Source organism: Paenibacillus sp. YAF4_2 (assembly GCF_052113225.1).
Classification (GTDB): Bacteria; Bacillota; Bacilli; order Paenibacillales; family Paenibacillaceae; genus Pristimantibacillus.
In genome coordinates, this window is record NZ_JBFRCT010000019.1 from 1 (window position 1) to 57,671 (window position 57,671).

55 protein-coding genes and 2 pseudogenes (1 of these 57 running past the window's edge) are annotated in these 57,671 nt (G+C 45.7%); 41 read left to right on the forward strand and 16 right to left on the reverse strand.

The window, feature by feature from the left end; translation table 11 throughout:
• The 4 genes from AB4Y93_RS28115 to AB4Y93_RS28130 all read left to right on the forward strand — a co-directional run.
• Positions 1-230, forward strand: a 230-nt coding sequence (locus AB4Y93_RS28115) for a hypothetical protein (protein WP_441897002.1), incomplete at its 5' end; no start/stop codon positions are given.
• Between the two features lie 137 nt (positions 231-367).
• Positions 368-583 (forward strand): hypothetical protein, encoded by a 216-nt coding sequence (locus AB4Y93_RS28120; RefSeq protein ID WP_441897003.1) that lies wholly within the window; start codon positions 368-370, stop codon positions 581-583.
• Positions 584-819: 236 nt separating this feature from the next.
• A complete protein-coding gene (locus AB4Y93_RS28125) occupies positions 820-954 on the forward strand; it encodes a WG repeat-containing protein (protein WP_441897005.1) in 135 nt (44 codons plus the stop codon).
• Between the two features lie 76 nt (positions 955-1,030).
• A complete protein-coding gene (locus AB4Y93_RS28130) occupies positions 1,031-1,222 on the forward strand; it encodes a hypothetical protein (protein WP_441897097.1) in 192 nt (63 codons plus the stop codon).
• Here the strand turns inward: AB4Y93_RS28130 and AB4Y93_RS28135 are convergent.
• A pseudogene (locus tag AB4Y93_RS28135) lies at positions 1,211-1,464 on the reverse strand (helix-turn-helix domain-containing protein); the annotation flags it as partial. The gene AB4Y93_RS28130 and the pseudogene AB4Y93_RS28135 sit on opposite strands and share 12 nt — an antisense overlap.
• Positions 1,465-1,960: 496 nt before the next feature.
• Here AB4Y93_RS28135 and AB4Y93_RS28140 point away from each other — a divergent pair.
• Both AB4Y93_RS28140 and AB4Y93_RS28145 read left to right on the forward strand, forming a co-directional pair.
• Positions 1,961-6,193 (forward strand): glycosyl hydrolase, encoded by a 4,233-nt coding sequence (locus AB4Y93_RS28140; protein WP_441897007.1) that lies wholly within the window; start codon positions 1,961-1,963, stop codon positions 6,191-6,193.
• A gap of 277 nt (positions 6,194-6,470) precedes the next feature.
• A complete protein-coding gene (locus AB4Y93_RS28145; protein ID WP_441897008.1) occupies positions 6,471-7,187 on the forward strand; it encodes a 3-ketoacyl-ACP reductase in 717 nt (238 codons plus the stop codon).
• Positions 7,188-7,369: 182 nt separating this feature from the next.
• Here the strand turns inward: AB4Y93_RS28145 and AB4Y93_RS28150 are convergent, their stop codons facing one another.
• Both AB4Y93_RS28150 and AB4Y93_RS28155 read right to left on the reverse strand, forming a co-directional pair.
• Positions 7,370-8,077 (reverse strand): response regulator, encoded by a 708-nt coding sequence (locus AB4Y93_RS28150; protein WP_441897099.1) that lies wholly within the window; start codon positions 8,075-8,077, stop codon positions 7,370-7,372.
• Positions 8,077-9,693 (reverse strand): ATP-binding protein, encoded by a 1,617-nt coding sequence (locus AB4Y93_RS28155; RefSeq protein WP_441897010.1) that lies wholly within the window; start codon positions 9,691-9,693, stop codon positions 8,077-8,079. Before AB4Y93_RS28155 ends, AB4Y93_RS28150 begins: the two co-directional genes overlap by 1 nt.
• Positions 9,694-9,902: 209 nt before the next feature.
• Here AB4Y93_RS28155 and AB4Y93_RS28160 point away from each other — a divergent pair, with 209 nt between their 5' ends.
• Genes AB4Y93_RS28160 through AB4Y93_RS28185 form a run of 6 tightly spaced genes read left to right on the forward strand, consistent with a single transcriptional unit; the run spans position 9,903 to position 15,428 of the window.
• Positions 9,903-10,928, forward strand: coding sequence for a Bug family tripartite tricarboxylate transporter substrate binding protein (locus AB4Y93_RS28160; RefSeq protein WP_441897012.1), 1,026 nt, complete (start codon positions 9,903-9,905; stop codon positions 10,926-10,928).
• Positions 10,929-10,987: 59 nt separating this feature from the next.
• Entirely contained in the window at positions 10,988-11,449 is a 462-nt protein-coding gene (locus AB4Y93_RS28165) for a tripartite tricarboxylate transporter TctB family protein (RefSeq protein WP_441897013.1), read from the forward strand.
• An 11-nt stretch (positions 11,450-11,460) separates the two neighbouring features.
• Complete coding sequence (locus tag AB4Y93_RS28170; RefSeq protein ID WP_441897015.1) at positions 11,461-12,987, forward strand: tripartite tricarboxylate transporter permease; 1,527 nt, start codon at positions 11,461-11,463, stop codon at positions 12,985-12,987.
• 60 nt (positions 12,988-13,047) lie between these two features.
• The gene (locus AB4Y93_RS28175) at positions 13,048-13,698 is read left to right on the forward strand and encodes a TerC family protein (RefSeq protein WP_441897101.1); all 651 of its coding nucleotides are present in this window, start codon (positions 13,048-13,050) and stop codon (positions 13,696-13,698) included.
• A gap of 21 nt (positions 13,699-13,719) precedes the next feature.
• Positions 13,720-13,965, forward strand: a complete 246-nt coding sequence (locus AB4Y93_RS28180; RefSeq protein WP_441897016.1) for an HPr family phosphocarrier protein — start codon at positions 13,720-13,722, stop codon at positions 13,963-13,965.
• Between the two features lie 38 nt (positions 13,966-14,003).
• Positions 14,004-15,428, forward strand: coding sequence for an NAD-dependent malic enzyme (locus tag AB4Y93_RS28185; RefSeq protein ID WP_441897018.1), 1,425 nt, complete (start codon positions 14,004-14,006; stop codon positions 15,426-15,428).
• A 230-nt stretch (positions 15,429-15,658) separates the two neighbouring features.
• Here the strand turns inward: AB4Y93_RS28185 and AB4Y93_RS28190 are convergent, their stop codons facing one another.
• On the reverse strand, positions 15,659-16,942 hold the full coding sequence (locus AB4Y93_RS28190; RefSeq protein WP_441897020.1) for an MFS transporter: 1,284 nt from the start codon (positions 16,940-16,942) through the stop codon (positions 15,659-15,661).
• Between the two features lie 210 nt (positions 16,943-17,152).
• On the opposite strand from AB4Y93_RS28190, the gene AB4Y93_RS28195 reads away from it, so the two are divergent.
• Positions 17,153-17,635, forward strand: coding sequence for an NTTRR-F1 domain (locus tag AB4Y93_RS28195; protein WP_441897021.1), 483 nt, complete (start codon positions 17,153-17,155; stop codon positions 17,633-17,635).
• Between the two features lie 204 nt (positions 17,636-17,839).
• Positions 17,840-18,778 carry a magnesium transporter CorA family protein gene (locus tag AB4Y93_RS28200; RefSeq protein WP_441897103.1) on the forward strand — a complete coding sequence of 313 codons (939 nt, stop codon included), beginning with the start codon at positions 17,840-17,842 and terminating at the stop codon, positions 18,776-18,778.
• Between the two features lie 57 nt (positions 18,779-18,835).
• Here AB4Y93_RS28200 and AB4Y93_RS28205 read toward each other — a convergent pair whose 3' ends face one another.
• The 4 genes from AB4Y93_RS28205 to AB4Y93_RS28220 all read right to left on the reverse strand — a co-directional run bounded on the left by AB4Y93_RS28205 (position 18,836) and on the right by AB4Y93_RS28220 (position 22,678).
• Positions 18,836-19,858, reverse strand: coding sequence for a Ger(x)C family spore germination protein (locus AB4Y93_RS28205; RefSeq protein WP_441897023.1), 1,023 nt, complete (start codon positions 19,856-19,858; stop codon positions 18,836-18,838).
• A 29-nt stretch (positions 19,859-19,887) separates the two neighbouring features.
• Positions 19,888-20,979, reverse strand: coding sequence for a GerAB/ArcD/ProY family transporter (locus AB4Y93_RS28210; RefSeq protein WP_441897025.1), 1,092 nt, complete (start codon positions 20,977-20,979; stop codon positions 19,888-19,890).
• 1 nt (position 20,980) lies between these two features.
• Positions 20,981-22,300: a spore germination protein gene (locus AB4Y93_RS28215; protein WP_441897027.1), complete on the reverse strand. Its 1,320-nt coding sequence runs from the start codon at positions 22,298-22,300 to the stop codon at positions 20,981-20,983.
• An 81-nt stretch (positions 22,301-22,381) separates the two neighbouring features.
• Complete coding sequence (locus AB4Y93_RS28220) at positions 22,382-22,678, reverse strand: hypothetical protein (RefSeq protein ID WP_441897029.1); 297 nt, start codon at positions 22,676-22,678, stop codon at positions 22,382-22,384.
• A gap of 359 nt (positions 22,679-23,037) precedes the next feature.
• Between AB4Y93_RS28220 and AB4Y93_RS28225 the strand changes: the two genes are divergently transcribed.
• Positions 23,038-24,066, forward strand: coding sequence for a phosphodiester glycosidase family protein (locus tag AB4Y93_RS28225; protein ID WP_441897031.1), 1,029 nt, complete (start codon positions 23,038-23,040; stop codon positions 24,064-24,066).
• A 75-nt stretch (positions 24,067-24,141) separates the two neighbouring features.
• Here AB4Y93_RS28225 and AB4Y93_RS28230 read toward each other — a convergent pair whose 3' ends face one another.
• Positions 24,142-25,383: a mechanosensitive ion channel family protein gene (locus AB4Y93_RS28230; RefSeq protein WP_441897033.1), complete on the reverse strand. Its 1,242-nt coding sequence runs from the start codon at positions 25,381-25,383 to the stop codon at positions 24,142-24,144.
• Positions 25,384-25,635: 252 nt separating this feature from the next.
• Here AB4Y93_RS28230 and AB4Y93_RS28235 point away from each other — a divergent pair, with 252 nt between their 5' ends.
• Positions 25,636-25,860, forward strand: coding sequence for an alpha/beta-type small acid-soluble spore protein (locus tag AB4Y93_RS28235; RefSeq protein ID WP_167278111.1), 225 nt, complete (start codon positions 25,636-25,638; stop codon positions 25,858-25,860).
• Between the two features lie 89 nt (positions 25,861-25,949).
• On the forward strand, positions 25,950-26,840 hold the full coding sequence (locus AB4Y93_RS28240) for an ATP-dependent DNA ligase (RefSeq protein ID WP_441897035.1): 891 nt from the start codon (positions 25,950-25,952) through the stop codon (positions 26,838-26,840).
• Positions 26,841-26,921: 81 nt separating this feature from the next.
• Here AB4Y93_RS28240 and AB4Y93_RS28245 read toward each other — a convergent pair whose 3' ends face one another.
• Complete coding sequence (locus AB4Y93_RS28245) at positions 26,922-27,236, reverse strand: winged helix-turn-helix transcriptional regulator (RefSeq protein ID WP_441897037.1); 315 nt, start codon at positions 27,234-27,236, stop codon at positions 26,922-26,924.
• A 260-nt stretch (positions 27,237-27,496) separates the two neighbouring features.
• On the opposite strand from AB4Y93_RS28245, the pseudogene AB4Y93_RS28250 reads away from it, so the two are divergent.
• The 5 genes and pseudogenes from AB4Y93_RS28250 to AB4Y93_RS28270 all read left to right on the forward strand — a co-directional run.
• Positions 27,497-27,700 (forward strand): annotated as a pseudogene (locus tag AB4Y93_RS28250) (aldo/keto reductase); the annotation flags it as partial.
• Positions 27,701-27,727: 27 nt separating this feature from the next.
• Positions 27,728-28,597 carry an NAD-dependent epimerase/dehydratase family protein gene (locus AB4Y93_RS28255; RefSeq protein WP_441897039.1) on the forward strand — a complete coding sequence of 290 codons (870 nt, stop codon included), beginning with the start codon at positions 27,728-27,730 and terminating at the stop codon, positions 28,595-28,597.
• Positions 28,598-28,814: 217 nt separating this feature from the next.
• On the forward strand, positions 28,815-29,837 hold the full coding sequence (locus AB4Y93_RS28260; protein WP_441897041.1) for an AI-2E family transporter: 1,023 nt from the start codon (positions 28,815-28,817) through the stop codon (positions 29,835-29,837).
• A gap of 160 nt (positions 29,838-29,997) precedes the next feature.
• Positions 29,998-30,171, forward strand: a complete 174-nt coding sequence (locus AB4Y93_RS28265; protein ID WP_441897043.1) for a hypothetical protein — start codon at positions 29,998-30,000, stop codon at positions 30,169-30,171.
• Positions 30,172-30,271: 100 nt separating this feature from the next.
• Positions 30,272-31,489, forward strand: coding sequence for a multidrug effflux MFS transporter (locus AB4Y93_RS28270; RefSeq protein ID WP_441897045.1), 1,218 nt, complete (start codon positions 30,272-30,274; stop codon positions 31,487-31,489).
• Positions 31,490-31,543: 54 nt separating this feature from the next.
• Here the strand turns inward: AB4Y93_RS28270 and AB4Y93_RS28275 are convergent, their stop codons facing one another.
• From AB4Y93_RS28275 to AB4Y93_RS28290, 4 genes are read right to left on the reverse strand one after another with little or no spacing between them, the layout of a single operon-like run.
• Complete coding sequence (locus AB4Y93_RS28275; protein WP_441897047.1) at positions 31,544-32,596, reverse strand: acyltransferase family protein; 1,053 nt, start codon at positions 32,594-32,596, stop codon at positions 31,544-31,546.
• Positions 32,589-33,431 (reverse strand): D-alanyl-D-alanine carboxypeptidase family protein, encoded by an 843-nt coding sequence (locus tag AB4Y93_RS28280; protein ID WP_441897049.1) that lies wholly within the window; start codon positions 33,429-33,431, stop codon positions 32,589-32,591. The genes AB4Y93_RS28275 and AB4Y93_RS28280 overlap by 8 nt, the downstream gene beginning before the upstream one ends.
• Entirely contained in the window at positions 33,383-34,555 is a 1,173-nt protein-coding gene (gene alr, locus AB4Y93_RS28285; RefSeq protein ID WP_441897051.1) for an alanine racemase, read from the reverse strand. Before alr ends, AB4Y93_RS28280 begins: the two co-directional genes overlap by 49 nt.
• Positions 34,556-34,569: 14 nt before the next feature.
• On the reverse strand, positions 34,570-35,646 hold the full coding sequence (locus AB4Y93_RS28290; protein WP_441897053.1) for a D-alanine--D-alanine ligase family protein: 1,077 nt from the start codon (positions 35,644-35,646) through the stop codon (positions 34,570-34,572).
• Positions 35,647-35,845: 199 nt separating this feature from the next.
• Between AB4Y93_RS28290 and AB4Y93_RS28295 the strand changes: the two genes are divergently transcribed.
• From AB4Y93_RS28295 to AB4Y93_RS28325, 7 genes are all read left to right on the forward strand, one after another.
• Complete coding sequence (locus AB4Y93_RS28295; RefSeq protein ID WP_441897055.1) at positions 35,846-36,547, forward strand: response regulator transcription factor; 702 nt, start codon at positions 35,846-35,848, stop codon at positions 36,545-36,547.
• On the forward strand, positions 36,537-37,628 hold the full coding sequence (locus AB4Y93_RS28300) for a sensor histidine kinase (RefSeq protein ID WP_441897057.1): 1,092 nt from the start codon (positions 36,537-36,539) through the stop codon (positions 37,626-37,628). The genes AB4Y93_RS28295 and AB4Y93_RS28300 overlap by 11 nt, the downstream gene beginning before the upstream one ends.
• 347 nt (positions 37,629-37,975) lie before the next feature.
• Positions 37,976-38,449, forward strand: coding sequence for a MarR family winged helix-turn-helix transcriptional regulator (locus AB4Y93_RS28305; protein WP_441897059.1), 474 nt, complete (start codon positions 37,976-37,978; stop codon positions 38,447-38,449).
• Between the two features lie 121 nt (positions 38,450-38,570).
• Positions 38,571-40,190, forward strand: a complete 1,620-nt coding sequence (locus AB4Y93_RS28310; protein WP_441897061.1) for a spore germination protein — start codon at positions 38,571-38,573, stop codon at positions 40,188-40,190.
• Positions 40,191-40,204: 14 nt separating this feature from the next.
• A complete protein-coding gene (locus AB4Y93_RS28315) occupies positions 40,205-41,323 on the forward strand; it encodes a GerAB/ArcD/ProY family transporter (protein ID WP_441897063.1) in 1,119 nt (372 codons plus the stop codon).
• Positions 41,292-42,533 (forward strand): Ger(x)C family spore germination protein, encoded by a 1,242-nt coding sequence (locus AB4Y93_RS28320; protein ID WP_441897065.1) that lies wholly within the window; start codon positions 41,292-41,294, stop codon positions 42,531-42,533. Before AB4Y93_RS28315 ends, AB4Y93_RS28320 begins: the two co-directional genes overlap by 32 nt.
• A gap of 24 nt (positions 42,534-42,557) precedes the next feature.
• Complete coding sequence (locus AB4Y93_RS28325) at positions 42,558-42,755, forward strand: CLC_0170 family protein (RefSeq protein WP_441897067.1); 198 nt, start codon at positions 42,558-42,560, stop codon at positions 42,753-42,755.
• Positions 42,756-42,813: 58 nt separating this feature from the next.
• On the opposite strand, the gene AB4Y93_RS28330 is transcribed toward AB4Y93_RS28325, so the two are convergent.
• Complete coding sequence (locus AB4Y93_RS28330; protein WP_441897069.1) at positions 42,814-43,677, reverse strand: helix-turn-helix domain-containing protein; 864 nt, start codon at positions 43,675-43,677, stop codon at positions 42,814-42,816.
• Between the two features lie 142 nt (positions 43,678-43,819).
• Between AB4Y93_RS28330 and AB4Y93_RS28335 the strand changes: the two genes are divergently transcribed.
• From AB4Y93_RS28335 to AB4Y93_RS28385, 11 genes are all read left to right on the forward strand, one after another.
• Positions 43,820-45,520: an ABC transporter substrate-binding protein gene (locus tag AB4Y93_RS28335; RefSeq protein ID WP_441897071.1), complete on the forward strand. Its 1,701-nt coding sequence runs from the start codon at positions 43,820-43,822 to the stop codon at positions 45,518-45,520.
• Positions 45,521-45,546: 26 nt separating this feature from the next.
• Positions 45,547-47,067, forward strand: a complete 1,521-nt coding sequence (locus tag AB4Y93_RS28340; RefSeq protein WP_441897073.1) for a glycoside hydrolase family 43 protein — start codon at positions 45,547-45,549, stop codon at positions 47,065-47,067.
• Between the two features lie 137 nt (positions 47,068-47,204).
• Positions 47,205-48,722 (forward strand): xylulokinase, encoded by a 1,518-nt coding sequence (gene xylB / locus AB4Y93_RS28345; protein WP_441897075.1) that lies wholly within the window; start codon positions 47,205-47,207, stop codon positions 48,720-48,722.
• A gap of 400 nt (positions 48,723-49,122) precedes the next feature.
• Positions 49,123-50,586, forward strand: a complete 1,464-nt coding sequence (locus tag AB4Y93_RS28350) for an ATP-binding protein (protein WP_441897077.1) — start codon at positions 49,123-49,125, stop codon at positions 50,584-50,586.
• Between the two features lie 9 nt (positions 50,587-50,595).
• Positions 50,596-51,282 (forward strand): response regulator transcription factor, encoded by a 687-nt coding sequence (locus AB4Y93_RS28355; protein WP_441897079.1) that lies wholly within the window; start codon positions 50,596-50,598, stop codon positions 51,280-51,282.
• 162 nt (positions 51,283-51,444) lie between these two features.
• Entirely contained in the window at positions 51,445-52,278 is an 834-nt protein-coding gene (gene bacA / locus AB4Y93_RS28360) for an undecaprenyl-diphosphate phosphatase (protein WP_441897081.1), read from the forward strand.
• A gap of 1 nt (position 52,279) precedes the next feature.
• Positions 52,280-52,891 carry a DedA family protein gene (locus AB4Y93_RS28365; protein WP_441897083.1) on the forward strand — a complete coding sequence of 204 codons (612 nt, stop codon included), beginning with the start codon at positions 52,280-52,282 and terminating at the stop codon, positions 52,889-52,891.
• Complete coding sequence (locus AB4Y93_RS28370; protein ID WP_441897085.1) at positions 52,888-53,403, forward strand: hypothetical protein; 516 nt, start codon at positions 52,888-52,890, stop codon at positions 53,401-53,403. The genes AB4Y93_RS28365 and AB4Y93_RS28370 overlap by 4 nt, the downstream gene beginning before the upstream one ends.
• 29 nt (positions 53,404-53,432) lie before the next feature.
• Positions 53,433-54,230: a COG4705 family protein gene (locus AB4Y93_RS28375; RefSeq protein WP_441897087.1), complete on the forward strand. Its 798-nt coding sequence runs from the start codon at positions 53,433-53,435 to the stop codon at positions 54,228-54,230.
• Positions 54,231-54,390: 160 nt separating this feature from the next.
• Entirely contained in the window at positions 54,391-54,498 is a 108-nt protein-coding gene (locus tag AB4Y93_RS28380) for a hypothetical protein (protein WP_441897089.1), read from the forward strand.
• A gap of 290 nt (positions 54,499-54,788) precedes the next feature.
• Positions 54,789-55,265, forward strand: coding sequence for a GNAT family N-acetyltransferase (locus tag AB4Y93_RS28385; protein ID WP_441897091.1), 477 nt, complete (start codon positions 54,789-54,791; stop codon positions 55,263-55,265).
• 78 nt (positions 55,266-55,343) lie between these two features.
• Here the strand turns inward: AB4Y93_RS28385 and AB4Y93_RS28390 are convergent, their stop codons facing one another.
• Positions 55,344-56,753: an MFS transporter gene (locus tag AB4Y93_RS28390; RefSeq protein WP_441897093.1), complete on the reverse strand. Its 1,410-nt coding sequence runs from the start codon at positions 56,751-56,753 to the stop codon at positions 55,344-55,346.
• Between the two features lie 151 nt (positions 56,754-56,904).
• On the opposite strand from AB4Y93_RS28390, the gene AB4Y93_RS28395 reads away from it, so the two are divergent.
• A protein-coding gene (locus AB4Y93_RS28395; protein WP_441897095.1) for an AraC family transcriptional regulator N-terminal domain-containing protein crosses the window boundary here: on the forward strand, positions 56,905-57,671 show its 5' portion. 148 nt of this gene lie beyond the right edge of the window; 767 of the gene's 915 nt are visible here — the first part of the coding sequence; the start codon lies at positions 56,905-56,907; the stop codon falls past the right edge of the window.

Here is a 57,671-nt window from a genome sequence, read left to right on the forward strand (position 1 = left end):
TTCGTACTCTGCACATCCGCTTTGGATACCCCGTTTTGCTTATTGGTCATGTTTGCACCTCCTTTATGCTCAACAACGGCAAGCATTATGTTTATCATTGTTCGGATAAATTATGCAGCTTTCGGTGGGTTTTTGATATTTGTAGGAGTATTATGCTCACTGTCAATAATTTTCTCATGAGCTGGTTTGTAGAACCGAAAGCCACAGATATGAAAAAGCGTACTCAATAAAAGGTTAAGGGAGGGGAACTATAGTTCAATCAATAGGCTGCAGCAGATCGGAGGATCTGCTGCAGCCTTTGTTGAAGTAAAGGGTAGGTTTGCATGGTAAAATAATGTCATCAAGTCTTTACGTCAGGAGCTATTGAATGGATACTTTTGGTGTTAATGATTGGAATGGCAGCTATTTCGAATTAGCAATTGAGTTTCAAAAGAAGCTATCTAATGAAGTTTTATCGAAATGTATACATGCGTTGTGGTCAAATCACCTTTTAGTTGGTCCGTGGGATATCTTGGCTGCCTATCCCTTACTGTTAGAGAAGGTTTGGACTGGTTGGATTTTTGTATCCCAACTGGAATGTTAGAAAGAGAGTATTTAGTCCAATACCCTCTAATTCCACAGAATAATTCTTTCCTCATTGAGCTTGAAAAGACGGTTTCTGAGTTAGCAAATAAAGTGTACTCAATATTTCCATTTGATATGGCTTTAGTCGGCGAAGAGGTCTCGGGGATGCTCTATTTTGACTCACTTACAAAAGAAGACGTAGAAAATGGAGGAGTTATTCTTCCGAAAAAAACCAGAGATTGTAATTGAAGCTCAGTGGGACTCCCTAGTTTCTTTGTAAATGGCTATGCAGCTGTAACTAAGGATTCAAAAAACGGCATTATAAATAAATTAGGTAATATAATTGTTGAACCCAAATATTTTTTTTTGACTCCGAAGGGAAAATTGTAATATCGAATAAGTATCAAGAGGCTAATGATTTCTTCATGGTTTAGCTCCAGTAAGAGAAAAAGATAAATGGGGTTTTATCGATATTAATGGGGAATACGCTATAAATTCTGAATTCGATTTTGTATCTAAGTTCTGGAATGGTTATGTTTGTGTAGTTTATAAGGAACAGCTAGGTATTATTGATACGAATGGAGATATAAAATTCTTTCCTGATTATGCTAGTATAGATTATCCATCTGAAGGTTTCATTACCAAATTAAGTTTTTAGGCAAATAGATGTATTAAAATGTTGATAAACAAGGGGTGACAAAATGGGTGACATGGGCGAATATTGGCACGATTGATTGACATGTTTAAAGCCAACTCTTTGGGCAATTTCGGTTATCGAATATTCAGTAGTTTGTAAGAGTTCGCAGCTTTTTTAATACGGTAACTAATTAAATAATAGTAAGGAGTCATGTGAATACTTTTTTTAAAGCTGTGGGTGCATTCCGAAACACTCAAATGTGACGCGAATCCATACCATCAGGTTCCAGTGACATAAACAATAGTAATTGAGATTGTCGATCAGATATCGACTTAGCTTTGTTATAAGAGCTGTCACCACGAGTGACGGCTCTTTTGTGTTATTAGAAAATCCTGACTAGAATCAAGTCTGCTCTATGTACTGACGAAGCAGTTTGACCAAAATTTCTTCGATTGGATGGGTGGCCTGTATCCTGAGTCAAGTTGAGGATAGATCGACGGCAGGCTGAACAGCTGTTGATTGTTTGTTAGCCTAATTTAAAAAAGTTAGGATAATTAAAGACAATAAATCCCCATTTAAAACGCTATTTTCGCCACATAAAGAGGCGTATACTAATAAATGTTAAGCGCTTACATTACATTTATTTCAATTTTGTTATCTTTGTTATTTTTGAAAAAACGATAACAGAATCGGAGAGTACTTTGTTTGCATTGTCGTAAGCGGGTTTCATATCTCTTCATCTTAAGAGGGAGGATTATTATGAGGAAGAAACAAAAATGGCTAGTCGGCTTGCTGTCGACAGCGATTGCGGTGTCTCCAGGTGCATCTGTGTTTGCTGCTGATTCGGGACCTGTGCAATCGAGGCTGCCATCAGAAGCACTAAGCGATATTTCGGGGCATTGGGCGCAGTCTAGCGTTGAAAAATGGGCTGCCAACGGCGTGCTTGGCGGATACCCGAACGGTATGTTTTATCCGAATCAAAATATTTCTCGGGCTGAGTTTGTTACGATTTTGAATCGCGTTTTCGGTTTTTATGTCAAATCGGATGAAGCTTTTTCGGACGTAAACACTAGCAGCTGGTATGCCGATCAACTTTCGTTTGCACGCCAGGCGGGCATTTATCAAGGCTTCCCGGGCAACAAGGCGGAAGCGGACACGAATATTACCATTGAAGACGCGATCACGATGCTGGCAAGACTTTTCGAATTGCAGGCCGGTTCGAGCGCGTCAGGGAAATTCAACGACAGCTCGAAGATTCAGGCTTACGCTAAGGATGCGGTAAACGCGTTGTCCGGCGTGTTGAACGGCTATCAAGATGGCACGCTGCGGCCAACCACACCGATTACGCGTGCGGAAGCGGTTACTCTTATCAATAATTTGGTCGCCGGTTATTACACCAATGCTGGTTCCTTCGATGGTGGAACCGTTAGTGGCAACGTCGTCGTGAATAACAAAGGTGTCGTACTGAAAAACGCAACGGTTAACGGGAACTTGTATTTGACAGCCGGCATTGGCGACGGAGAAGTGACGCTTGATGGCGTCTCCGTTACAGGCACCACTTTTATCGAGGGTGGTGGGGCTAACACGATCGTTCTCAACAACTCCACGCTTGGCGAAGTCGTCGTAAACCGAAAAGAAGGGCAAGTGCATGTTCAAATTTCCGGCTATACTCACCTTTCCCATGTCTCTGTAAATAGCTCGGCGAAATTGGATTTCTCCATCGGCACAACTACCGATTCGGTGGATCTCAATCAGCCGTCTAGCTTGGATATTAGCGGTGGGGCTACGATCAACGGATTGAACATCGCCGGCACGGCAACCGGTTCGACCATTACAGGGCAAGGAAGTATGAATAAAGTCAATATTAACGCTTCGGGCGTTACGGTTAATGGCAAATCAATTGATTTAGGAACTGCCGTTATCGTGAACGGCATCATTTCGAACGCTTCTTCCTCAACGTCGGGATCCCATTCAGGAACGAACAATGGGCCCGATACCGCTAGCAAAAATTTTGTGGATGCGCAAGCGACCGGAGCGTCAAAATCCTTGTTCGATTATTTGGAGGGCATCCGCGGCAACAACATCCTTTTCGGGCAGCAGCATGCGACGGATGAAGGACAATCCATCACGGTACACGATGGAACGCAATCCGACGTTTACAATGACGTCGGCGAACATCCAGCCGTATTTGGTTGGGATACGCTAAGCTTGGAAGGTAAAGAAAAACCAGGCGTAATGGGAGATTTCACTTCCAGCCGCGACAATTTGATCAGTGAAATGAAACAAGCCTACAACTATGGCGGCATTCTAACGCTGAGCTCACATATGCCTAACTTCGTGACTGGCGGTGATTTCTATGATTTGAAAGGTTCGGTCGTATCCCACATTTTGCCGGGTGGAGACAAAAATGCGGATTTTAACGCGTTCCTCGACAATATCGCCGATTTCGCGATTCATCTGAAGGATGACAACGGAAATTCGATTCCGGTCATCTACCGTCCGTTCCACGAAATGAGCGGCAGCTGGTTCTGGTGGGGAGCCGCGTTTACGACGACGGATCAATACAAAGAATTGTACCGTTACACCGTTGAATACTTACGCGACAAGAAAGGCGTTCACAACTTCCTGTATGCTTACTCGCCGGGCGGCGGCTTCGGCAGCAACAAGGATCAGTATCTGTCTACGTACCCTGGTGACGATTACGTAGATATTCTGGGCTTTGACAGTTATTACAATACGGGGAATGGCGACGGCTACTTTACCGGCTTGGCCGCGGATGCGAAGACCGTCTCCCAAATTGCGGATCAGAAGCACAAAGTAGCGGCGCTTACCGAATTCGGGTACCAAAACATGCTGGTTAGCGGCAACGACCGACCGACCTTTTTCACGGACATGATCAAAGCGCTGCAAGCGGATCCGGACGCGAGGAAAATGGCGTTCATGCTGACATGGGCGGACTTTACGCCAAGCTCGAGCTCATACGTGCCTTATCCGACAGGAACGTCGCAAGAGCATCAAATGATGGCCGATTTTAAATCTTTCTACAATGATCCGTACACGTTGTTCAGCGAAGGCGTAACCGGCGCATACGACCGCACCGTTACGACGGAAGCTGAGCAACCGTTCATGCATATTGCATCTCCCACGGACCAAGAAACGATCAGCAACAATACAACGACGATCCGTGCGCGAGTCTTGAACGAGACTCCGGCTAGTGTCGTGTACACGATCGGAGAATCCGCCACCGAAATCCCGATGACCTTGGACGCGGATTCGGGCTTTTATATGGCGGACTGGTCCCCAGCCGCCCAATTGAACGGCAAGTCGACGACGATCACCGTTAAAGTGTATGACGCTAACCATAGCGTCCTCCAATCGCAGACGAATACGGTTTTCGTTAAGATCAGCGAGGTGCCGATCGCGACGTATACGTTCGATAATGACATCTCGGGCGTTCAAAACAACGGCGGTTACCAGGCGACGGTGGACTCCATTTCACAAGCTGCTTTTAACGGCAGCGGTGCGTTGAATCTGAGCGTTAGCGGTGTAACGAATACCGACACATGGCAAGAGATGAAGCTGGAGCTGCAGAACGCCAAGACGGTAGTAGGCAGCGACACTTTATCGGGCGTCATGCGCATTAAGCTGGATGCTTGGGTGCCGGTATCGGCAGCTTCTAGCACTGACGCTACCCTTCGGGCAGTCGTTCAGTTGCCTCAGGATTGGGATACGAAGTACGGAATGGATTCGACAACAACTTCTTTTGCGGATTTACCTAAGGTAACGATTGATGGTGTAGAATATGTTCATTTTACTCCGACCATCGATTTGACCGATGCGGGCAAACGCGCGACTGCTGACGATATCGCCATTTCCATCGTGGGCAGCGGGCTCGACAGCTCCAGCGGCAGCTTCCCGGTTTATATGGATAACATTGGGCTTTACAGCACTTATGCAGATGAAGCTTCCAATCCGAACGTAGTTGACGATTTTGAAGGATATATGGGCAGCGACACCGCACTGGGTTCCAAATTTGTTCACGCCGGCGGCGATGCTACGTCCGTATCGTTGTCGAATGCCAACAAAAGCGGCGGCAGTTACGCGATGAAATTCGACTACACTCTCGGCAGCAACGGTTATGCGGGCATTACGAAGAATTTGGGCGTGGACTGGTCCGGCAACAACGCTTTGAAGCTCTATCTCACACCGGACGGCTCCAATCAAAAATTAGTTATTCAGCTTAACGTGAATGGCGTTTCTTTCGAAGTCTATCCTTCTTTGGCCTCGACGACGCCGGGATGGGTCAGCATTCCGTTCAGGGAATTCGCCGTTGCACCATGGGACACGTCTAACGCCGGTAAGAAAATTACACAGCTTGGACTTAAGAATGTTCAAAGCATGTCTATCTACGTGAACGCTGTCGATAACGCTGAGCAAAGCGGCTCCTTGTACTTTGACGACATCAGCGCTATCAACGATCCATCGGCGGGTACTGTACCGGTAGGAAGTGTTGGCGGACCAATAGCGACTGGCGAATTGTTCGGGTTCAATAGCGACGCGCAGGGCTGGGTATTTGGCGGAAACACGTTAAACGCAACGAGCTTAATCCAGTCGTCGGATCCTTCAGACAACACGATTGGCGTATTGCAGGCTGATTATCCGTTCGACAATACACCGGGTAATAGCTCAGACCTCAACTATATCGGCGACAAAGATTTGAGCGGCGGCAATACGCTGAAAATGCGCGTACGTCTTTCCGCAGGGTCTGCTAAAGCAAAATTGTTCATTAAGAGCGGTTCCGGCTGGACCTGGGCGAACTCCGATGAATGGACGCTGGGCACCGACTACCAGTGGCTTACGCTTAACCTGAACGGAAATGATTATACTGGCATGGTTCCAATAGACAAGACGTTGGTCAAAGCAATGGGAATTGAAATTTATTCGACAAGCGGAGCTGGCACCGTTTATGTGGATGAAGTAATGCTAGAGTAGTCGTTCTTAAAGCGATAGACATTAATGAAAAAAGGACGACGCAGAGGCTGAACTCTGCGTCGTCCTTTTGATGTTGGCCGCGGAGGCTGCAGTAACGCCAAGGAACAGACTAATTTGCTAACCGTTGCTTGCTTGATCTTTGCTCTTTTTGGTTCAATCCTTATAGCTAGTGTAGTAAACAACAACACGACGAATATCGATTCTGGTCTGATTCTTGTTTGCGCTAAAACAATGTTGTATCATGCTATACATAGCGAGATTAGAGGAGTGAAAAAAAATGCAATCAATAGCGGGGAAAGTCGCATTAATTACTGGATCGGGACGCGGTATCGGGCGTGCAACAGCCATAGCGTTTGCTCAAGAGGGCATTCACGTCGGTCTTGTAGGACGTTCGCTTGAAAACTTGCAGAAGGTAGCGGAAGAACTCAAGCCGTATGGCGTGAAGATAGCCATTTCAACAGCCGACGTGGCGGATCTTGCTTCCATTACTGCGGCGGTCGAGTCCATTCGGGGGGAACTGGGTGCAATTGACATTCTCGTCAACAATGCCGGAATTAGCAAATTCGGCGGCTTTATGGAGTTAACGCCCGAAGAATGGACGAACATTATCGACGTCAACGTTAAAGGCGTGTATTACACCACCCGCGCGGTATTGCCGGAAATGATGGAGCGCAATACGGGCGATATTGTTAATATTGCGTCCACGGCTGGCCAAAGAGGGGCTCCGCTCACGAGCGCGTATACCGCATCCAAAGCCGCTGTTATCGGGTTAAGCGAGTCCTTAATGCTTGAGGTTCGAAAGAAAAACATTCGAGTAACCACGTTGACTCCGAGCACGGTCGCAACCGATATGGCATTGGAACTCAAGCTGACGGACGGCAACCCTGAGAAAGTCATGCAGCCGGAAGACTTGGCGGACTTAATCGTCGCGCAGTTGAAACTTCATCCTCGAGTTGTATTGAAGCATGCCGGACTTTGGTCGACGAACCCGTAATCGCCCGCTAAAAGTGAACAGAAAGTGCAATTTTAAAATGACCGTGCGAGGAAAACGCACGGTCATTTTTTTATTCAAACACTACCAATCCATGCTTGGGGCTATAAGGCAAGTCCCTGCTGTGGGATGCGCATACCTTGGGGCTTGACCATTCAGTTGAGGGGCTTTCACTTTCTACGTTTCTATTTCTTCAATCGGTAGACACGCTCCGGCCGGCCGACGACACCGTAGGAGAGATCGGGATAGACGTTGCCTAGTCCGACAAGGTGCTCCAAATACCGCCTGCTCGTCGAGCGACTCGTGCCGATCAGCTTCGCAACCTGCTCAGCCGATAAGCCCTTACTCTCGGAGGTGAGCGCTTGTACGACCTTCTCCAGCGTGAGCCTATCGATTCCTTTGGGCAGCAGCGTTGAATCGGCCGCAATTTCCGTCTTGCTCGAACCGGCAAGCACGCGGTCGATATCGTTCTGGTTCACGGTTTGCGAATGCGCTAAACGGTGCAGCTCTGCCTGAAATGCAACATAGCGAAGGAGCGTTTCCCTAAGGCGGTTAAAGATGAGCGGTTTCATAATATAATCGAATGCACCGCCGCGGATCGCTTCACGCACCGCTTCGCTTTCTCTGGCGGCGGTAATCATAATGACGTCCGTATCCCGATAATGCTGACGGATGTAGTGCAGCATGCTTAATCCGCTCGTATCGGGAAAGTAGATGTCGAGCAGCACGAGCTGGGGATTTAACACTTCCAGTTGTGTCCGGGCTTGTGTTTCGTCAGTAGCAATGCCGACGACATGAAAACCTTCGATTTGTTCCACAAAGCGTCTGTTGATTTCAGCGATTTTGACATCGTCCTCCACAATCAGCACTTCAATAGTTGGCGTCTCCGTCATCATTTCGATTGCTCCTTCTGGCTTAAATCTGCATGCTTTGGTATGGCTACCGTAAAAATCGTACCTCCCTGCGGGCTGCGGCTGAAGGTCAAGTAGCCGTTCAGTTTATGAATGGCATGCTCAACCAGCGACAGCCCGATGCCCCGATGTTCACCTGGCTTGGTGGAGAAGCCCTTCTTGAATATGGCCTCGCCGAATTCCTCAGGTATGCCAACACCGTTATCCTCGCATTCAATAATTAAATCATCGCCCAGATCGGTCAGAAACAAGGAGGTAAGCTTGTTGTCCCCATCCAGCTCACTGCGGGCAAGCACCGCCTCCATCGCATTATCAATCAGATTGCCGATAATGGTGACGAGCAGACTTCGGTCCATATGAGGCGGTATGTCGCGGAAGGAGCTTTCCTCGTCAAGACGGAAGGTGATCTTCAGCTCCTTGGCGTGATTGTATTTGCCAATGAGGAGCCCAGCGATTACCGGGTCGGGAACTTCGCGCATAATGAATTGGACGAGACTTTGATGGACGCTCGCTTCTCTTGAAATAAGGTCGATGGCTTCCTGATAAGACTCGAGCTGGATAAGTCCCGAGATAACGTACAGCTTGTTGGAAAACTCATGGGTCTGGGCGCGGAGCGAATCGGCGAACCGCTTGACCTGTGACAGCTCCTCGGCAAGCCGGTACAGCTCGGATTTGCTGCGGAAGCTGGATACGGCGCCGCTCACCCGATTCCGAAAATCTTTGATCGGTACGCGATTCACAATGACCTCTTCCTCGCCCATCAGCATCTCCCGATCCGATTGGGAAAGTCCGGAGCGAACAACATCCATCAGACCTGTATTCGGAATAATCTCCTCCACCTGCTTGCCGATAATGCTCTCGTGCTCGGGTATGGCAAGAAGCCGGTGCGCATAGCGGTTGGCGAGTGTTATGCGTCCGGTTTGGTTAATCGCGATGATGCCTTCTCGGATCGATTCCAGAATAGCCTGTTTCTCCATATAAAGCTCGCCTATCTCTTTAGGCTCAAGGCCGTGGATGGACCGCCTTACGCTGCGGGCAATGAGGATGGACCCAATCGTGCCTACCACAAGGGCGACGAAGGAAACGAGCAACACTTCAATTTGATACTCATCGGTGATGGAATTGACATCGCCTGTCAAGAATCCGACGGAAACGATGCCGATAACGCCGCCGCTTTTGTCAAAGATCGGAGCTTTGCCGCGCAGGGAAGGACCCATTGAGCCGGTAGCCCTCGAAATAATGGGTTTTCCTTCAAGCACGGGTCCGTTGTCCCCGCCAACCATGATTCCGCCAATTCGTTCCGGAATCGGATGGGAGTACCGTACGCCCTCCCGATTCCCTACGACGATGTATTGCGCGCCGGTTTCGAGCCGAACCGATTCGGCCAGAGGCTGGATGACGAGCGCAGGGTTCTGGTCGTCGAAGGCGCCCTGGATGTCGGGCATGACTGCAAGCGTCTCCGCAACCTTGAGCGCCTGCTCTCCGATTTGCTTCTCCAGCAGGGTAGTGATGACAACGTAGAAAATGCCGCCCAAACTAATAATGACGAAAGCGAGCAGGGAACAGATGATAAGAATGAGCTTCGTTTGCAGCCGCATGCAGGTTGCCTCCGATTTTTCCTCCTATTGTAGCACAACTTGTAACCGCTATCTTAAATGACTGCCGTGAACAAAATGAACAAAATGACCACAATCGCTTTATTATCGTTTATGTCCTTAACATTTTCATTTGATAGATCGGATGTTATTCTGAAAGCGCTTCAAAGAAAGCGCATACAAAATAAATGCCATGCGGGAGGTCTTAATAAATGAAAAAATTACTTACAAAAACTTGGAAAGCCGCTCCAATCGTCGTACTCGCCATCAGCCTTGCTGCATGCGGCAGCGCAGCGAACCAATCGGGTTCCGGTTCCTCGAACTATCCGAGCAAATCGCTGACGCTCGTAGCGCCATCGGGCGCAGGCGGCGGATGGGACATGACAGCTCGCACAATCACGAAGGTACTGACGGAAACGAAAGCGACCGAAAAGGCCATCACTGTCGAGAACAAGCCGGGCGGTGGCGGCGCTGTATTTATGGCCGAGTATGCTACGAAAGACGTCAAGGACAACCACAAGCTGTTCGTCAGCTCACCTCCGATTCTGATCAACCATTTGAAGAAGGAAGGAAACTCGCCTTACGGCTACAACGATACGACGCCGCTGGCGCAATTGACGAAGGATTACGGCGCCATCGCCGTTGCCGCGGATTCCAAATACAACGACCTTAGATCGCTCTTGGACGACATGAAGGCAGATCCATCGAAGTTTACGGTAGCCGGCGGTTCCGCGCCAGGCTCTATGGATCATCTGGTCTCGATTCTGCCTGCATTCAAATACGGAATTGATCCGAAGAGCGTCAAGTACGTTTCCTATGACGGCGGCGGCGAAGCGATTACCGCCCTGCTTGGCGGCAACGCTGATGTGCTGGGCACGGATGCATCCTCGCTTGACCAGTACGTAAAGGCCGGCAAGATTAAGGTTCTCGCGGTTGAGTCACCGGAGCGACTGACCAGCGGCAGTCTGGCGGATGTGCCAACGCTGAAGGAGCAGGGCATTGACGCAGAGTTTCTCATCTGGCGCGGCATTTTCGGTCCGAAGGAGATGAGTGCGGATGCTAAATCCTTCTGGGATGCAACGCTGAAGGCGATGGTTGAATCCGAGCAATGGAAATCCGAAATGACGGCCAACAACTGGCAGACCGAATACAAAAACGCGGACGATTTCAAAGCATTCCTGGGAGAACAGGAAGCGCAGCTTAACGAAATGCTGACGGCGCTTGGCATGCAAAAATAGAGAAACAATGAAGCATTAGGGGAGAATTCCCCTAATGCTTACAGAGGAGAGTGACTAAGGTGAATCATTCTTTCGACCGCTATGCAGGCATCGTTTTCTGTGCGATCGGAATCGCATTTATAATCGGCAGCAGATCCATTACGGCCAGCTCCTACGGCAGTAATGTTGGGGCGAACATTTTCCCTATGTTTCTGGGCGGCTTTCTGTCCTTGATGAGCGCAAGGCTGATCTACGAGACATTCCGCAAACAGCAGCAGCAAAAACGCAAATCCAACCTTGACTACAAACGGTTCGGCATTATTTTCACCGCAGCCGTCTTATATGCCTTCTTCCTGGAGGACATTGGCTTTGTCATTTCGACGTTTCTGTTCCTAATGATCGGCTTTCAGACGATGGAAAGAGGTAAACTGTGGAAATCAGTTCTCATTGCCTCTTGCTTCTCGTATGGCGTTTATTATCTTTTTGTCAACCTGCTGGACGGCTCTCTGCCTGGTTTCCCAGCTTGGCTTGGCATCTTCTAGGGGGTCACTCGATGAGCACTATTGATTATTTGGGGCATGGGCTGGCTACGGCAATGCAGTGGCATAACATTGTTTTTGTCTTCCTTGGTGTGTTGATCGGCACCGTCGTCGGCGTGCTGCCTGGCATCGGCCCGATGAGCGGTGTTGCACTCCTTATACCCATTACAGCTACCATGACCGGAGGACTCGGACCCGAGGAAGCAGCCACCAGCTCGATCATTTTGCTTGCAGGGGTTTATTACGGGGCGATGTATGGCGGCTCTACTACCTCGATCCTGCTAAATACGCCAGGCGAGTCCTCATCGGTCGTCACTACGCTCGATGGCTATCAAATGGCGAAGCAGGGCAGGGCGGGCGCTGCACTCGCGATTTCGGCGATCGGCTCGTTCGCTGCAGGCATTATTTCACTCATCGGCCTCATATTTCTTGCTCAGCCGCTGTCGGCTGTTGCAATCAAGTTCGGCCCTGCCGAATATTTTTCCTTGATGGTGCTCGGCTTGTTGGCGATCAGTGGCCTGGCAGGCAAATCGATGGTGAAGGCGCTGATGATGACGGCGTTCGGCCTGCTGCTGGCGACGATAGGCATCGACAGCGTATCAGGCGTCGAGCGTTTTACTTTCGGCATGCCGGAGCTTTATCAAGGACTTGAGTTTTTGACCATCGCAGTCGGCATGTTCGCAGTCGGCGAAGTGTTCAAAACGATTCTGGAGCGAGAGAGCAATGATGGCGAGATTGCCAAGATCAATCGTATCCTCCCGACCAAGCAGGATATGAAAGAAAGCGCAGGGCCCATCGCCCGCGGCTCCGTGCTCGGCTTCTTCATCGGCCTGCTTCCTGGCGCCGGCGCAATTCTGGCCTCCTTCTTTTCCTATGTTATGGAGAAGAAGCTAAGCAAAAATCCGGAGAAGTTCGGCAAAGGCGCTATCGCAGGCGTAGCCGCACCGGAATCAGCGAACAACGCGGCTTCCGGCGGCGCAATGATTCCGCTGCTTACAATGGGTATTCCTTCGTCGGGCACGACGGCCATTCTTATGGGCGCGTTCATTATGTACAACGTTCAGCCGGGTCCTTTGCTATTCCAGGATCATCCGCAGCTCGCGTGGGGCGTTATCGCCAGCATGTTCGTCGGCAACCTGATGCTTCTTATTCTGAATATGCCGCTCGTCAAGCTGTTCGCGAAGGTCATTGAGACGCCGGCCAAATATTTAATTCCACTCATTATTGTTTTTTCTGTATTCGGGGTATACGCGGTGCAGTATTCAACCTTCGATTTGCTGCTCATCATGGCTTGCGGCGTCATCGGCTATGTATTGTCCAAGAATGATTTTCCGCTCGCTCCGCTCGTTCTTGGCCTTATTCTTGGCCCGATGATGGAGAACAATATGCGACGGGCTTTGACGATTTCGAACGGCGACTTCATGATCTTCCTGCAAAAGCCAGTATCCCTCGCATTCCTTATTATCGGGGTGTTGTGGATTAGTATTCCACTTCTGCTGAAGCTGCGCGGCAAGAAGGTCATCATTAACGAAGAAGGCTAAACGGATAGGAGGTTTTTTTAGGTGGATTTGCAGTGGCTTCTGCTTGGCCTGCTCAAAATTATGCTGATCAATATCGTGCTCAGCGGCGATAATGCTGTCGTTATTGCCCTGGCATGCCGCAATTTACCCGAGAAGCAGCAGAAGAAAGCGATCTTCTTCGGAAGCTTTGGCGCTATTGCGCTGCGAATCGTGCTAACGTTTGCCGCTGTTTGGCTGTTGCATGTCCCTTTCGTCCAGCTAGCCGGAGGGCTGCTGCTCGTATGGATCGCTTTTAAGCTGATGAAAGGAGAGGACGATGAGGGGGAGCTGGCATCCAGCAGCGAACTTGGCGTAGCTATTAAAACGATTCTAATCGCCGACCTGGTTATGAGTCTGGACAACGTGCTGGCCGTTGCTGGCGCGGCGGATGGCAACTATGCGCTCATTGGCCTGGCACTTGCGATAAGCATTCCATTGATTATTTGGGGAAGTACGCTATTAATGCGATTAATGAACAAATTTCCGTTCATTATCTTGCTGGGCGTCGCCTTGCTTGGATATACCGCTGGTGAAATGATCGTCGACGATAAGTGGGTCGCGCATGCAGTGGATACATTGCCGCCTATCGTTCACAGCTTGCTCCCGGTGCTGCTTGCCGTTGCTGTCGTGACAGCTGGCAAGCTGATGCAGCGCAAACAGCACGCGGTTATAAGGCAGGATGTGCAATCCTAGAAAACGAATGGAGGCGCTCTTATGGATGGCTTAGGGACTAGAACGATTGTCGAAATCAATCAAACGGCTAACACGTTTCAATCGAGCGTTGTGATGAAGGTAGATAACCGGGTGATTGATGTGAAGAGCATACTCGGACTTAGTCTTTCCCTGCTGCGCGATTCGCAATATGAGCTGGAAATTCACGGTCCGGACGAGGAGAAGGCGAAGGCGGTCATGGCCCGGTTGTTTGAAAAGCACGGCCTGCCGGTTACGCTGACACGTTAAGAGATACAGAAGTTGAACTGGAAGGGAAGCTGAGAAGAATGGCTATGCCGAAAACAGGAAGCAGCAACATCGTCATCCGGCTGGAGATGGACAAGGAGGCAGCAACCTTTGGCTTGATTGCTACGGCAATTGGCAAAGCGGGCGGCGATATTGTCGCCATCGACGTAAGCGGCAACGGCCGAACGTCGACCGTTCGGGATTTGACGATTAATATTGTGGATGCGGCGAGCAAGGACGTCATCGTCCGTATGCTGAACCATCTGCCGGGAGTAACGGTGCTGCAAGTGTCCGATCAGACCTTCCTGATGCATCTGGGCGGCAAGATCGAGGTGACGCCCAAAATGACCATCAAAACAAGGGACGATCTTTCCCGTGTCTATACCCCCGGTGTCGCGAACATCTGCATGGCCATTCACGACAACCCGAATAGTGCCCACAAGCTGACAATTAAACGCAATACGGTTGCGGTCGTTTCGGACGGAAGCGCCGTACTGGGCCTTGGCAATATCGGCCCGCTCGCTGCGATGCCGGTCATGGAAGGCAAGGCGATGCTGTTCAAGCAGCTGGCTGGTGTTGACGCTTTCCCAATCTGTCTGGATACCCAGGATACGGAAGAAATCATCGCAACGATCAAACGGATCGCTCCGACCTTTGGCGGCATCAATTTGGAGGATATTTCGTCCCCGCGCTGCTTCGAGATCGAACAACGGCTGATTGAGGAGCTGGATATTCCGGTTTTTCATGACGATCAGCACGGAACTGCCGTTGTTCTGCTGGCTGGACTGTATAATGCAGTGAAGCTGGTCGGTAAGCAGCTCTCAGATTGCAAGATTGTACTGTGCGGTATCGGCGCGGCAGGCATTGCATGCACGAAAATATTGCAGGCAGCGGGAGTGACGCGGATTGTAGGCGTAGACCGGGAAGGCGCACTCGTTCGCGGTAACAGCTACCCGCACGAAGCATGGCGCTGGTATGCGGAGCACACGAATCCGGAGATGGAGAGCGGAGCGTTGTCCGATGTTATCGAAGGCGCGGATATTTTCATCGGTGTTTCGGGACCGGGCGTATTGAAGCGTACGGATATTGAGCGGATGGCTGCCGACCCGATCGTTTTCGCGATGGCCAATCCGACTCCGGAGATTTTGCCGGAAGAAGCCGAGGGCCTTGTCCGCGTTATGGCAACCGGGCGCTCGGATTATCCGAACCAGATTAACAACGTGCTGTGCTTCCCGGGTCTATTCCGGGGCGTGCTGGATTGCCGGGCTTCCCACGTTACGGAAGCGATGAAGCTGGCTGCGGCCCAGGCAATCGCGGACGTCGTGAGCGAAGAGGAATTAGGTGTGCATTACATCATTCCGGGCGTATTCAATCCGCATGTTGCAGAACGGGTGAAAGAGGCAGTCATTCAAGCCGCTTATACCTCCGGTGTAGCGCGCAGGAGAGTGCGAAGCACAACCAGCTAACTTGCAGGAGCCAGATGTAAACAGCATTTATACCCAAATGTAATACGAAATTAGTTCCCGAATATGATGAATGGTTCTTGAGAATGCTGCTATTCATTACTGGAGACTTTGCGTAACCGCCATTTTATAGGGAAGAGCCCAATAAACAGGGGCTCTTCCCTATTTTTTGTGCACCTAGCGAATCGGTATGCTATCTAGGGTTAATGACGGGAAAGGGGAGGGAAGCACAGTTATTTCCCTTCTTCCACCGAGTACGTCTTCTGGGTCCGAAGAACAGGGAAAAGTCCATACATCCAGATGACGGCGACGGCTAGGGTGCCAAGGCCGCCGATGATGGTCGCCGGCGCGGCGCCGACTAATCCAGCCATCGTACCGGATTCGAATTCGCCAAGCTGGTTCGATGTGCCAATGAACAGCGAATTGACGGCATTGACACGGCCCTGCATCTCCTGTGGCGTGTTAACCTGCACGAGCGTCGATCGGATGACAACGCTGACGACGTCGGAAGCGCCGGTGAGGAACAGCGCGAAGAGCGATAGCCAGAGGTTATGGGAGACGCCAAACAGGATTGTCGCCAATGCGAAAATCACGAGCGAGGCAAACAGCGTCTTGCCGATGGCCTTCTCAACCGAATACCGCGTTAGGATCAGCGAAACCACGATCGCGCCGACTGCCGGCGCGGAGCGAAGCAGGCCTAGACCGAGCGAACCAGTCTTCAGAATATCTTCGGCAAAGATTGGCAGCAAGGCAGTCGCGCCGCCAAGCAGAACGGCGAACAGATCGAGTGAGATGGTGCCCAGAATTATTTTGCGAGCGAATACGAACCGTAGTCCGCTGAAGAAGGTATCCATGCTGATGGTTTCCAGCTTCTTTACAAAATGGACGGTCTTGACGAAGAAAATCAGCAAGGCCGAAACTAGGAGTGCGACTAGCGTTGTCATGTAAGCAAAAGAAACGCCCCAGATGACAAGTACACCTCCGAGCGACGGGCCAACGATCATTGCCGTTTGCATCGCTGAGGCGGACCAAGCTGCTGCCTTAGGCAACTGCTCGCGGTCCACGATGTCGGGAACGAGCGCGGCCGAAGCCGGTCCTTCAAAGGTGCGGCAAGCGCCGAGAATGGCGGCGGCGATCAATAAATGGATAGGATCGAGCCAGCCCTGCATGCTTCCGATGACGAGCAAGAAGACGACGGCGCTCTCCATCAGTTGGCAAAGATAGACGATAGTACGGCGATCGTAGCGGTCCGCTGTCTGCCCAGCAGGCAGAGTCAGCAGCAGCATGGGCAAGAACTGAGCTAGGCCGACGAGACCGAGCTTAAAGGCGCTGCCCGTCAGATCGTACATCTGCCAACCGATAGTGACTGACAAGATTTGAAAAGCACTAGCTGAGAAAATCCGTGCGATCCATAAGCGCAAGAACGAGCGGTTATGGAGCACGGACGAATTTTTTACATGCAAGGCAAGCCATCCTTTCTTGTTGTGAGAGGTAAAATGAAAAAAGGCAGAATACATAGTTCCAACACTTCGAAAACTGTCTTGGCGTATTTAGTGTCATTATTTTAAATTAAAATGAGAGAAGAAGAAAGGGAAGTCCTGTCTATCCTATGATTCTCGTAACTCTATGAAATGGGTTTCCAGCCAGGCCATTGGAAGTACCAAGCCGTACAAGCCTTCATAGAATGAGTTAGCTTCACAATTCATCTATGAGAGGGGGAAACATGCATGAGTATTATCAATTATGTTACAAATAGCGGATTCGAATCGGGACTGACAGGGTGGGTGACCTCCGGGACTGTAGGCCTTAATTCGACCTACAGTCATACCGGCTCGAACTCCGCTCAGGTTGCAGGAGGGACGTCCGGCTCCTATATCTATAAGCTCGTTAGCGTACCCGACAGCAATAGCTTCGAGCTGATGGTCGCGTTGTCGAAGAACGGCTCCGGTCTCGGACCGTCCGTCATTGTCGGCGTCTTTTACTTCACCACCGGGCTCGTCTTTCAGAATACGGGACTTATAGCCACGGTGCCTTCCCGCCTGCCGGACGGCACGGCGCATAACTGGAAGACCGCTTACTTCAACGTGGCACCTGCCTTTTCAGGAGCGACCATTGCTCAGATCTTCATTATGAACAGTTCGCTGGCCAATTCGGTAGACTTATTCGTCGATGATGTCCAACTGCTCAACAGCGCTTTGGATCTTGGCTAATCAAATGAAATGGGAAGAAACAGACTTATCCTGTTATTCCCTTTTTTTGTGGGATTACTGCATGCAACATTAATGTATAAATGAGTACAATAAGCGAAATTCAACATCCATTATGTAACGTTTTTACTCAAAGTTGGAGATACTGTTTACAAGGAAGCATATGGGTTTCAGCAATCATTTTCTAAATATGAGGGAGTGTATATGATGTTGATTACTTATAAGTCTTCTCCTGATGGAATACTGGAAACCATAGAAAACTTTGAAAAGAATAGCTGGATACATATTACTGCGCCGTCAAAGGAAGAACTTAAAGAGGTCTCTCAGCTTTGTAATATCCCCTTGGAGTTTTTAGAAGATCCGTTAGATTTAGAAGAAAGTGCACGGATTGAATATGATGAAGAGACGAAATGCACATTAATTATTAATGATTTTCCAATTATTGATGTTAGTAATCTTCAATTTGATTCTTATATTACGATTCCTATTGGAATCATCTTAGCAACGGATTACATTGTTACAGTATGTAACCAATCGACTAACTCTTTAGATCATTTAATCAAGAAAAATGTTAACACTTCTATGAAAAATCGTGTTGCATTAGAGATGTTATTGTTATTTTCAACTCAGTATATAGAAAAATTAAAACTGCTCAACAAACAACGTCTTAAAATAGAGAGTCATTTGCGTGATTCCTTAACGAACAAGCAGCTCTATGACCTCATGGAGATTGAAAAAAGTTTAGTTTATTTTCTCACCTCCTTAAAGGCTAATGCGGATGTGATAACCAAGCTTTTTCGTACCAATTCCATGAAATTATATGACGATGATGAAGATCTTCTAGAAGATCTAAAAATCGAAAATAATCAAGGAATTGAAACCACAGAATTATACACAAGAATTTTGAACAGCATAACGGGGTCGTATTCTTCATTAATATCCAATGAATTAAATAAAACAATGAAAACTCTCACGTTATTTACCGTTTTTTTAACTTTGCCTACACTTGTATTTAGTTTCTTTGGTATGAATGTTACCTTACCTATAGCTGATAAAGACCCCTTCTCTTGGATTCTAACCCTGATCATAGCATTCATATTTGTTGCTTGGATCGGATTGGTACTATGGAGAAGGAGGATGTTCTAAAAAAGTCGATTCCTAGTGCGTAAAGGAATCGACTTTTTCAATCTGAAATTCACGCGATCAAGGCAGCTTCAGATTTCCCGTATTACGGATCGTAGTTTTTACTTTAAGATTAATTTTGACTTGAGGGAAATATTCCGTACGCCAATTTGCCAGTTCTGTCCTCGTAAGTTCATTACGGAAATGCTGGCCGATGCCAAAGATATCTGCATGGGTACGTTGAACTTTTTGGAAAAGCTGCTCTAACCTGCGCTGCAGAAGAGTCTGAAGCTCCAATTTGATCTCTCCTGTGGATGGGTTTCCTGTTGCATCCAGAATAATGACATTTAGATGGAGCGTACTATTCAGCTCAGGCTTTTTATTATCTAGCTTAGTTTGATGACGGATATGGCCGTTAACAATTTGAAGGGTAGCTTTACCTGTAACCTCGATTTTCCCACCCAAACTAGTCCCGTTAAATACGTTATACAATAAGGTTTGTTCATTACTTAAACGCCCCACCATCTTACCATTCTTTAGAATTCCGGATCCATTACTTTGGATAGCCGTTGTCTCGCCGGATTGAATGACAGGGAGGACAACATCATGGGTATAAGAATGGATGCTTCTGAACACTTTCCAAACTGGCGTATAGGCAATTTCAGGATTCCATCCGGAGTTTTTTTGGAAGAAGTCGTAGATTTCATTGCCATCTCCGTTAGATGGATTGTTAATATGTTTGAAAAATCGGTCAAGTGGTTCATCGCAGATAACAAACATGGTTTTTGGTGAAACATGACGTGAACGAATCATGCTGGCTGTGATTTCATTTAATCCTCTGAGTGCAAAAGTTTTATCCACGATAATAACTTTTAGATGAAGCAAATCCACCTGACTTTCCATATTCATGCTAATATGGTCGACAGCCGAGCTAACGGAATCTCCTGTAGCTGTAATGACCTGAATCCCTTCATTCCGTTCACTTACCTTCGGGATATCCAGATAAATCTTATACATACCTTCGTGATAAGAAATTCCCATAGCAATTGGCAAGGCGCGGTGGTTAATATCTTTGTTGTCCCAGCAGCCGCTAAGTATCGCCATCAATGTAACTCCTATTAAGATTCGCAGTATCATGTGTTTTTCAACTCACGTTTTAGTTTCCTTGCGTGTAACCATCCTATTGCTAAGACAAGGACAGGAGTTACGCATGCTACATATATTCGTAAAGGCGTGTTCCATTGGAAAAGAAGATCTACGGTTTTCCAATCAGGAATAAACAGGCAAATGATTAAAGAGTAAATGATAATGATTGGAACCAGAAAGTTAGGGCTAATGTCCTTTATACCAAGCCGGATAATTTCAAGAATCTGAAACATGGTTACAGCAATAAAAAACATACAGAAAGCAACCAGGCTGAGTAATAAGAACACATTGATCCGGTCAAACATGAGCCAGTTGATTGAGATTGTGTCTACGATAAAGAGATACGGGAATTGAAGCTGGCGCGCGCTTTCTTCGCCTAGAGTCAGAACCGGTACATATACAGCAATCAGATAGGAAGGGAGAATTACCAAGCTTCCCCAGAAAATGGCCTTTGGCTTGTAAGCTGTATAGGACGGAAGAAATCCAAGCAGCAAAAATCCGCCCGTATAAGCAAACAAGCTTTTGAAGAAGGAAGGATGCGTCAGGAAATGAAGCGCTCTAGGGCCTGGCCATAAAGGAAACAAGTAATGCCAATCGACATTCTGGAATGAAGTTGCAAGTACAAAAACAATGGGGATCACGAACAAGCTGCTAAACATGACCGACAATCTGAGCAAGCCTCCGATCCTCCCGTGCAAAATCATAAAGCCTGGGACAAGGAGAAGGAGCGATATTAAAATCCATAAAGGAGTGTTGGATAAAAAGGCGATAGAGAGCACCTCTGAAAATGCACGAACTGCTAATATCATAATCCATGACAAATAAAGCAGCACGGGTAATAAAACAGCCCAGGCCACTACTTTATTTTTTTTGATAAGAATATTTACGATATTCTCACCTTGAAAATAACGTAACCCCTTGAGATAAACGAATATGATCAGAAGATGAAACACGAACCCAGTAAGTACAGGCAGCCATTGTGCTTCGTTCGTACTATCGATTACATCACTAGGGTATAGGAAAAAAATTAATCCCATATGGGTCAAGATATAGGTTGTGGAAACTTGAAGGTTTGACATCTCATTCCCCTTTAGGACGGATCAATTGTAAATATGGAATACCAAATGTTCGGACACCAGCCAGGTAAGCGCATAGAATTACAAGTCCTGACAATAGGCCAAGCACCCCCAGGAAAGCCGCAAGAATCAAAAGCAAATACTTAAATAATCGGAGTGTGTAGGAGTTTTGGAACCCTACAACTGTGGCGTTAGCAATAGTAGCAGCGGCAAGCACTATAATGAGAAGATTACTTACTAATTTGGCTTCTACCACGGCTTGTCCAAGCACAATGCCGCCAACCATTGTAACTGTAGGTCCGATGCTGGAAGGGAGCCGAATAATAGCTTCCATAATTAACTCCATTATGCCGAGCAGAAGCAGGGCTTCAATGATTGCTGGATAGGGTACATCCAGACGGCTTCTTGCAATGGAATGAGCTAGCTCAAAGCGTAATACATCGGGGTTAACCGAGACGAGAGCAACATATAGACCGGGAAAAATCAACGTTGTTAATGATCCGATTATACGCAAGCTTTTGAGCATCCATGTAAACACAGACGGATAGTTCATATCATCTTCCGTAATGAACATATCTGATACAAGGCTTGGCAAAATAATGGCAAACGGCAGTCTTTCAATGAAGAGAACAGCTCTTCCGTTTTTGATAGCCCGTACAGCATTTTGTGGAAGCTCGTGGGTCATATAATGGGTAACAAGAGAAAGATTTGAAAACTGAAAGACCGAGGAAAGCTCCTTCAAATTTGAAATTTCCGTTTGCTGATTAGCCTCAAGCTTCTGTGTTAATGTGCCCAGTAGAGTTGGATCAATGGTTTGTTCCAAATAACACAGCATCACTGTGTTTTTCTTGTGACTGCCAAACGTATAAGACTTTATTCGGAGGTCATTATCATTCAAATGGCTGCGAAGCAGTATAAGATTGGAATTCAGGTCTTCGTTGAAGGCACTGTTAGATCCACCTACATTATTCTCCATATTGGGTAAAGAGATAGATCGGCTGCTTGGCTGAGGCACAGGATAAATACTGACAACCTTACCGCTTGCATCATGAACAGCGATAAGCATACCGTCGGTGATTTCAGAGATGATTTTATTCGTATCCACGGAGATCGCCTGGCCAAGTCCGGTAAAGATATCAAGAGGCTCCAGGCTGTTAATGGCAGCTGAGAGCAGCGGATCTCTGACCATATAAATCGTTTGCGGGAAATTAATCAACGACTTTAAACCGGCGAAGGTAAAAGTATCAGAAGCAATTTGCAATTTCTGATACACGAAATCCGGGTAGGAAGAGAAGTGGGCGTTTACTTCATCCATGGCTGCCATATCGGTTGTTCTCCTCACAGGAATAAATTTCAATTTTATTATGCCCTTAATTTACATTGCTACTCTTTTCCAAACCTTTTGTTATGATCCAATATTGCCGAGCTTCTTTTTTAACACGGAGAAATGGACGGAAATTCTGCCATCATTCTTTATGCCCCGTTTAATCAGACAATCATTCCCGTATCCCTTGTCTAATGCGAACTTTGCAGCTTCTGTCGGCAGAACAGCCCGCCCCAGAAAATAGCTTGCCGCCATAGCAAAGGCAGTAGGTCCGCAGGCTCTTGTCCCGATTGTCTGCTTCTTATTACCGGTTATGGTAAACGGAAGATTCGACCAACGCTTATCTTTTTGACTGTAATAGACTAGTTTTTGTGTCATTTTATCCCCCTGCATATTGATAGAATGATAGAGTTTCCTCATTCATCGTATGCTCCCTTTGAATAAAAGTAGCCCCGGCAGATGCCACGTATAAAATAAAAAAACCCGCAGCCATAGGGCTTACGGGGATTTGATACCAATATGGAAAACATTTGATTATAAAAAAATGCGAAGATCTGCACTTATTTTTCATTTTGTTACGTCTATTAAGAAGTAGCTGATAATATTTGCTTCTATCATTTGTGCAGCTGCTGCATTTATAATGGGCTTTCATCCTAAGGGTGAAAGTGAGATTTTCATCAACCTTCGACTTCGATCGCTCGATGGAAACTCAATACCGCATAGAAAGGATGGAATAAGTGAAGAAATTTATTAGAATTGTTGGCGTTTTTATTATCGTTTGGGCAGTTATATCGGGCATATTTATGTTCTTTACAGATCACGGGTATCGGCTTCGAGCGATGGCAGCAGAGAGTATATTATCTTCTCAACATCGGCAGTGGGCGAAGTACACCTTTTTGCCTCAAAGCGAATTGGATGCCATGTTGGAAAATATAAACAATCCAAATTATATAAATAGTGCATCGGGCAAAGGTGACTTGAATAATTTGGTGGATATAAAGTCAGAGAAGGATCTGTACGTGCATGTTGAATCCATTGAGAGTTATACAAATCCTACGCATTATTACAAAGGTAAAATCATCACGATCTCAAACCCGAATCGGGTAAAGCTGGTTAGTTCGCAGCTTAGTGATCATGGTGAGCAGATCTTCACGATCGCGAAGCGTGCGAAAGCTCTTGCCGCAATCAATGCGAGTGGCTTTGTTGACTTGAACGGTCATGGCAATGGTGGAGCTTCTACTGGTGTAGTTATTGAGAATGGCGTGATTAAAAGTGGGAATAAAAATAAACAAGAGTTTGTAGCTGGTATTACAAAAGATGGCGTGATGATAACCGGTAAATACAGTGCAAATGAATTAGTTAACCTTGGTGTCCAATCTGCAGCAGGCTTTAAACCGCAGCTCATCGTAAATGGTCAAAAGATGGTTGAAGGCGATGGCGGCTGGGGATGGGGTCCACGTACGGCTATTGGTCAGAAGGCAGACGGCAGTATCATATTTGTTGTAATTGACGGCCGTCAAACCCGTTCCGTTGGAGCAAGTATTAAAGAGGTACAGGACTTACTGTATGAGCGTGGAGCCATTAATGCGATGTGTATGGATGGCGGCTCTTCCTCTTCGATGTATTTTAACGGTGATAATATTACGATTCCTTCTTCCAAAAATAATATCCCTCGTTACCTGCCTAATATCTGGGCTTTGATTCCGGAAAGCGGCGACGCCCTTCACGTTGATGTGGACGGAAAAGAAGTAACTACACTTGAGTGAACTGGTCTTTAAAAGCAAAGAGCGTTCGAAGGAATCCCTTCGAACGCTCTTTGTTGTGAATGGGACAATATGATACTAATAAGTACCGGTTCTTGGCATGTTCTTAAAATCATTGCCGGAAGGACTCTGGAAGACATGCAGGTTAAATTCCTTGGCAACAGCTAGAATATGATCGAATAAGTCCGATTGTACACCTTCAAAAGTTGCCCAATTAATATCATTTATGAAGCAATAGATCTCAATGGGGAGGCCAGTCTCTCCAGGAGGGAGCTGTCTGACGATTCGCGTCATACTGCTGTGAATTTTCGGATGCTGCTCAATATAACGGGTGATATAGGCGCGGAATACGCCGATATTCGTCATTGCTCTGCCGTTTACAGGAACGGTATGATCGATTTCATTTTCCTGATTATAGCGGGTAATTTCTTTCTCTTTATCGAGGATATAATCGCTCAAGAGATGGATCTTCTTGAATTTGTCAATCATATCCGGTGTGCAAAAGCCGATGCTGTTCATATCGATGTAGACCGAGCGTTTGATGCGACGGCCACCGGATTCCTGCATGCCCCGCCAGTTTTTGAATGAATCCGAAATGAGGGCATAGGAAGGGATGCTGGTAATGGTTTTGTCAAAGTTCTGCACACTGACCGTATTTAGAGAAATATCGATAATATCCCCGTCAGCACCATACTTCGGCATTTCGATCCAATCTCCAACACGGACCATGTCGTTAGCCGTCAATTGCACGCCTGCAACCAGACCAAGCAGCGAATCCTTGAAGATTAACATCATTACAGCAGATAAGGCGCCGATACCGCTTATTAGAATAACAGGGCTCTGGCCAATAAGGCTAGAGATAGCCAGAATCCCTCCAATTATAAACAGAAAGATCTTGACCACCTGAATATACCCTTTGATGGGCCGGCTTCTGGAAATGTCGAAGGTTCTGTAAATATCATTGATAGCGTTCAGGAACGCATCCAGAACGAGAAGGGCAACGACAATGAGATAGATCGTAATCCCTTTCGCGATCAAATGCTGGTAAGCTGGAAAGTTGAATGAAAAATAATAAATGATGATTGCAGGTACGATATGGGACAGCTTATGGAAAACCTTGCGGTCCAGCAAGTAGTTATCCCATTGGAACCGGTTGTTCCGAATATAGTGGGTCACAACGCGAAGGACAACTCTTTTGGTTATAAAGTTGGCGGCCATCCCTAATAACCCAATGATGATAACAAGAATGATGTTGGCCAGATAGGTGGACATGTCGGAATTTACTCCCATTTCGATAAGTAGATCTTTGATGTAGTTCATTGCTCCTCCTAAAAAAATTGTCATGTGCTTTTTATGACAATTCTTACTTCGTAAGCGTGATCTTTTGTATTGCCACGCTTTCTAACGATGGTACTGAAAGTCTCTGGTTCCGTCAACCTTGGAGGACATGTTTCCTTTATGTGCAAGTTAAAATGAATAGCAAAGAGATGAAATCAAATTCATTTTTATACAACGAATAAATTTCCAATAACTCCACAAAATAACCTCACATCCAAGAAGGAGTTGACTATTATGGCTAACCAATCCAACAATTTAGTTGTACCGCAAGCTCAAGCAGCTTTGAATCGCATGAAATATGAAGTGGCTACAGAACACGGTATCCAGCTCTCCGAGGGCTATAACGGAGATTTGACGACTCGCGACGCAGGTACGATTGGCGGTAATATCACTAAACGTCTCGTTCAAATGGCGGAACAGTCCCTAAGTGGAGCAACATTCTCCAATTCAAGAAGATAATAAGCACATAACAATTCCCCTCCATCTCACACATCACTTACCATCGGACAGCACTTTAAACGATGTTATAATGTTGGGATGAGAGGGGAATGCTTATGTTCATCTCACCTATGCTTCTTGAGAAAGTTGAAGAACCCTTCGACTCAGATGAATACTTATTTGAACCCAAATTTGAAGGTCATCGTCTTATCGTTTCATTGATAAATGGACAAGTTAAAATGTTTACTCGACATCACAATGAAGTAACCAGACAATATCCAGAGTTATTTAATGTTCCAGTAGGCAATAATATGGATGTGGTATTTGACGGTGAAGTAGTAAGGGTTAGAGAAGATGGTACCAATGACTTTAATGGACTTATGCAGAGATTCCAAATGGGTAAGCTTACGAAAATTAAAGAAGCATCAAAAATACAGCCCGTACAATATTTTGTGTTTGATATTATATATCTTAATGGCAAGAGCTTAACTCATTTGCCACTCGTAGAGCGCAAAGAAATCCTTGCACAAATACTTATACCCAACGCCTACTACCATTCAACATTATCTATAGGGCAGCAGGGTAAGGCATTATATAAAGGGATTGAAGATAAAGGCTTAGCAGGTATTGTAGCCAAGAAAAAGGATTCCCAATATGCTAGCAAACGTTCTGCGGAATGGCTTAAAATAATCAACTATCAGCATGCTGAAGTTGCCATAAGCGGCTATAGACGTCATGAGTTCGGGTGGCTTGTTGAACATGAAGGCAGACTGGTTGGATGTATAGAATTTGCAGTACCCCTAGATTCCAAGAAAGCTTTCTATAAAGCTGCTTCATCCATTATCACGGGGCAAGATAGACATTTTGTATATATAAAGCCCATTTTAAAAGTGAAAGTAAGGTTCCGTAACTGGACATCCAATAACATGCTTCGAACCCCTGAATTTATGGGATTCGCTGGTGAAATAGAAGAGAGCCCCTTCATTATCCGTAGTGGATAACGGAGGGGCTCTTATTTGTCTGCTTTTTTAGCTAAGATTGTTAAGAGATGTTAGAAGGTTAGATTCCTGAAATAATTCTGTTTATGCCCAGTCACGGACCCACTTTTTCATCTCGAGCAAAATGCCGCTGAACGCCTCTCCCTTGGCTGTCAGACGGTACTCGACGGTTGGCGGGACTGTGGCGTGGACTTTACGAATGACGACCTGATTCTCCTCCAAGTGGCGGAGCGTCTCCGTCAGCGATTTAGAACTGATACCCTTAATGGCACTCTTAAGCTCGGTGAATCTTTTTATTCCATGAAAGAATAGTTCACGAACGACAAGAAAAGACCATTTGCCGCCGATGATCCGCAATGACTTCTCAATCTCGCATTCATAGATTTCTGGGTTTCCCATAGTTGGTTACCTCCTATGTATAGGTGAATATTTCTTCGTATACTATTCGAACAAATGGCCTATTTTCCTGCCAATAGTCACCATAAGGTAACAAACTATGGTTAAAGTGCGTACTTACGGAAAAGATGCCGATCAATTAAGATAAGGCAGATCACTAACATAAGGAGGTTCACAATGTATACTAGAAAGCTGGGCAAGACGGGAATAGAAGTATCTGAAATCGGAAGAATTGGCCACAGGAACCCTGGTTCGCTGAAAGTCTTACCAAAGTAGAGGCACTTAAAGGACTAGTGCATGATGCACGGACTTTGTCGCAGGTTGCGCTTCGCTACGTGCTGAACCATCCTGCTGTATCCGTTGCGATTCCAGGTGCGAAGACTGCTGAACAGGTGGTACAAAATGTATCTGCATCCGTTCGGCCGCTATTATCAGATAATGATGTAAGCAAGATCGAACAATTGTAGTCACTTCATATGAAGGAAGGTCAAGCCATGAAAGTACTAGTAACGGGAGCATCCGGCAATGCAGGACAAGCAGTATGCCGGATGCTGCTCCAATCAGGCCATCAAGTGAGAATGGCGGATGTCATGCCCTCCAAGCTGAGCGAGGGGGGTTCAGTTGAATTTGTCCGGTGTGATACACGAACCGTTTCAGATGTTCAGAAGGCCGTTCGAGGTATGGACGGTGTCATTCATTTAGCAGCATGGCACTGCAGCCATCAGCCACCGATTAGTGACGATACGATCTTTGCGGTTAACGTGGACGGCACCTACAATGTATTAGAGGCGTGCAGAATGGAAGGTATTCGTTCAATCGTTTATGCGTCTTCGATGGCGTATGGCTGGGGATCTGTCTATGGCGTCAGTAAAGTTATTGGAGAAGATCTTTGCCGAGCCTACCATGAGATGACGGGTGTCTCAATTGCGATGCTTCGTTACCATGAATTTATTCCTAGACCGTATTTGGAATTTGGCGCTAGGCTGTTACGCAACGGCGTTGACCGCAGGGACATCGCATCTGCGACGGTATTGGCACTGGAAGCTGCGAAGTCTGGAAGTTTCGGACTGTTCCGAACGATCATCCATACGAACCATGGTATGCCCGAGCTCGTACAGACAGATTTTGCGCGACTAGGGCTGGAATGGTGCGAACGAGAGGTACCGGGAAGCTCTCAGTTGATAGAGAACTATGGCATTGAGCTGCCAAAGGAAATTGAGCAGCATGATTTATCCGAAGCAAGTCGAGTTTTCGGTTGGCAGCCTCGGATCGGCTTCATCGATTTTCTACGAGATCTAAAGCTACGGGACGAACAAGGGCTTGAAATACATAATCTTGTCGTACCGTCCGAACTTCCGAATTGATTTTATAGTTGTATTAATTGTGAGGTTCAAAGTGGAAGGCTCACAAGCCGTCGTCAAAGCGACATACTCGTTCTAGACACCCGATATGTCTTCGAGCCGTTAAGGGCTGTCCCAGAGTCAATTTGGGGCAGCTCTTTCATTTGTTGGGCATGAAAGGTGCGTTTCTAGGTAAAACAAGGTATTATTATTTATAACTTTAATTTTGCGGGGGACATTTGTGGAAACGCTCAAAACTTTTTTTGCCCATTCGATCGTCAAAAGGGTAGTGTTTGTTTTACTGGTTTTTGCTTTGCTCTATAGTCTCAGAGACATGTTGAATTTGCTCCTTCTTCTATTTATGGTCACTTTTGTAATGATCCGGCTGCAAAGCTTTATTACTAAGCAAATTCGCCGGGTGGTTCCAATTTCGCCGGTTGTTGTCACCACGGTCTTATATGTCGCGCTTATTATTGGCCTCGTATACGGACTGGTCAATTACGTGCCCAAGCTGATCAATGAGATTGTGGATATCGTCAACAATGTGCAAAAGTTTTTAGGCTCATCGCAAAACGATCAGATTGCCCAGGTCGTCGCCGATACACTCGACAAGATCGAGTACAAGACCTTCTTGAACAGCGCACTCACCTACGCCAAAACAATTGGCAGCTGGCTCGAAATTATTTTGCTTGTTATATTGCTTAGCTATTTCTTCCAGCTGGAGAGACGTAAGATTGTTGATTTTACGGAGAAATTCAGCAACAGCACAATAGGTTGGCTGTATTTGGAATTCCGCTATTTTGGCGGCAAGTTTATTGCATCCTTCGGCAAGGTGCTTGAAGTACAGCTTATGATCGCCGTCATTAATACAGTGCTCACCATTGCCGGCTTATGGATTATGGGTTTCCCGTACCTGTTCGCGCTGACCATCATGGTATTTATGCTCAGCCTGGTTCCGGTTGCTGGCGTAGTAGTCTCCTTTATCCCAATTGCCATTATCGGCTACCAAATTGGTGGTAACACAACTGTCATTTGGGTAATCGTACTTGTGCTTGTCATCCATGCCTTGGAAACGTATTTTTTGAACCCAAGGCTGTATGCGAACAAAACAAATTTGCCGATGTTCTATTCGTTCTTCATTCTCATTTTGTCCGAGCATTACATGGGAATCTGGGGGCTATTGATCGGCATTCCAATCTTTATGTTTATGCTGGATGTGCTTAAGGTGGAGCAAGTTGGTTCATCGTCTGATCCTCACAAATAAACATAAGCGTCAAATAATCCCCCTCTGTACGTAAGAGGGGGATTATTTTTTGCTTGACTTGGAGTTCACTCTAGGTTGTAAGATCTAATAGTGGTGATCTGTAGCTGCCGATAAAGAGAACCACTTCTACTATTTTAAATAAAGGGAGAATCAAATAGATATGACTATAAGACGTGCCTGGTGTATGGCAAATGGTTGTTCGTCACAAGCAGAAACGAATGAACAAAGAACACGTCAAGACGAAGCAGGGTGTAAGATGAGCAAAAATGCTGTACTGCAGGAGAACGGTGTCACCGTAATAAACGGTAATAAATTTTATATTATTCAGGATTAACAAAGAAAAAATATTTAGGCATAAGGTCAATGGTTTACGATCAAAGAATAACATCGTACAATTAGAGCTTACATTAGACGAATAGGAGATTCTCATCATAATGACCGCAAAGAAAACTCAGAAAGTGTTTGGACTAGCATTGCTGCTTGGATTATTTTCGACCCTTGGGCCTTTTACGATTGATATGTATTTACCAGCGTTTCCCGAGATTGTAAAGCAATTCGACACGACGGCTTCGCTTGTACAGCTTAGCTTGACTGCTTGTTTACTCGGACTTGGCATCGGACAGCTCGTTATGGGATCTCTCAGTGACGCCCACGGAAGACGTATTCCTCTGCTTATCTCCATGGCTGCGTATCTTATTGCCTCATTAGCATGTGCATTCTCGCCCAATATTGGTCTATTGATCGCATTCCGATTCATACAGGGATTTGCTGCTTCAGCAGGTATTGTTATTTCACGGGCGATCGCACGCGACCTGTACAGTGGACACGAGCTCACGAAATTTTTCTCGCTGCTCTTGCTTGTCGGGAATTTGGGGCCGCTGGTGGCACCGGTCTCGGGTAGTGGCGTTCTTGCTTTCTCGAATTGGAAGGGTGTATTTATAGCGTTAGCCTTACTTGGAATTTATCTTACAGTGATGACAAAATGGGGGATGAAGGAGACACTGCCTTCTGAGCGCCGGAGCTCCGCTAATTTCGTGCAGCAGCTGCAGAACTACGGATCACTCTTGCGAGACCGCCAGTTTGTTGGCTATATGCTGGCACAAGGTATTATGATCGCAGGTGTCTTCGCGTATGTTTCCGGAACACCGTTTATTTATCAAGATATATACGGAGTTTCACCAACGGGATTTGCTCTGTTATTCGGATCTAATGGCATTAGTCTGATCATTGGTTCCCAAATTGTTGGTCGAATGTCGCACCGTGTATCTGAACAGACCTTCTTGGTAATCGGCTTATTGCTTGCCTTGTTGGCAAGCGTTGTTGTCTTGGTGGTCGCATTCCTGCATGGACCGTTGTTCGCATTGGTGATTCCGCTGTTTATCTTCGTAGCGTCAATCGGTATTACATCAACGGCAGCATTCCCGCTGGCAATGGAGAGCCAAAGTCATATGGCGGGAAGTGCAGCTGCACTTCTTGGTGTCATTCCATTCTTGCTTGGAGCGGTTGTTTCACCGCTAGTTGGTATCGCAGGTGAAGACACAGCGGTTCCGCTCGGCGTCATCATTCTAATGACAAGTGTTGCAGCGATGCTGTCTTACTTACTTCTGGGTAAGAAGAAGTCTACGATGATCACTAACGCTACAAGCATGTAATATCAATAAGTTAATCAAAACCCGATCAGCAATGATCGGGTTTTTTTGTGTGTACTAGCTGTTTAAAAATAACCTTCTGAAACGGGAAGGCTGGATTTTACGGCTGATTCCCATTAGCCATACCGTGGTTGCGGCCATACCGATTGACACCAGACAAACGGAGGCAAAATAGAGCAGACTATTCGAGATAAATAGCTGTTCGGAATGGGTCACTTTCGCTGCACCGCGAACGAGTACGATTGCGAGAGGGTGAAGAATATATACCCATACTCGCCACTCCCGGAAAGTTTTATTTGATTGGACCTTCCACTGCAATGACCATCGGAAAAGAAAATAGGTGGCGGGCAGCGCAAAAATATACATGCTGTCATGCCTCGGAACTCCGGCCGAGTGCAGGAGTGTGCCTTCAACGAACATCAGTCCAAGTGATACAGCAAACAAGGCAGCATGAACAAATGGCTTTGGCTCAGGAAGCTGACTCTTTGCTGCCCAAGCTCCGATTGCCAAATAAATAGGGGCATAGAACAGTCCATTACGCGTGTAATCAAACACAGTGAACAGGCCCTCATAGACATGGACGATCCCACTGCTGCTTTGCATGATTCCATAGTAGCTATCCCCAAGTAGCCCCAGGATATACAAAAGGCTGGCCGAAGCCAGCATGGCTTTCATTTTCATTTTCTGATACATGTAGAAAGTTATAAACAGGCCCAATATTAACGCTGGCAAATACCATAGGTGATAAAAAGTACCGTCAAACACGATATCTTTGATTAAGGAATAAGCCGTGAAGGACCCGGAAAAATTACCTGTATACATATTCAACGGCAAATAGATAAGTATGGCAGTGATATATAATTTCAAGGTTTTCAGCATGTAGCCGCGCAATGCACTTCGATCCGTCAATAGATCCCCAGTCATTTTGCGGAAAAATAAAAATCCGGCTGTCATGAAGAAAATCGGTACGGCAATACGGGTAAAAAGATTGCTAATTAGAAAATCGGCAGCTGCGCTGTAAGAAAGAAGCGGGCTGGTATGATTGGCAACAACCATGAGGGCAGCGCCAAACTTGATCCAATCCAGTCCGCTGTAATTCGGTTTAGACATGAGCTTGCTTACCTTTATCCAGGTATGCAGTAACAATAAATCCGTCACTGTTATTTCCGGATAAAAGGTACCGATCGCATGGTACAAGGGGTACCGTTGTTACAATCCCCGAATCTGCCGCTACATAGTAGATCTGAACGAATGAATGTTCATCCTCATATACAAGATGATCATCTTCAAATGGGTAGTTTTTGAGCTGATCGATATATTCCTCCAGGCACCAATCATTTCGTTCCATGATTTTGGCGTGAGGACAGCCGATATAACGGAAATGCCATGGCTCGCAAGAAATATGAGTGATGGATTCCTTTCCTTCTTTGTACCGTTGAATGAAGCCAAAGCTTGCGGCAAACTGCTTAAAAGACTTATAGACGTCGGTGTCGGGAAATGCCGGTGCGATAAAATCCACGTTCTTGTTTAACTTGCCGACATCGATAGCGAGTCCCGTTTGATGTTCGCTCCGATCAGGCCATGCGACGTAACGTGCGGTATAGTCGGCACCATTATCAACTAGCGAGGATGCATAGATCTGCTCCTGCTCCAATTTGGTCCGATAGCCGCTGACAGCGATAATATCGTTTATTCCATGACAAGCCTCAAGCAGATTAGCCAACTGTCGTAAACAGGTCCGCTCAAGCAGCATACCATCCCTTAGAGTATGGATAGACGGGATTGAGCTAAGCGGTAATAAACGGCTGTTAGACTGGCGAATGGGATTTTCGCGATTGATCAAGACCAGATGTCCTTGGTGGATTTCGGAATTAGCAGCTTGAATCGTGTTAAAAGTTAAATGACGGCCTGATTGTTGTGGTTTGGCCACGTTTGTTTGTCCCATCTTGTACGTACCTCCTCGATATCGATATAGGTTCTTGCCACTCTGACTCCTAGTGACGTGGATACTTCCTGCGCGACACTTCCGATGTGGGCGGCAAGTTCTGTAAACGTAATACGCTGCTCACCATGCTGACCGATAAAGGTTACTTGCGTCCCCTCCGCATAAGGCCCCGGAAGCTTGATCATCAGTTGGTCCATGCAGATTTTGCCTACAATGGGGGCGCGCTGACCTTCGATTAGCACGTCAGTGCCTTGCATCCGCTGCGACCAGCCGTCCGCATAACCGATCGGGACTGTTCCTATCCATTCGTCTTCCTCAGCCCGGTAGGAATTGTTGTACCCGAGATATTCCCCTTTAGCCAGCTTCTTCACCTGAATCAGCCGACTATGGAGACTTAAGGCTGGCGCAAGCTTTACCGAACAAGCAATATTCTCCGGATAAAATCCATACATCGCAGCCCCGATCCGAACCATATCCATCGCCAGATGAGGAAACCTCAGCGCAGCAATACTTCCTGCGCAATGATAATGCCGGATCGCGAGGCCAGATGAGCATCCCCAATCCATCATCTTGGCGAAGCGTGCAGCTTGCTGTTCCAGATAGTCGGTATCGGCTTGCCCTGCCGTTGCGAAATGCGTGTAAAAGCCATCCACATCGACATCCTCTGCCCGCAGCCAAGGTACGATCTCATCCCATTCTTCTTTGTTCCGGATACCGATACGTCCGAGTCCCGTATCCATCTTCACGTGAACCCGAAGCTTTCCAGGGGAAGCATATGGCTTATAAGCTCTCGTTTTGGAGAACCAATGCGCACTCGTGACGGTTAATATTAAGTTGAATTTCAGCGCTAATTGCACCTGTTCGGGTCGAATTGGCGCCAATAGGAGAATAGGCAATTTCAATCCAGCATCGCGCAATCGTAACGCCTCTTCCAGGTAGGCAACCGCCAAATAATCTGCACCAGCCTGCACTGCCGCTGTGGCCGACTCGATATCGCCATGCCCGTAGCCGTTCGCCTTCACGACGGCCATCAGCTTCACCGAAGATGGCAGTGAGCGGCGAATGTTTAGCATATTCTCGCGAATGCGGTTCACACTAATTTCAGCCCAAGTGTCTGTTAGCATGCCGTTCACCTCTTTCATCTTGTATATTGAAGCATTTGTTTGTTTTTGTGACGGGCGATAGCGTGCCCGATTAATTTTTCAACCAGCTCGGAATAGGCCGTTCCATCGGTGCGTTCCCACATAACCGGATACATGCTAAAATTCGTAAATCCCGGTAAAGCGTTAATTTCATTAAGGAACAATTCACCTTCACTATCCAGAAAGAAGTCGACACGGGCGAGACCTTCGCAGCCATGAGCTTGATAGGCCCTGATCGCCAGCTCACGGATTCGCTGAGTCAAGCCATCCGCCAGCTTGGCTGGGATCGACATCGTAAGCCGCTTGTCCATGTACTTGGATTCGTAATCGAAGAATGTATGGTCATGGATGAATTCGCCGGGCAATGAAGCGAGAGGCCTCTCATTGCCGATAACGGCTACTTGAATTTCTCTGCCTTCCACCTCGCGTTCGATTACAAGTTTCTTATCATAAGAGAAAGCCTCTCGAATACCAGCCAGGAGCTCCCCACGGTTCGTACATCTGCTTATGCCAATGCTTGAGCCAAGAGAGGCTGGCTTCACGTAGCACGGATATCCAATTGAGTGCTCAACATCACGCAGAACCGCTGCCTCATCCATTCTCCATTCCTCGAAGCGGGACACCATATATTCTGTCTGTTGAATGTTGGCTTGGGCTAAGATCTGTTTCGACATCGCCTTGTCCAAGGTAAGAGCAGCCGACAGTACGCCATTTCCAACGTATGGAACGTTCAGCAGCTCCAGCAAGCCTTGCATCGTACCGTCCTCACCATTCGAGCCGTGTAATAACGGCATTACGACTTTTGGACCTGGCAAAGCCATAACACCTGACAGTATTTCACCCATAGAACGGGCCGGGTCGAGAAACGCGGGCTCTGCAATTAACTGTTCGATCGTCAAACCTTCCTTGGACAGATGTCCTGGCGTACACCACAACCCATCAGGCGTAATATAAATGGGATAAACCTCGTAGCGGGCTTCATCAATGGAAAGCAGGACGGTAACCGCCGTTTTTAACGAAACTTCATGTTCGACGGATTTGCCGCCGTATAGTACATATAGCTTTGTTTTCATAGGAATAACCTCCAGGTAGAATTCTTGTCCGTTGTTCTATCTCCAAAGATAACGGTTAAGGCCTGGGAGGATCGTAAAACATCTTAAAGGAAACCTTAAGAATTCCTTATTTGTGATTTTAAGTAGTCGGTTGTAGAGAAGTTTTCTGATACACTAGAGCCACGTTAATCAACTTACGAAAGAAAGATGGAGAGATCTCATGAAGACCATTCAAATCCTGATCGTGGACGACGACCTTGAAATCGCCCAATTGATCAAAATCTATTTGACTAATGAAGGATACCAGGTGCTCATAGCCAATAATGGCCGTGAAGCATTGGACGTGATCGCCAAGGAATCCATTCAATTGATTATTCTCGACGTTATGATGCCGGAAATGGACGGTCTTGAGGTCGTCCGGGCGGTACGTGCGGAGCATGGAGTTCCAATTCTGATGCTGAGCGCCAAAGCCGAGGATATGGATAAAATCATGGGGCTGACGACAGGTGCAGACGATTATATGGTCAAGCCGTTTAATGCTCTTGAGCTGATTGCCAGGGTGAAGTCGCTGCTTCGCAGATCCATATATTTGAACGCACAGATTCAACCCGTGCAAGACCCGGAAGAAATTCAGATCGATTCTTTGAACATAAGCAAAAAAGCGCATACGGTTACAGTGGAGGGCCGGAACGTTTATTTGACCTCAACAGAGTTTGATATTTTGTATTTGCTGGCGAGTCATCTCGGGCAGGTGTTTAGTGCGGAGGCTATTTTCGAAGCGGTATGGAAGGACAAGTTCCTGGAGTCCAACAATACGGTTATGGTTCACATAAGCAAGCTTCGAGATAAATTGGAAAGCGAGCTGGGCGGGGTCAAGCTGATCCAGACCGTATGGGGAGTAGGGTATAAAATTGATCCATAAACCATGGAAGAGCCTGCGTTTCAAAATGTTATATTTATTTGGGTTAAGCGCGCTTGCGTCTCTCCTGACGGTTGGCCTCCTATATTTGGCTGCCGCAGTTGTTTACAGTAGTGATTTATTTATTTTTCCTGATCTATTGCAGAAGATACTGGATAATTTCGGCCTTCCGGCTACAATTGTTACAGCCAGCCTTGTCTTATTTATCATCTATTTCTTCGCATTAAGCCGTTCGACTATTCGCTACTTGATGGGAATATCACATGGGATCGAAAGGATCGCGGAGGGGGATTTTGAATCCCGCTTACCGGTAAAGGGTGGTGACGAGCTCGGGGCATTGGCGGACAATATCAATAAAATGACGGCTCAACTGAAATGGTCTATCGATGAAGAGCGGCGCGCAGAGAAGGCAAAGGCCGAGCTGGTTACGAACGTTTCTCATGATTTACGTACACCTTTAACGTCTATTGTCGGGTATTTAGGACTGATTGAAGAGGATCGTTACCGGGATGAAGTGGAGCTGAGGCATTATGTTCAAATCGCCTATGAGAAATCGATGCGCCTGAAAACGATGATTGAAGATTTATTCGAATTTACGAGGACGAGCGGGGGAATGGGGCTTCGGCTGTCTCCAATCAATCTTACCCAGATGCTTGGGCAATTGGCGGCTCAATTCCGCTTGCAGTTCGAACAGGTGGAGATAGAGAGCCGATTGACTCTCCCCGATCATCCGATCTTCGTTGATGCAGATGGGGACAAGCTTGTCCGGGTATTCGAAAACTTGATCGTCAATGCGATCCAATACGGAAAGGATGGCAGGCAGGTCGACATCTCGGTTTGGGGTGATAACGGACATGCCATCGTTGAGATCGGGAACTACGGCGAGCCTTTGCCTTCAGCCGTTATCCCGTTGTTATTCGAAAGGTTTTATCGCGCGGAGCATTCCCGTTCGCATCATACGGGCGGCTCGGGACTTGGTCTTGCGATCGCTAAGAACATCGTTGAGCTGCATCATGGAACAATTTCCGCAGCAAGCGACCAAGGGAGAACCACATTTACGGTGAAGCTTCCGCTTGCGAAATAGGGAAAAACAAAAGCTGGATCTCAAATGAGGTCCAGCTTTTTGGATTTATAAAAATGAATATTCAGCTTACTCTTTTTTGTCATGTTTTTTTAATCTGGGTAATAGGAAAAGAGAAGGCGTTCCTCCCCATTCGTAATACTCCGTTAAATCGGATATGTCAGCCAAGCTGAATGCGACCAAAAAGGGCAGGAGACCAAGAGCCAGAATAGCAAACAACAATCCGAAGCACATGGATTTTACAATCGCACCTACGGTCATCATACTCATCTCCAAATCTAAGTTGGATTTTGTAGAATTCTTAAATTTGTATCGCAATACGATATAAATATGTAGAGGAGCATGTATAAATGCCAAATCAAAACTTAACAAAATCCGTATATGAGCAATTAGCGAGTTTTAGGTATAAGCTGCGCGTATTTATGCACTTCAGTGAAAACGCAGCCAAAGAGGAAGGATTAACCCCACAACAACACCAATTAATGCTTGTTATCCAAGGTTATCCAGGACGAGATTACGCTACCATCTCAGAAGTGGCTGAAAAGCTTCATATCACACATCATGCTTGTGTTGGGCTGGTATCCCGTTGTGAAAAATCAGATCTGATTAAGCGACGGCCCAATCCGGACGACGCAAGAAGTGTTCTTATTGCATTAACGGATAAAGGGATCGAGCTCTTGCACCGTATATCGGATGTGCACCTAAGGGAGCTTCAAAATCTTCAAATTGATCTAACTTCGTTTGAACATGAACCGGATTTGCTCAAACCAGCATTGACGGAAACATGCCTGCTTTCAAAGCCTTGTCAGACTCATTCTGACTAGGCTTTTTCTTTTTACCTGCAGGAACTTAATGATTAACTTCCGCCCCATTTGTAAAAGATGGAAATAAGAAAAGAACACACTTCCTCTAAAAATCAGAATAATGTGATTGGCTGGTGATGTAATGCCTACAAGAAAAATTAAACGGATGGTTACGAAGCCGATTGTAATAGGACCAAGCAAAGTTCTGGATAAGCATAAAGGCGAAAAAATAAGCACCAATATCGAGAGTACGATTGCTTTTATCCAAGGCATAATGGGCATGAATGAAGATTTAACGATTCGAAGATTCCATGTGTTTGGACAGCATCAAGCCGTTATCATGTACTTCTCTAATATGGTGAATCAGTCTACCGTCAATGTGGATATTGTGAAAGCACTTATGTATGTTCCTCCACATCTTATAGGAAGATCCATAGAGGTTAATCAGTTAACTGATGTATTGATGAATGACGCACTTTATCATAGCGAGAGCAGGTTGGAAGGCGGATTAACGGTTCTAGTTGATAGTCTTCTGCGAGGGGAGACCGTCGTGACAGTTGAAGGCCTGAGTCATTCCCTGATTATTAATACACGATACATAGATAAACGTTCGATTGAACAACCTGCGACTGAGCAGGTTATTCGGGGTCCTCGTGAAGGTTTTATCGAACCATTAGGCACGAATATCTCTCTTATCCGGTATCGGCTTCAATCCCCGGATCTTCGAATACAGACGATGGAGATTGGCCGCAGAACCAAATCAAAGGTAGCCGTTTGCTATATGGAAGGCATTACCAACCCGGAGCTTGTTAAAGAGGTCAATAATCGTCTTTCCAAGATTGATATCGATACGGTGATGGATTCCGGCTACCTGGAGCAGTTTATTGAAGATAACCATTATTCGCCATTTCCGCAGGTTCAGTATACGGAACGTCCAGACAAAGTAGTTGCGAATTTAGCGGAGGGAAGGGTGTCCATTCTTGTAGATGGCTCTCCGCTGGCGTTAGTCGTTCCGACGGTATTTAATCAGTTCTATCAGACGGTAGAGGACTATACGGAGCGATTCGTGTTGATGAGCTCGATTCGGTTTGCAAGGTTAATTGCTTTAGTATTCTCGTTGGTCTTCCCGGCTCTATATGTATCGATCATCTCTTACAATCCGGAGCTGATTCCAACTGATTTTGCCGTTGCCGTAGCGGGAGGCAGGGCAGGGGTTCCTTTTCCGGCTGTCATGGAAGTCATTATTATTGAAGTAGCAATGGAAGTGTTAAGGGAAGCCACAATCCGATTACCTCAGCAAGTCGGCGGAGCTCTATCAATCGTTGGCGTGCTTGTCATTGGACAAGCAGCCGTAGCTGCCGGATTTGCCAGTCCTATTACGGTTGTCATTATTGCCTTAACGACAATCGGTTCTTTTGCCACACCTGCTTATAATGCAGCGCTTGCGCTTAGGCTGCTCCGTTTTCCGCTTATCATTTTGGCGGGGACCTTTGGTCTCTACGGGGTCATGATCGGATTAATTCTAATTGCCAACCATCTCTTGTCACTTAAGTCCTTTGGCGTTCCATACCTAAGCCCGCTTATTCCTGTTGACTTTCAAGGCTTTAAGGATCTGCTGATCAGAGGACCATTATGGTTGATGAAAAAGAGACCGGCTTTTCTGCAGACTGTAGATGATACAAAAGTATCGGAAACGATGTTCAATGAGCTGCAAAAAACGTCAACCAACGTACTTGATCCGTCAAACGAGAAGAATCAATAGGAGGAGAATGCCAGATGGAGCCCCGTCAGATTACGGTCATACAGGCATCCGCCGTTCTAGTCAGTACCATTATTGGCGTAGGTGTTCTTGCCCTTCCGCTCTTTGCTGTACGCGCCGCAGATTCTGGAGGGCCGCTTGTTACCTTTCTTGCGATCCTGCTTGCGTTTGTTGGACTAAGTCTAATCACATGGCTTGGCATACGATTTCCTGACCAATCGATTATCAGTTACAGCGAAGTGATCATTGGAAAATGGCTTGCGTGGCTTGGCAGCCTGTTTATCATTAGCTTTTTTGCCGTGTTAACCTCGCTGACGGCGCGGGAATTCGGCGAAGTGGTCGTCACATCGGTCTTGAAATCAACTCCTGTTGAGGTGACGGTCATTGTTATGCTGCTGCTGGCGGCTATTTCTACCCGTCACGGCATTAATACTTTTGCACATATTCATACCTTCTATGTTCCGTTCCTGTTAATTCCCGTGTTGGTTATCGCCGCGCTGTCGCTTAAAAATGCGGAGGCGATCAACTTGCTGCCGATTTGGGGAAATGAACAGAGCGGAATACTGAAAGGTACATTAACGATAGCGGCTCTATTCCAAGGAGCTTTCATTCTGACTGCGGTCATTCCGGCTATGAAACATCCAGAGAAGGCAATGAAGGCAAGCTTCTGGGGTATGGCTATTGCTGGCGGACTTTATATTATTATCGTTGCAGCAACTATTAGTGTGTTCGGCTCCGAAGAGATTAAGCAGCTGCTCTGGCCAACGCTGGAATTAGCCAAAGCAACGTCTTTGCCCGCCAATATATTAGAACGTCTGGATGCTGCATTTCTGGCTGTGTGGGTGACAGCCGTGTTTACTACTCTTTTCTCCAGCTACTTTTTTACAATCTATGCTATTAGCCATCTCTTTCGGTTACGAGAGCATAAGCTGTTCTCTTATTTTATTTTGCCTTTTGTCTTTGTCATGGCTATGCTGCCTAAAAGCATTATTCAAATGTATCAAATTATTGAAGATGTAGGCCGCATCGGGTTAATTATCACGATTGTATATCCTGGACTATTGCTCGCCGTTTCGATTCTTCGCAAGAAAAGAGGTAATCGCGTTGCAGACAAGAAAGTGGATCAAAGCAATTAGGATGCTATGTGCGGTTGTTATTGCCACGCCATTTCTTGCTGGCTGCTGGGATCGTCTCGAGATTGAGGAGAGGGCAGTTGTGCTTGGGGTATCTATTGATACGGTAGACACGGAAGAAGCGGAAGAGGAGGAAGATGAAATATCCCATGTACACGGAACGATTCCTGCACCAAAGAAAGGAATGGTGCGCGTAGCCGTGCAAATTGCTCTTCCCGGCAGAATTCCGCTTGGACCAGGCGAAAGCGGAGGAGGAGGCAAAGGCTCCGTTGGACAAACAGTATGGGTGATAGACGTTGTGGGTCACAGTATAAATGACGCGTTCATGAATTTGCAGCAGCAGGTATCCAGCAAGCTTTTTTTCGGTCATCTGCGCGTTATTGTCGTGTCAGAAGCGGTAGCTAGAAAAGGGCTGGAGAACATTAATGATTATTTCCGCCGTAATCCTGATGTTCGCCGCATGGCCTGGCTGATGATAGCTAAAGGTCAAGCACGTAGGCTCATGACGGCTGCTCCTCCTCTTGAACGAGTACCTACACTTTATTTGATGTCAACGCTGGATGAAGGCATTCGTATGGGGAAGTTCCCTAAAGATTATATCGGTATTTTTTGGAGCAACGTTTCTAAAAAAGGACAGGAAGGCTTTTTGCCTTATGTTGAAATAAAGAAAGAACAAAATGTAGAAATAAAGGGCCTGGCTTATTTTGTTGATGACCAAATGGTTGGTGTGACCAAGCCGTTAGAAATCGCAGGCTATCTAGCTGTAAAAGGAATAAATCCTGCAGGCTACAGGGTGTTCATTCAATTGGATGGTCCAGATCACGCCATCATGACGAACGCAACGCACCGCAGATCCAAGATTATCGTCCAGATCAAGGATGATGTACCGCATTTCACTATAGATATCGCGATTGAGCTTAATGTGGAAGGAAAGGTAAGCGAAGAGGTCAAGATTGATGATCCAGCCGTGCTGAAAATGATTGAAGACAAACAAACAGAGGCTTCCGTTAAATTTTATTCCGATGTTATTAAGAAATCGCAAGAGAAAGGATCGGATTATTTTGGATTTGGTGAATATGTAAGAGCGAAAAAACCTCAGTATTGGAATAAACGAATCAAGACAGCTGATGGATGGCGAAAAATGTACAAGGATTGTACCTTCGATGTCAAAGTATCGATGAAGGTGCGCCGCATCGGGATGAAGGGTCAATAATATCCTTGGTTGGAGGGAATAGAAATGCTGGGCGGCTACACAATCGGCTATCTATATTATGCAATTGGATTGTTTATCCTAAGCGGTTTGCTCATTATTTATATAGATGTGGAAGCTTTCAAGAAGGCGAAACAAAAAAAAGAATGGAAAGTATCCCGATTTATTGGTTGGTTTAATCTAATAACCGGTTGTATCACTTTAATTGGGAATTGGGTAATATAAGAGTCTTAAACGTAGTGAAAGCCCCGCCTATTGGTGGGGCTTTTCTCGTTTTGAAATTCTAAAGCTCTCGACGGTACACCTTGGGAGACATCCCGTAAACTCTGTTGAACTGACGGGTGAAGTAGTTGCTGTCATTAAAGCCGCTTTTATAAGAAACCTCTGTAATAGGACTATTTGTTGTTTTCAGTAAATGGCATGCGTGCTCCAAGCGTAGTCGCAATAGATAGGCGAAGGGGGTCGTTTGATAATAAGATTGGAAAATCCGATTTAAATGTCTCACTGATATATCCGATTTGTCAGCGATCTGTTCTCGCGTTAGTGGTTCAAGATAGTGATCTTCCATAAAAGAAATGGCATTCGCCAAGTGCATGAAGTTGCTCTGAATTCCTTGTCGATCCTGATTCTGATATTGTCTGGACAGATAGACGACGAGTTCCATGAAACGTGAGCGAAGCATGGTCTGATAGCCCTGAAGCTTGTCCGAATACTCATTAATCATGAAGGCAACGTGGGAAGAAACGTATTCCAGACTCGAGATCGGTAAGCTGAGTTTACTGTTAAAAGGTTGTATATTTCGATAAAACGGTTCCAACACAAAAAGGGCTTGGTAGCCCATAGACGTTCTAAGGTCAGGGCCGGCTATAGCTAGTATTTCAGGGCGATACATTATGTTACAGATTCGAAAATCATGCGGATCTTTATAAGCATGAGAGGTTGCGCCGTCAATAACAAATACGTCTCCCTTCTTAATGAAAGATGCTTCCGTATTTACGATATGGGTAGCATGACCATTCAAAACAATGACAAGTTCAGAAAAATCTACATGATCATGAAGATACATGTCTTCGTCATGCCCACCATACCCAATATAAAATAAAAATTGCTCGTCGGATGTAAACCAATTCAAATGGACACTTCTCATAAGGATTCTCCTCTAATTATAGCTCGCAATTGATTGATGTCCTTATCATGCTATTTTAGGACCCTAAAATCAAGGATTAAGGATAATTGGTTCCATTATAATGCTAGATGAACACAATAATAATCATAAATGGGGGATACAGATGGAAAAAGTAAGAGAACTGTCGAAGCTGGGCATTGTCTTTACGCTTGCAGTAGGTGTACTGGCTGGATGCTCTGGGAACAACAGCAACAACAGTGTTGTAAGCGGTAACACAAGTAACGGGCTTGAAAATGATACATCTCCAATCACCTTCTCTTTCTTTAGTGAGGACCCGAATCCGAACTGGAGGAAAATGCAGGATGATGTAGGGAAAGAAATAACAAAGGCAACAGGTGTAACCCTTAATGCCGAATTCGCTGTTGGTGATCCTTCACAGAAGGTAGCACTGATTGCAACCAGCGGGGACTATCCGGATCTCATCAGCCCGAAAGGGGATTTGAACAAATTAGTCGATGCTGGAGCCATGCTTGATCTGACTGATTTGATTGAGAAGTATGCTCCAAATTTGAAAAAGCTGTTCGGTGACCAAATGAATCGTCTACGTTACAGTAACGAGGACCAGTCCATCTATGTGGTTCCAACTTACTCCGCGGTGGATGGTAAATCTTTTGTTGCAGGAGGCGGGTTCGAGCTCCAGCACCGTGCGGTTAAGGAAGCGGGTTACCCGGCGATCAAGACCCTTCAAGATTACGAGAATGTCATTAAATCCTATCTGGATAAGCATCCAACAGATGAGAACGGGAACAAAAATATTGGGCTGCTCCTTAACGCAGATGACTGGCATACGTATATTTCCGTTACGAACCCGGCAGCAGAAACAACCGGTAAGTCAGGAGACGGTGAGTATTTTATCGATCCAAAAACGTATGAAGCTACCTATCATTATCGTACAGAAGGTGAGAAAGAGTACTTTAAATGGTTGAATCATATGTATAATAGCGGTTTGGTGGATACAGAAAGCTTTGTTCAGAAGAATGATCAGTATTTGGCAAAGGTTGCATCGGGACGGGTCATTGGCTTGATTGATGCGGATTGGGGTTACGCAGATGGTGAGAAGTCACTTAAAGCAGATAACAAGCTAGACCAAACCTATGGGCATTATTCGGTTATGTTATCTGACGCTTACAAAGATAACCGCTTCCAATCAACAGGCTTTATGGCAGGCTGGGGAGTAGGCATAACAACAGATTGCAAGGATCCGGTAAGAGCAATTAAATTTCTGGATTATTTAGCATCCGAGCAAGCCCAGGTTCTTAATAATTGGGGTATTGAAGGGAAGCATTATACGCTGCAGGACGGCAAACGTGTCGTTCCGGATGATGTTCAGGATCGAATCATAAATGATAATACGGCATTCAGTCAGGAATCAGGTATTGGTTTCTATTCCAACCTTGGTGCACATTACGGTGACGGCGTACAGGATTCTACGGGTAACTATTATACGAAGAATTTCCCAGAGCTCATTATTGACACCTATACAAGCGCCGATAAGGAAACACTTAAAGCTTATAACGCGACAACCTGGAAAGACTTGTTCCCACAAGAGGAAGCATTCCCCGTTAAAGATTGGGGTGCTGCTTGGAATATAGCCGTACCAGGTGATGACGATGTCACTATCCTAGGGAACAAAATGAAGGACATTACTTGGAAGTTAATCCCGCAGGCTATTATGGCGAAACCGGAAGACTTCGATCAAAAGTGGGACAGCTATCAGAAAGAGCTGCTCGACGCTGGTGTTGAGAAGATGGAAAAGGGCTTTACGAAATATGTTCAGGATCGCGTAAAACTATGGAATGAATAGAGTTAATAGAGTAGGAGAGCAGAGATATGAATTATAGTAATCCCGTCATCAGTGGCTTCCATCCAGACCCTAGTGTCTGCCGAGTAGGGGAAGATTATTATTTGGTCACAAGTTCGTTTGAATATTTTCCAGGTGTTCCCCTATTTCATAGTAAAGATCTTGTGAATTGGGAGCAGATTGGACATGTTTTGACGCGGACGGAACAGCTGGATCTGAGAAAAACCTGGAGCTCCGGCGGGATTTTTGCGCCAACCATACGGTTTAATAACGGAACATTCTACATGACTACAACAAACGTGTCAGGTGGGGGCAATTTCTATGTATTTACGCATGATCCTAAAGATAAGTGGTCGGATCCAGTCTATGTAGACCAGCCGGGTATTGATCCTGATCTCTTCTTTGATAAGGACGGCTCCGTGTATTATACAACCTCTCATGATGCTAAGGGGCAAGGCGCTTATCAAAGCAGAATTGACATTAAGACAGGCAAACGTCTCTCTGATGTAATCCTATTATGGAACGGCACCGGCGGCCAATACCCGGAGGCTCCGCATATCTATCGAATTGGCGAATGGTATTACCTCATGATTTCTGAGGGAGGAACGGAGTACGGGCACATGGTAACGATTGCGAGGAGCAAGAGACCAGATGGTCCATTCGAGGGTTTTCCGTACAACCCTGTTCTAACCCATCGAAGCACACTAAATACGATTCAAGCAACGGGACACGCCGATTTCGTTCAAGCATCAGATAGCAGCTGGTGGGCGGTGTTCCTTGGTATTCGGCCTGCTGGTTATCCTAATCATCACTACTTGGGACGGGAGACCTTCTTAGCGCCAGTGACTTGGACAGAAGATGGCTGGCCAATTATTGGGGATAACGGAACGGTTGGTGAGACGATGCCGGCGGGCAATCTTCCTTTGCAGCCGAAGCCAAATAGCCAAGTAAGAGATGACTTCGAACAGACTGAGTTAGCTCCATACTGGAACTTCCTTCGTTCATCAGATTCGCAGAATTGGTCACTTTCCGAGAAGAAAAGCTGCTTGACGCTATACGGCTCTGAGGCCACCTTGAATGAAATTAGCGTACCGTCTTTTATTGGTCGAAGACAGCAGCATTTTTTATGTCGTACATCTGCTCATCTTACGTTTGCACCACAGCAGGATGGCGAAGAAGCAGGTATGACGGTATTTATGAATGAACGGTTTCACTACGAAATAGCGATCAAGCAGATTGCTGGAGAGCGTAAGCTTATCTTCCATAGAAGAATTGGTTCACTCTGGAAGATCGAAAACGAAAGGCCTTGGTCGGCTGACTCGGTTATACTAAGTGTCCGTGCGGACAAAACTAACTATGTCTTTGAGTATGCCGAAAGGGAGGAAGAAGAACCTATTCGGTTTGGACAAGGGGAATGCAAAATGCTGGCCACAGAATTAGCAGGCGGATTCACAGGTGTGTTTATCGCTATGTATGCGACGGGTAACGGTTTACGATCCATATCGCCAGCTTATTTTGATTGGTTCGATTATCAGGTCACAGAGGATTAAATAGAAAAGCTTACTAAAAGCTGCCGACTTCGGCAGTTTTTTTTCATGCACCAATAAAAATTGTCGTTAGGGGAAGGAGAGGACGGTCTTCTTGCTGAAGTTGATAGAGGATGGACGGCTAAACATAACGGAGGTCGATGATGTCAATATTGCTTGGAATTGATATAGGAACATCGAGTGTTAAATCTATGCTCATGGATGTTGAAGGCCGCATGCTTGGTTTTTCGCAGATTGAATATGAGATTAGCATGACTTCGCCTGGTTATGCGGAGCAGGATCCTGAAGTATGGTGGGAATTGACATGCCGTACTATCGCTTTAGCCCTGGATCAAGCCGGTATTGAGGCTAATCGAATTACTGGCATAGGGCTTTCCGGGCAAATGCACGGATTGGTGGCCCTCGATCAAGGCGGAAAGGTTGTTAGACCGGCGATAATCTGGTGCGATCAAAGAACAACTACCGAGAAGAATGTTATAGAGAATATGTTTACGAGAGAGCAGCTAGGCGAACTTATACAGAACCCTGCAGCAACCGGATTTCAGCTTTTATCTCTCATGTGGATGAAGGAGAACGAGCCTGATCAATATCGTCGAATTCGGCATGTCATACTTCCTAAGGATTATGTCCGTTATCGCCTCACTGGCGAGATTGCTGGAGATACGACAGATGCATCAAGTACATCGGCTTATCATGTTAAAGAAAAAAGATGGTCAACTGAGCTTCTGGAGAGAATCTCCATAGATCCAGCGATGTTCCCACAAGTAGGAGAGCCTTGGGAAATTAGCGGAATGGTTACATCCCATGCTGCGATTGAAAGTCGTCTTCATGAAGGAACAGCTGTTGTATATGGTGGAGCAGATCAAGCCATGCAGGCAATTGGAAACGGTATCATTACTCCGGGAACGATATCTTGCACGATTGGAACAGGAGGGCAGTTATTTGCTCCTACTACTACTCCTATTTATGACAGCTTATTAAGAACCCATACTTATGTTCATGCGGTGCCAAATAGATGGTATTTGCTTGGTGCATCGATGAGTGCAGGGCTATCTTTGAAATGGCTCGCAGGGCAAGTATTAAGGAGAACCGATTATCTCGAACTCGATCAACTTGCGGAAAAGATATCAGCAGGAAGTGAAGGCCTGATCTTTCTCCCCTATCTGAACGGAGTACGCACACCGCATATGAACCCACATGCCACAGGGATGCTGTTTGGGCTTACGCTTAATCATAGTGACGCGCATCTTGTTCGATCCGTTCTTGAAGGTGTGGGTTACTCGATGAGAGATAGTTTAGAGATCTTTAAATCTATAGGAGTAAATATGGATCGAATTATTATTTCCGGCGGCGGTGCTAAGAGCAGATTGTGGAAGCAGATTTTAGCAGATATCCTTGGCAGTAAGGTTTATACCAGTACGATGAAAGAGCAAGCTTGTTTCGGAGCCGCGATGATGGCAGGAGTAGGTGTAGGAGCTTACTCAAGCATTGAGTCTGCCTGCGCGTCTATTGTTCGAATTCACGAGCAGCCGATAACGCCGGTTGTAGAGAATATCGAGATTTATGAATCTCGTTACAGAGTTTACCAACAACTTTACCAAAATAATCGGGAACTTTTCGCTCTTGATGGCATTAAACCAGATAGAAGCGGAGGGTAGCAGTCCACTTACAAACGTATGTGGAAGTCATGGTCAAGCCGCTATGGATTGATTTGTGTGTCAATGGAAGTCATACAATTATCTCTAGAGTCTATGGTACAGGTGGAACCCAGAAACTGCGCTTGTTCACTCAATTTGGTTCTGCTGTATTTGACAGGATTAGCATCGGTACCCTTGCAGACAGACTTTGATAACGATGCATTGTACAAAAAAAGAAACGCTGATTTATTTAAAGTATTTTTATTAGAAACTTAATAACATGTTAATAATTTTTTTATAAGATATTTTGGATCAGCAATTCTAATGGGGGAAAAGCATGAACTCAGAGCAACTTGTATTTATCATGTACTTCCCGTATGTTATTGAAAAGAATTTATTTCCCTAAGGAGATTTACAGGGTATGTCCATACGTTTAAAACTGCTGTTATCCTATGCAGCTATGCTTATCATTCCGCTGATTTCAATCCTGCTTATTTCGCTTCTTCTTGTCGTTTTTTACCAGGGTGATATCCAAAATTTAAAAAGTGTTTATGAAACGACAGAAAACAGATTTGGACACGAGGCTGTCGAGCATGCAGCGAAAGAGATTAAACGCTCGTCCACACGGCATCCAGAATTATTACTGGATTCTTCTTATCTTGATGAATTGTCGGAAGATCTGGAAAGTAATGATTCTGGCATCATTGTAAGAACCGGAAACTCTATCTATTACCGTTCGTCAAGCATTCAACAAAATGATCAACTTGTAACAGATTTGCCGCCATACCATCAGGCAAATTCCGTTAACGACTATATAGAAAGGAAAGAAGGTAATACGAACTATGTGTTCCAGCAGTTTGATTTTGACTTTCAAAGCAAGCAGGTAAGCTTATTTATTATTTCTAAGGAGGACCCGCTTACCTATTTCATACGCAAGTATTTCCCTACCTTATTTGTTTGTTTATTGCTAATTTTGATTGTCACACATCTGCTGCTGACGACTTATATGTCCAAAAGCATTATCCGTCGCATTGAAGCACTACGTAAAGCAGCACGAGAGATGAAAAACGGAAATTTGGACTTTCAGCTTAATATGCAAGGAAAAGACGAGATTAGCCAATTAGGTATGGCATTCGAAGATATGCGCTCCCGCATGCAGGAGTCGATTCAGGTTCAGACCCAATATGAAGAGAACCGCAAGGAGCTGATTGCAAGTATCTCCCATGATTTAAGAACACCTCTTACAGCCATCCGAGGTTATATTGACGGGGTCATAGAGGGAGTTGCGGATACACCTGAGAAAAGCATGAAATACATGAAGACGATTGCAGCCAAAGCAGGTGAATTGGAGCATCTAATTAATGAGCTCTTCTTGTACTCTAAGTTGGACCTGAACCGTCAGCCCTTCCAGTTTGAATCAGTTGAACTGCTGCCTTTCCTCAATGATTTATCGGAAGAACTTCATTTCGAGCTTGAGAAGAAGTCAATCCTTTTTGAACCGGATATCCACATGAGCGCGGGGCCATCCGTCTTAATGGACAGGGATCAATTCAAACGTGTGCTAAATAACATTATTCAAAACAGCGTCAGGTATATGGATAAACCTTCACCTGCTATACAAATGAAAGCTTATCTGCAGGGGGATAAGGCAGTTATTGCGATAACGGATAATGGAATTGGCATGGAGGCAGACGTGGTCCAACATATTTTCGATCGCTTCTATCGTGTAGATGAATCGCGCAGTGCCAAGACTGGGGGAAGCGGGCTAGGCCTTGCTATTGCGAAACAAATTATGGAGGGACATAACGGGATGATAACAGCTTCCAGTCAATTGACGATGGGTACAACAATCACCATCTCCATGCCTGTCCAATCCAAGGAATGAGGAAGAGCAATGAAAAGCATTCTGGTCATTGAAGACGATGCAACGATTTCAGAGCTTCAAAGAGATTATTTGGAGATTAATGGGTTTGAAGTGAAGGTGGCTGCCGATGGCGAAGCAGGTCTTACGATGAGTCTTTCTGGTATGTATGACCTGGTGATTCTGGATTTGATGCTTCCCAAGATGAACGGATTTGAAGTCTGCAAGAAAATCCGCGAGAAGCAGGACATTCCTATTCTAATCGTAACATCCCGCCACGAAGATATTGATGTAATCCGTGGCTTAGGTCTCGGTGCGGATGATTACATTACGAAGCCGTTTAAGCCGGCAGAGCTGGTCGCAAGGGTGAAAGCTCATCTGGCAAGATACGAGCGGTTGGTGGGTGTAAAGGACACGAAGAACATGATTTCAATTCGTGGTTTAAGTATCGATCCAGATACACGCAAAGTATTTGTTAATGATGAGGAAACCATACTTACGACAAAAGAATTCGACTTGCTGTATTTCCTCGCCAGCCATCCCAATAAAGTTTTCAGCAAAGAGCATCTATTTGAACGGATCTGGGGGATTGATGCACTTGGTGATATACAAACCGTAACGGTACATATTCGGAAAATTCGCGAGAAAATTGAAAAAGATTCGGCTAATCCCGTCTATATTGAGACATTATGGGGAGCGGGTTACCGCTGTAGAAGCTAGAAAAGAAGTCTGATCATGGATCAGGCTTTTTTTATTTTTAGTTCATAATAGTTAATAAAATTTTAATGAGATATTTACGGCTCGTTGAGGTCTTGGCTATAAAGTAGGGGAGGTCCACATGAGGATAACAAGCGATAGCGAGAAGGGAAGTTGTTTGGCAATATGCAAAATATATTCACAGCCGTCATACAGGGAATTGTAGAAGGACTAACTGAATTTCTTCCCGTGTCTTCGACGGGACATTTGATTTTAACCGGTAAATTACTAAACTTTACTGGTGACAAAGCGGATACCTTTGAAGTTATTATTCAGCTTGGCGCGATTCTGGCAGTTGCTGTTATTTACTGGCGCAGGATATTAAATCTTCTTGATATTGGGAAGTTGCAACCTGATCAGGAAGCTGGGACGACAACGAAATCATCAAACAGACTAAATTTGATCCATGTAATTCTGGCTTGCCTGCCAGCGATGGTACTTGGGTTAGCCCTGCACTCTGTTATTACATCTTATTTATTTTCTGCCTACACCGTACTAGCAGGATTGGTGTTGGGAGGTATCTTTATGCTGATTGGCGAACGCAGCCAGGCTTCCGTTCAATCCACTGGTGTTGATCAGATTACCTATAGACAGGCGATATATATCGGATTGTTTCAATGCTTGGCGTTATGGCCGGGCTTCTCGCGCTCTGGAGCAACGATTGCGGGAGGATTATTATCAGGCGTTGAATACAAAGCAGCTACAAACTTTTCATTCTTAATCGCTATCCCAATGATGGTAGCTGCAAGCGGGTATGAGCTATTAAAGAGCTATAACACATTAACAGCTTCTGATGCTGCATTTTTCATAACCGGGTTTATTGTTGCGTTTGTCGTTGCATTGCTTGCCGTTATTACATTCTTGAAGCTTCTGGAACGATTCAAGCTTGCTCCATTTGCCTATTACAGATTTATTCTCGCAGCTGTTTTTCTCATTTATCTGCTGGTAACGGGGGTATAATATGCAAAGTATCATCGAGTATATCTCAAATATAGGGGTTCAATTAGTTGATGCGATTGGCCTTTACGGAATATTTATTGGAATGGTGTTGGAGAGTGCATGTATCCCAATTCCAAGTGAAGTCATTATGTTAAGCGGTGGATTGGCGGCAGCCAGCGGCTCAATGTCATGGCAGGAGGTTGCCATTGCGGGGGTGCTCGGCAATGTTGCAGGTTCAGTAATCGCGTACTATGTCGGAGTGCTAGGTGGGAGAAAGCTGTTAAACCGATACGGAAAATATGTGTTCTTCAGAAGCTCGCATCTTGATCAGGCTGAGCGTTGGTTTGGACGATACGGTAAGGGTAGTGTGTTCTTCACAAGGAATCTGCCATTTATCCGAACTTTTATTTCGCTGCCCGCAGGCATTGCAAAGATGAAGTTCTCTACTTTTATCATATATACCTTTCTAGGCTGCATTCCGTGGAATATGGCATTAGCGTATGCGGGTTATAAGTGGGGAGCGAATGCTGATCGATTAGAGAGCTATATGCATCCCATCAGTTATGCAATTGCCGTTCTTCTGGTCGGATTGCTTGTATTCTGGCTATTCAGAAAAAAACGGTCTCGGGTATGATGCAGCCAGCAGCCATTCATGCAACAGTCTCTAATCTAATAATCGAACATTATGATTACAGTTTTACGTCTGAGGGCGAGCCGGTTATTCACATCAAAGTATCCAATAATAGTACGGAGGTATTAACAGGTGATCTTTCGGTCCAGGTGGACCGTGCTTTTAATACCAATCAAGATGAATGGGGTTATAAACATGTAGGAAATGCCATCTCTGTACATGATGTTGTTCTTAAACCTGGAAGGGATCAAAATCTTGAAATTCAGAATGCTCCTGCACTGAAGTCAGGTGATTACAGAGCGAATATTCAGTTTCAACATTTAAAGGAATCCAAGCAGGATCAAATTGATTTTTCGATAACGCAATCAGATGTAAGTCAATCTGGTTGGGAAGATTTCCATTCTCACAGCAGTAGCAGCCATCGCACTCAACTCCTGAAATATAAGTCGATAACTATTGCTAGCCTAATCATAATTACAGGGGCTTTCGTTAGACTGTTCCGAGAAAAGTCGTAATTAATTCGATTAATAGTAAGGAGACATTTATGTATATTTATAAAGCTGAAAATCATTCTAAAGTAGCTGATTTGTTAGTTAAAGTGCCAGAAATCACCTTGTACTTCTGGATTACGAAGCTCCTTACCACTGGTATGGGGGAAGTAGCTTCTGATTATTTATTTGAGCGTTTAAATCCTCTAATTTCCTTGCCGCTCAGTGTAGCGATTTTTATTGCTGCCATGATACTTCAGTTCAAAGCAAAACGATATGTGCCTAGTCTATACTGGCTTGTTGTTATCATGGTGAGCATTTTCGGTACAACGGCAGCAGATGTTGTTCGTGTTGGCTTAGGAATCCCTTATGTGGCATCTACGATCTTTTTTGCTGTGATGCTCGCAGCAGTACTTATTACCTGGTATATCAAAGAGGGAACTTTATCCGTGCATCATATAAATACCCGCCGAAGAGAAATTTTTTATTGGCTGACTGTGTCGACAACGTTTGCGCTTGGTACAGCGGCGGGTGACATGACGGCTTCCAATATGCATTTAGGTTATTTATCATCAGGAATTATGTTTAGTGTTGTTCTCGTAATACCTGCCCTTGGTTATTGGCTGTTTAATATGAAAGAAGTAGCTGCTTTCTGGTTTGCATATATTATGACACGGCCTGTCGGTGCATCGTTTGCAGACTGGTTATCTGCTTCGCATGCAGACGGGGGAGCAGGCTATGGCAAAGGAAGTGTAAGCTTAATCTTATTTGTTATTATTGTACTTCTTGTTTTCATTCGAGGTGGTGCTCCGGCTAAGATAGAGGAACATCAGCATTCTGTAACCAATCCATAACTCTTATCATTTCATGCTAATTTCATCGTTTATTGGTATATTAAACTTCTTTGAAGTTACAGTTGGTAAGAATCATGCGCATCTTGCTGGCGGAGGACGATGAAACGCTTGGCGAGTTAACCGAGCATCAACTAAAGCGGCAATATAACACTGTCGATTGATGAAGGATGGTCAACAGGCGAGGGATGCTATTGCAGCTAGCCGTTATGACGTATACGTGCTTGATTGGATGCTGCCCGAGATGACCGGCTTGGAACTCGTGCGGTAGATCCGCAGCAAGGGAGCTCATACCCCCATTCTGTTATTGACGGCAAGAGATGCGGTTAAAGACCGGGGGGAAGGGCTGCGTACAGGTGCAGAAGCAAGCTGCGCTGAAGGATGTCGAGACTTTCGTTGATCAGACTCAGACCGTTTTTTTTGAGAAGAAGCAATAAGTTTCATGATGAAGGGGCTGCCGGTTACGACAGCTTTTTTTGATATAAAGATTTGACCACAATCGCGTAGTACTATACTCTGCAAAGAGGAACAGACTTTCGAAACAGCCAAAGGGAGATACAAATGACTACAATTACTGCCAAACCATTTGATAAAGAAATGCAAAACCTGTTAGGTGAATTAAGCTCAGGATATCATGCAGGAGAATTGAGCCGGAAGGATCCATCTGAATTAGCGGAAGAAATCTATATCATCGAGAATGATGATGAAATGGTTGGGTACGGCGTCATTCGAGAATACGCACAGGGCAATCAGTTAATTCAGAAGGCGGAGAAGGATTATTTTCACCCGGATGAAAGGTATCTGCAGAGGGATTTCTATATTGAGATTAAGAATGAGACCAACTTTGTATTCATTGAAGTATTGGACGTTCTGAAGGAGCATGAAGGAAAAGGGTATGCGGCATTCTTCATCAATTGGCTGAAAGCGAAATATCCGAATAAACGGATGTATGTATACTCGCTGGATAAATCACAAAACTTTTGGTTTAAACAGCAGTTTGAGGTTGTTGGGAACACGGTTTGGATGACATATAACTAATATCTATTTTGAAGATAGTGGTCACAGAAAAAAGCCCCAATTGGGGCTTTTTTCATGTTCACTTTTAACTTTCCAGTGTTATTTATCCACTTGTAATGCTTGTTTTCGACGAACTTGCCGCGCAGGAATTAAGCACAGAAGAGTTACAGCAAGAGCAGCAATAATAAATACAACGGACCCTAACAAGGAATTTGATATAGCATGGGCAAATTGTAGGCTGAAGGCTTGATCTGTATGGCTGGATTGATTAAATACAGTTATGAGTACAGCCAAACCTAACGAAGCACCACTTTGATGTGCAACATTAATGAGCCCCGAAGCTGCACCTGTATCTTGAGGTTCGACATCGGTAAGTCCCATTGCTGTAAGCGGCTGGAATACCATTCCGGCGCCAATACCCATGATTGTGAGGAGGATGAACATTTCCGGAAAGAAGTGCCCTTGCACAGAGATGATTCGACTGAGCCACAGTGTACCAATGATCGCGATGATCAAACCAGCCATGAGAACTTTTATATTGCCAAAACGGTGCACGAGCCCATGCATCAGGTACATCATCCCAAATTGGGCGACTGTAAATGGCAGGAAGGCTAGACCTGCTTCAAATGAGCTGAAGTGGGCGGCGTTCTGCAAATATTGAGGGATAAAGAAAAAGAGTGAGAAATTCCCGCCAACCATCAGAAATCTTCCTAGATAAGCTCCGGACCGCTGGCGGCTTGCAAACAACCGGAGCGGGATGATCGGCTCAGCAGCTCTAGCTTCAATAAGAATGAATGCTGATAATAGAACAATACCTGCTGCAAGTGGAATCCATGTTTCAGGCTTCCCCCAACCGTAATCCGCAGCTTGAACAAAGCCATATACTAAGCCCGTCATGCCGAGGACAGATGTGAGCGCACCCCAAATATCAAATCGCCCTGTTCGAATAGTTGTTTTCTGGATAAACTTCTGTACCAAATAGATCAGAGCAATCCCAATAGGGACATTAATAAACATCCCGAGACGCCACGAAACAAAATCTGTGAAAAATCCACCAAGTATAAGACCGATACTGCCGCCGGCAGCCGAAACGGCACTGTACATCGCAATCGCTCGGGCACGTTCCTTGGCTTCAACAAAGCTTGTTGACAGTAAGGCCAGCGCAGCAGGTGTTGCCAGTGCAGCCGCAAAGCCTTGGAAGGCGCGGGATATGAGCAAAAATTCAGCTGTTGGTGCGAGCCCGGCCAGTAGAGAGGTCATTGAAAATAATCCAATGCCTATACCTAGCATTCTTCTCCGCCCTAATAAATCCCCTGCCCTAGCACCAAGCAGCAAGAAACCGCCAAACGCTAAAATGTAGCTGTTTTGAACCCATGTCAAGCTGGTTGTCGACATATGAAGGGAGCGGCCGATTTGAGGAATTGCAGTCACCATTATAGACGCGTCAAGCACAACAATAAGCTGGCATGCGATGATGATGGTTAGAATAATCCATTTGGACTGATGCATTTGTATGTTCCTTTCCATATGAAAGATAGTGGTTCTGAGAAACATTATGGCTGTAATCAGTGTAAAGAAGTAGATCATTCCTGCTTAAAAGTTGCCTAAAGCTGCAAAATGATGTATATAATCAAGAAACAAGACGGGAGGGATGAAAGGAATGTCGGAACAGCTAAAGCAACTCATTGCCATGACGGAACGGATTACCATGTCAGAGGGAAGAACGCCAACCAGTGTACCGTTTCTTTCCGTTGTCAGACGCAGTCGCGATACCCTGCGGTGTCCAGGTGTATTAACCACTTCCTTTTGTCTAATTCTTCAAGGGGCTAAGAAGTTTTATCTTGGCCAAGACATTTTTCATTATGGAGCTGGTGATTATTTGGCATCCCTGATCGATATTCCGGCTTCGGGTCAGGTCGTTGGGGCTACAGAACAATCACCTTATATGGGACTGCGAATTGATTTTACTACGCAAGAAATTGCTTCTGTCGTAATGGAGGCAGAAATCCTCATGGAGCCAAAGGAGAAAAATTCGAGTACCGGAGCCTTTATCGGTAAATCGGATGCTGATCTACTAGATATTTTTAACCGTTTATTAAGGTTAACCGATAAGCCTAATGAAGTACGATATTTATCAGAACTGCTCAAGAAAGAAATGATTTTTAACTTGCTGTCAGGTGATTATAGACATTTATTTTTGCAGAAGGTGTTGTTTGATCAAAGGGCGGATGGAGTCGGTAAGGCAATTCAATGGATCCAAGAAAACTACACACGCTCTTTTACCGTTGAGGAGCTGGCAAAGTCCTGCAACATGAGTACCTCCGGTCTTCATCATAAATTCAAAGCGATCACAACAATGGGACCTTTACAGTATCAGAAGCAGCTTCGGCTTCAAGAAGCCAGGCGCCTGATGTTAAGTGGTCCAGT

What these genes read in the sequence shown, in the direction of transcription:
- AB4Y93_RS28390 (WP_441897093.1), bottom strand. Translation starts at nt 56,753, where the DNA reads ATGCATCAGTCCAAATGGATTATTCTAACCATCATCATCGCATGCCAG.
- AB4Y93_RS28330 (WP_441897069.1), bottom strand. Translation starts at nt 43,677, where the DNA reads ATGAGAAGTGTCCATTTGAATTGGTTTACATCCGACGAGCAATTTTTA.
- AB4Y93_RS28255 (WP_441897039.1), top strand. Translation starts at nt 27,728, where the DNA reads ATGAAAGTACTAGTAACGGGAGCATCCGGCAATGCAGGACAAGCAGTA.
- AB4Y93_RS28120 (WP_441897003.1), top strand. Translation starts at nt 368, where the DNA reads ATGGATACTTTTGGTGTTAATGATTGGAATGGCAGCTATTTCGAATTA.
- AB4Y93_RS28240 (WP_441897035.1), top strand. Translation starts at nt 25,950, where the DNA reads ATGCTTATGTTCATCTCACCTATGCTTCTTGAGAAAGTTGAAGAACCC.
- AB4Y93_RS28380 (WP_441897089.1), top strand. Translation starts at nt 54,391, where the DNA reads ATGAAGGATGGTCAACAGGCGAGGGATGCTATTGCAGCTAGCCGTTAT.
- AB4Y93_RS28215 (WP_441897027.1), bottom strand. Translation starts at nt 22,300, where the DNA reads ATGGCAGCCATGGATGAAGTAAACGCCCACTTCTCTTCCTACCCGGAT.
- AB4Y93_RS28340 (WP_441897073.1), top strand. Translation starts at nt 45,547, where the DNA reads ATGAATTATAGTAATCCCGTCATCAGTGGCTTCCATCCAGACCCTAGT.
- AB4Y93_RS28315 (WP_441897063.1), top strand. Translation starts at nt 40,205, where the DNA reads ATGGAGCCCCGTCAGATTACGGTCATACAGGCATCCGCCGTTCTAGTC.
- AB4Y93_RS28150 (WP_441897099.1), bottom strand. Translation starts at nt 8,077, where the DNA reads ATGACGGAGACGCCAACTATTGAAGTGCTGATTGTGGAGGACGATGTC.
- AB4Y93_RS28170 (WP_441897015.1), top strand. Translation starts at nt 11,461, where the DNA reads ATGAGCACTATTGATTATTTGGGGCATGGGCTGGCTACGGCAATGCAG.
- AB4Y93_RS28335 (WP_441897071.1), top strand. Translation starts at nt 43,820, where the DNA reads ATGGAAAAAGTAAGAGAACTGTCGAAGCTGGGCATTGTCTTTACGCTT.
- AB4Y93_RS28155 (WP_441897010.1), bottom strand. Translation starts at nt 9,693, where the DNA reads ATGCGGCTGCAAACGAAGCTCATTCTTATCATCTGTTCCCTGCTCGCT.
- AB4Y93_RS28220 (WP_441897029.1), bottom strand. Translation starts at nt 22,678, where the DNA reads ATGACACAAAAACTAGTCTATTACAGTCAAAAAGATAAGCGTTGGTCG.
- AB4Y93_RS28235 (WP_167278111.1), top strand. Translation starts at nt 25,636, where the DNA reads ATGGCTAACCAATCCAACAATTTAGTTGTACCGCAAGCTCAAGCAGCT.
- AB4Y93_RS28280 (WP_441897049.1), bottom strand. Translation starts at nt 33,431, where the DNA reads ATGGGACAAACAAACGTGGCCAAACCACAACAATCAGGCCGTCATTTA.
- AB4Y93_RS28200 (WP_441897103.1), top strand. Translation starts at nt 17,840, where the DNA reads ATGTTGATTACTTATAAGTCTTCTCCTGATGGAATACTGGAAACCATA.
- AB4Y93_RS28270 (WP_441897045.1), top strand. Translation starts at nt 30,272, where the DNA reads ATGACCGCAAAGAAAACTCAGAAAGTGTTTGGACTAGCATTGCTGCTT.
- AB4Y93_RS28175 (WP_441897101.1), top strand. Translation starts at nt 13,048, where the DNA reads ATGCTGATCAATATCGTGCTCAGCGGCGATAATGCTGTCGTTATTGCC.
- AB4Y93_RS28370 (WP_441897085.1), top strand. Translation starts at nt 52,888, where the DNA reads ATGATGCAGCCAGCAGCCATTCATGCAACAGTCTCTAATCTAATAATC.
- xylB (WP_441897075.1), top strand. Translation starts at nt 47,205, where the DNA reads ATGATGTCAATATTGCTTGGAATTGATATAGGAACATCGAGTGTTAAA.
- AB4Y93_RS28140 (WP_441897007.1), top strand. Translation starts at nt 1,961, where the DNA reads ATGAGGAAGAAACAAAAATGGCTAGTCGGCTTGCTGTCGACAGCGATT.
- AB4Y93_RS28145 (WP_441897008.1), top strand. Translation starts at nt 6,471, where the DNA reads ATGCAATCAATAGCGGGGAAAGTCGCATTAATTACTGGATCGGGACGC.
- AB4Y93_RS28290 (WP_441897053.1), bottom strand. Translation starts at nt 35,646, where the DNA reads ATGAAAACAAAGCTATATGTACTATACGGCGGCAAATCCGTCGAACAT.
- AB4Y93_RS28305 (WP_441897059.1), top strand. Translation starts at nt 37,976, where the DNA reads ATGCCAAATCAAAACTTAACAAAATCCGTATATGAGCAATTAGCGAGT.
- alr (WP_441897051.1), bottom strand. Translation starts at nt 34,555, where the DNA reads ATGCTAACAGACACTTGGGCTGAAATTAGTGTGAACCGCATTCGCGAG.
- AB4Y93_RS28295 (WP_441897055.1), top strand. Translation starts at nt 35,846, where the DNA reads ATGAAGACCATTCAAATCCTGATCGTGGACGACGACCTTGAAATCGCC.
- AB4Y93_RS28265 (WP_441897043.1), top strand. Translation starts at nt 29,998, where the DNA reads ATGACTATAAGACGTGCCTGGTGTATGGCAAATGGTTGTTCGTCACAA.
- AB4Y93_RS28180 (WP_441897016.1), top strand. Translation starts at nt 13,720, where the DNA reads ATGGATGGCTTAGGGACTAGAACGATTGTCGAAATCAATCAAACGGCT.
- AB4Y93_RS28365 (WP_441897083.1), top strand. Translation starts at nt 52,280, where the DNA reads ATGCAAAGTATCATCGAGTATATCTCAAATATAGGGGTTCAATTAGTT.
- AB4Y93_RS28310 (WP_441897061.1), top strand. Translation starts at nt 38,571, where the DNA reads ATGCCTACAAGAAAAATTAAACGGATGGTTACGAAGCCGATTGTAATA.
- AB4Y93_RS28325 (WP_441897067.1), top strand. Translation starts at nt 42,558, where the DNA reads ATGCTGGGCGGCTACACAATCGGCTATCTATATTATGCAATTGGATTG.
- AB4Y93_RS28160 (WP_441897012.1), top strand. Translation starts at nt 9,903, where the DNA reads ATGAAAAAATTACTTACAAAAACTTGGAAAGCCGCTCCAATCGTCGTA.
- AB4Y93_RS28190 (WP_441897020.1), bottom strand. Translation starts at nt 16,942, where the DNA reads ATGTATTCTGCCTTTTTTCATTTTACCTCTCACAACAAGAAAGGATGG.
- AB4Y93_RS28275 (WP_441897047.1), bottom strand. Translation starts at nt 32,596, where the DNA reads ATGTCTAAACCGAATTACAGCGGACTGGATTGGATCAAGTTTGGCGCT.
- AB4Y93_RS28355 (WP_441897079.1), top strand. Translation starts at nt 50,596, where the DNA reads ATGAAAAGCATTCTGGTCATTGAAGACGATGCAACGATTTCAGAGCTT.
- AB4Y93_RS28210 (WP_441897025.1), bottom strand. Translation starts at nt 20,979, where the DNA reads ATGTCAAACCTTCAAGTTTCCACAACCTATATCTTGACCCATATGGGA.
- AB4Y93_RS28385 (WP_441897091.1), top strand. Translation starts at nt 54,789, where the DNA reads ATGACTACAATTACTGCCAAACCATTTGATAAAGAAATGCAAAACCTG.
- bacA (WP_441897081.1), top strand. Translation starts at nt 51,445, where the DNA reads ATGCAAAATATATTCACAGCCGTCATACAGGGAATTGTAGAAGGACTA.
- AB4Y93_RS28185 (WP_441897018.1), top strand. Translation starts at nt 14,004, where the DNA reads ATGGCTATGCCGAAAACAGGAAGCAGCAACATCGTCATCCGGCTGGAG.
- AB4Y93_RS28375 (WP_441897087.1), top strand. Translation starts at nt 53,433, where the DNA reads ATGTATATTTATAAAGCTGAAAATCATTCTAAAGTAGCTGATTTGTTA.
- AB4Y93_RS28230 (WP_441897033.1), bottom strand. Translation starts at nt 25,383, where the DNA reads ATGAACTACATCAAAGATCTACTTATCGAAATGGGAGTAAATTCCGAC.
- AB4Y93_RS28205 (WP_441897023.1), bottom strand. Translation starts at nt 19,858, where the DNA reads ATGGCGATACTTAGCGGCTGCTGGGACAACAAAGATATTAACCACCGC.
- AB4Y93_RS28350 (WP_441897077.1), top strand. Translation starts at nt 49,123, where the DNA reads ATGTCCATACGTTTAAAACTGCTGTTATCCTATGCAGCTATGCTTATC.
- AB4Y93_RS28245 (WP_441897037.1), bottom strand. Translation starts at nt 27,236, where the DNA reads ATGGGAAACCCAGAAATCTATGAATGCGAGATTGAGAAGTCATTGCGG.
- AB4Y93_RS28195 (WP_441897021.1), top strand. Translation starts at nt 17,153, where the DNA reads ATGAGTATTATCAATTATGTTACAAATAGCGGATTCGAATCGGGACTG.